The following is a 57,377-nucleotide window of genomic DNA, read 5'->3' as shown; positions in this document are numbered from 1 at the left end:
TGCAATTTTCTTATGCCGGCAAACGCATCAATATCTTGGATACGCCAGGGCATGAAGATTTCTCAGAAGACACTTATCGGACCTTGATGGCCGTCGATGCTGCGGTGATGGTGATCGACTCGGCCAAAGGGATCGAAGCGCAAACCAAGAAACTGTTCAAAGTCGTTAAGCAGCGCGGGATCCCGATTTTCACCTTTATGAACAAATTGGATCGTGACGGCCGCGAGCCGTTGGATCTGATCGCCGAGTTGGAAGAATTGCTGGGGATCGAAGGCTATGCGATGAACTGGCCGATGGGCATGGGTAAAGGCTTGGTCGGTTTATATGATCGCGTGGACCCGCAAATCGAGCTGTACCGCGAGAACGAAGCCGGCGAACGCTTCTTGCCATTGGATGCGCAAGGCCATTTGGACCCTAGCGAGCCCATTGCCAATGAATCCATTTACCGCGACACTTTGTCCGATATCGAATTGTTGAATGATGCCGGTAACCAATATGATCTCAAGAAGATCATGGCTGGCGACCAGACACCGGTGTTTTTCGGCTCAGCGCTGACGAATTTCGGCGTCGAGACGTTCTTGAAGCATTTCGTTGAAATGGCGCCTGAACCAGGCCCGCATACCATGCAAGACGGCAGTGTGGTACTGCCGACGGCGTCAGATTTCTCAGGGTTTGTGTTCAAGATCCAAGCCAACATGAATCCGCAGCACCGCGATCGGATCGCCTTTGTCCGCATCGGTGCCGGCGAGTTCACCCGCGGCATGGATGTGACCTTAGCGCGAACCGGCAAGCCGTTGCGGTTGAACAACGCCACGGAATTCATGTCTGATTCGCGCGAAGCGGTGCAATCAGCGGTGGCTGGTGATATCGTGGGGTTGTACGATACCGGCAACTTCCAGATCGGCGACACGATCTACGCCGGCAAGCAGCCGGTTGAATACGAAGCCTTGCCGCAGTTTACGCCTGAGCTGTTTATGCGGGTGACCGCCAAGAACGTAATGAAGCAGAAGTCTTTTCATAAAGGGATGCAACAATTGGTGCAAGAAGGAGCGGTGCAATTGTACCGGACTTATTCGACCAACGATTACATCTTAGGGGCTGTAGGGCAGCTGCAGTTTGAAGTGTTCAAGTTCCGGATGCAGAATGAATATAATTCTGAAGTCGAAATGACGCCGATCGGCAGCCGGGTGGCGCGCTGGATCGATCCTGAGCAGCTTGATGAGAAGATGTCCAGCTCCCGTAATTTGTTGGTCAAAGACGTGCACGATGCACCGCTGTTCTTGTTTGAGAACCAATACGCTTTGCGCTGGTTCGCTGATAAATATCCAGATGTGACATTGACTGCTAAACTGTAAGCTTCAGGAGGATAAATCGCATGGCTATTTTTAATTTTGGTAACCAACAAGATGACGACGCTGCACATGACAACAATGTTAATCCAGTGCATCAAGTCACCAATGATGATCTGTTAGGCTTGTGGCGCACATTTTCGCTGAAGCAAGATGATGCGAATATGAGTGCGTTCTTAGAAGAGTTGATCGAACATGCCAACTTGATCACTTTTGGCATGAGCAAGACTGAGATCCCGCTGACCAAAGATGGGCACTTGGACTTCAACCAGAATGTTGAATTACAGTTTCCGCTATTGACCGGGGCTGACGACAAAACATTCCAGCCGTTCTTCACGGATTGGCAAGCGGCGCAAACGCTGTTGAATCAGTGGCAAGATAACGGCAATCAAGAAACTGTCGATCAAAGTGTCCCAATCGCCGTGGACTTCACGGATTTGGTACGTTTGGTTGGCGGCAATGAAGATGTTGCCGGCGCGGTGATCAATCCTTTCGAAGATAACATCACCATGGATCGCGAAAGCTTGGTTGATTTGCATCACCAAGCCCAACAACGCCAAGAAGCGGCTGATACGCCAGTGCATATCGGCGACGGCCTCAAAGCGCCAGATGGCCTGCTTGAAGCATGGGTCGATAAATTCGTTGCTGACGGTCAGGTGCAGCGTGCTTGGCTGCGCACCTTGACTATGGGCGATGAACAGTCGCTGTTTCTCGTGTTGGATATGCCGCAACGCGATGATCAAGACGAATTCTTTGATCAATTAGGGCTGCTGGCTAAAGAGTTCGGCACCGATCCAGAGCTGGGCTTGACCATTGCGCCATACAGTGAAGATTTGGCTGAAGCCATTGAAGGCGCCGTTCCATTCTACGCCAAATAAGGGTCACCCTTGCCACCGCCATTGCGGTGGCTTTTTTTGTAAGAAACACAAACGGGAATGGGACATAATCCCCATAGTCGCCAGACATAAAGCAACGCCATGTCACACAAACGCCCAGATACCGCGATTCAAAGTGCAGAATCGTGGTACCTGGGCGCTTGTGCGAGTGGCTAACAGCGCTTTATGTCTCAGCCTCGAGTACTCATATGAGGTGATTAGCGCAGTTGCGGTTGAGCAGGCGTGTGGCCGCTTTGGTCGATGGTGATGAAAGTAGCCAACACATAACCGCCGGATGCCACTTGATACCACACAGCACCATTGGTCAAGGTGACAACAGTGTTGATGGTCACCGCGGTGCCTTCAAGCAGGCGGGCTTCATGCATTTGACCATAAGGTTCTGCCCACACCGTGGCGTCGCCTAAAACAGTGCCGGTTAGGTGCACACTTTGTTCGTCACTGGCAAATAATTGATGCGGCAAAGCCAATGGCGTTGGGTCTGGCAAATAAGGATCTGAGGCCACGCCGGTGGTGGCGTCGGCGGTGATCCATTGGCTGCCGCCGACGTTAAACCACACGGTGTGATTTAACGTATCACGCATCACCGCGTAGACGCGCCAATAGGTGTGCGCCGGCAGCTGACTGGCATAAGGTGCGCCAGCCAGCGGTTGAGGATAGGCGAGTTTGGCCGTTTGCAGTTGAATGAAAGCGTCGTCTGGCAATTGACCGCTTTCAAGCGGCGTCAGATTGTAAGAAAAGCGCAGACTCTGCGCTGCTTGGGTGAACATACCAGATTGAGTGGTTGGCCCCACAACATGTTCGGCAAACTCTGGCAAAGCTTGTGCCGTATAGCTTTGATTCAACACGCCTTGCAAGAGTTCAGGCACCTGCAATAAATGGCCATTGCTGTCGCGATGATAAACGATCACCGGACCAGCCACGCGTGGGGTGTAGCCACACCAAATCACTTGGTTATTGGCCGGGAAAACTTGGGTAAAATTTCTGATTTCAGTCAACACAAAACCTGCGATCACCTGCCAAGTAATCGGCAAGGGATCGCCAGTGTGACCATGCAAGGTGATCGGGTCATGCAAGTTAACATGCGAAGTGACATTTTGATAATAGACGCGCACTTGGACCCGGGTGTCGACCATACCAGTAGCAGGCGGCAGGTCATGAACTTTGTGAGGTGAGGGATCAAGGCGAGAATCGGGCCGCGATGGGGCGGGTTCATGGGGATGTTTCAAAGAACCAGCCCGACGCACCGGTTTGGCGGTGGTCGCAGCAAGCCAGGTTTTGATGCGCGTAAGCAAACTCATGGGCAAAACTCCAATAGGGATCTACATTTCGGAAGCGCGTTGCTGCGAGTTCAAGGAGATCTCAGCTAACTTTGGCCCCCGTACGACGGTCACGTCTTCCAGACTGACGCCGGTCAACTTCTGTAAGGTGAAGCGCAACTCTTGGTCTTGAACGTTGCGCGTTTCATTGGTGAACAACAATTCATCATGTGTCGGTGCCTGGGTGTAAACCACCGTGGTGGCACCGAGAGAATAGACTTTCACATACTGAGTATCCGTGTGTGCTAACTGCTGCGCTACCAGATGCGGGTAGCTGTTGGTGATATCGATCAATCGCATCGCCAAACACATCCTTTCACTGTTGCCGCTTTCTTGTCTTACGATAATTATAACACGTTTTGCCCGAAACATAGGAGCGGCATGCCCCGCCGCTCAGCTCATTGTAGATTGGGAGCGCTTACTATTGGCTCAACCCCAATTCTAGCGCATCCAGGCAACAAGCGCGGCAACAACCTGCATAAAAAATCCCCACATAATGACCAAATCCCGTTACGAAGCCAAAAAAACCACGCATATCAAAGATATGCGTGGTTGAAGGTTATTCAGCAGCAGGTTCGGAAATGGCGATTTCACCATTGGCGATCCGCGCTTCCAAAGCGGTAGCCTTAGGATGATCGAGGTAGTAATCTGCTACTCGATCTTCGATTTGTTCTTGAATGACCCGCCGCAACGGGCGAGCGCCCATGGCAGGATCATAACCGAGCTCAACTAACTTCTCTTTGACCGGATCGGTGACTTTGATGGTCAAGCCTTGGTCATGAATGTTGGCGTTAGTATCAGCGATCATCAAGCCAACGATCTTCATCAAATCAGGCTTGGTCAAAGACTTGAATTCCACGATATCATCGAAACGATTCAGGAATTCCGGCTTGAAGTAGTTGCCTAACTGATTAAGCACAGAGTGTTGCGTGCCGTTAAGCGATGCACCAAAGCCCACGTTGGCTTCCGCGTCGGTGGAGCCGGCGTTGGAAGTCATGATGATGATCGTGTCTTTGAAGGATACCGTGCGGCCTTGGCTATCAGTCAAGCGCCCGTCATCCAAGATCTGCAAGAACATGTTCATGACATCTGGGTGGGCCTTCTCGATTTCATCTAACAAGATCAGGCTATAAGGATTGCGGCGGACTTGTTCAGTCAATTGGCCAGCTTCTTCATAGCCCACATAGCCTGGAGGCGAACCGATGAGCTTGGACACCGAGAATTTCTCCATGTATTCGGACATGTCAAAGCGGATCATCGCTTCTTGGGAGCCAAAGAGTTCCTTAGCCAATTGCTTGGCTAATTCCGTCTTGCCGACCCCAGTCGGGCCGACAAATAAGAAACTGCCGATCGGGCGGCCGGTTTTGTTGAAGCCGATGCGGTTGCGGCGAATGGCGCGCGCCACTTTGTTGACGGCGTTGTCTTGGCCGATGACATTGGCTTTGAGGTGCGGGCCAAGGTCTTTGAGCTGTTGCTGCTCTTGGGCCTTGAGTTCGCCAACTGGGATGTTGGTTTTCTGCTCGACGATCTTTTCCATGTCTTTTTCGGTGACGGTAGGCGTGTCAGCTTTGTCAGCGTCGGCTTGTTCCTTCTGCATTTGCTCAAGTTTGTTGACTTGATCGCGGTAGAAGGCGGCTTTCTCATAGTCTTCTTGCTTCAAAGCGGCTTGCTTCTGCTTTTCGGCATCGTCGATTTTGGCTTTCAAGGCTTTAGGGTCAACGACTTGAATGGTCAAGTTCTTCTTGGAGCCGGATTCGTCAAGCAAGTCAATGGCCTTGTCTGGCAGATAGCGATCTTGGATGTAGCGGTTAGACAAGTTGACCGCCGCTTGAATGGCGTCTTCGGTGTACTTCACGTGATGGAAGTCTTCGTAGCGCTTCTGAATGCCATGCAAGATCTCGATGGTTTCTTCTGGGCTTGGTTCATCAACCGTCACTGGCTGCAAACGGCGAGCCAAGGCGGCGTCTTTTTCGATTTGACGATATTCATTGTTGGTAGTGGCACCGACCAGCTGCAGTTCGCCACGCGCCAAGGCTGGCTTTAAGACGTTGCCGGCATCCATGCCGCCTTCAGCGTTGCCGGCACCGACGATTTCATGGATTTCATCAATGAACAAAATGGTGTCAGGGCTGTTCTTCAATTCGTTGAGCAGTTGTTGCATCCGCTGTTCGAATTGACCGCGGATCCCGGTACCTTGAACCAAAGACACGACATCCAGTTGAATGACTTGCCGGTCTTGAAGCTTGACAGGGACGTCACCATTGGCGATCTTCAAGGCCAAGCCTTCAACGACCGCCGTTTTGCCGACCCCGGCTTCCCCGATCAAAACCGGGTTGTTCTTGGTGCGGCGGTTTAAGATCTCGATGACCCGGGCGATTTCACCATCGCGGCCGATCACAGGGTCGATTTCACCGGCTTTGGCTTTGGCAGTCAAGTTGACACCGAATTGGCCGAGCACAGAGTTGCCATTGTTGCGACGATTGCCGCCGCCACCGTTGTTGCCGGCTTGTGTCGGTGGCGTTTGTTGCTGTTGTGGGTTTTGTTGATCCATTCCTTGGCTCATCGCCTTGAAAATGTCGTCAAGGCTGTTAAAGCCGAACGGATCATTTGCATTGGTTGGTTGCATTCTGCCTCCTGCTTGTTGCTTCAACTGCTGGTAACAGTTTTGGCAAAGGTTGATCTCTTGTTTCGTACCATTGACGCTGGTATATAAGTGGATCGTTGCTGGATTCTGATGACAGTTCTCACAAAGCATATTGTCACGACCTTTCTTTCCACAACCAAGAGCTGTGGCTATTTGTAGTGAAGCTTAGGTTACTGACCTTCACTGACCAAAGCTCAGTATACTCGGCTATTTCCAAAATGCAAGCACTCTAGCCCTAAGAGTGCTAAAAAGTTGCGTTCAGCCTTTGCTGGTGCGGCTTTTTAGTTGCTTGATCACGTCCTTAATGCTATTGTAAAGCAGTAGGACGAAAGGGGGCAACTATTTGGATCCAGACTACACGCAGATGATGGATCAACTGCGGTCAGGGGAGTTGTCTCAAATCGAGATCACCCCAGAGACCTTCAATGCTTTCCGTGCGGCATGGACCAATTATCCCGCGCGCAAAGAGATCGTCGGCACCGCAGGGCGCTTAGGCGCCATTACCTATCATTATCGGCCAATTCAAGACGATTAAGACTTGTCGTGGAAACGGAATAATGGTAAGGTTTACAGGAGATAGAATGTGTTCATTCTATTCGGCTAAAATTTTTTTAAATGACGAAGGAGCAGATTACTCATGGAAAAACGCGAATTTAATGTTATTGCAGAAACAGGTATCCACGCACGTCCGGCAACCCTTCTGGTACAAGCCGCAAGCAAGTTCAACGCCGACATTAACTTGGAATACAAGGGCAAGAGCGTTAACTTGAAGTCCATCATGGGCGTGATGTCTTTGGGTGTTGGCCAAGGTGCTGATGTGACCATCTCCGCTGAAGGCGCTGATGAGAAAGAAGCCATCGACGCTATCGAAGAAACCATGAAGAAGGAAGGCCTCTCTGACTAATGACAAAGCAACTCAAAGGGATCGCCGCTAGTGATGGCATCGCTACTGCGAAGGCCTACATGTTGGTGCAACCTGACTTGTCATTTGATCAGACTTCTATTAAGGATGCAGACGCTGAGGTTCAGCGTCTGCATTCTGCGCTAGAGCAAAGTACCAGCGACTTGAAGCTGATCCGTGATAAAGCGGCAGAATCCTTAGGCGAAGAAGAAGCACAAGTCTTCGACGCACACATGATGATCTTAGCCGACCCAGAATTCACCGGTGCCATTGAAAGCAAAATCAAAGATGATGCGATCAATGCAGAAGCAGCCTTAAAGAATGTCGCTGACACGTTTGTCGCGATGTTTGAAGCCATGACGGATAACCCGTACATGCAAGAACGCGCCGCAGATATCCGCGACGTCACCACGCGTGTTTTGGCACACTTGTTAGGCCGTTCATTGCCATCTCCGGCTTTGATCGATTCTGAAGTCATCGTGGTTGCCCACGACTTGACGCCAAGTGATACTGCGCAGTTGAATGCAAAGTACGTTAAAGCCTTCGTTACTGATATTGGCGGTCGCACGGCGCACAGTGCGATTATGGCACGCTCATTGGAAATCCCAGCGGTAGTTGGGACCCAATCCATCACCCAAGACGTCAAGGAAGGTCAGATGCTGACTGTTGACGGCTTGACTGGGGATGTCACCGTTGAGCCGAGTGCTGAACAAATCGCCGCTTCAAAGCAAGAAGCAGCTGATTATGCCGCACAAAAGGCAGAATGGGCAACCTTGAAGTCTGCCGAAACGTTGACTGCTGATGGCAAGCACTTCACCATCGCCGCCAACATCGGCACGCCTAAAGACCTTGATGGTGTGGTGGACAACGGCGCTGAAGCAATCGGTTTGTATCGTTCTGAGTTCTTATATATGGACTCCAGCGAATTGCCGACTGAAGATGACCAATTCGAGGCCTACAAGAAGGTCTTGGAAACCATGAGTCCTAAGCAAGTGGTTGTTCGTACGATGGATATCGGCGGCGATAAGCACTTGCCATACCTGCCATTACCTGAAGAACAGAACCCATTCTTGGGTTATCGGGCGATTCGGATCTCATTGGACCGCGATGACATTTTCCGCACGCAATTGCGGGCTTTGTTGCGGGCCAGTGCATTCGGCAAGTTGGGGATCATGTTCCCAATGATCGCCACTGTTCCAGAATTCGAAGCCGCCAAAGCCATCTTCTTAGAAGAAAAGGCCAAGCTGGTTGCCGACGGCGTTAAAGTTGCCGACGATATCGAACTCGGGATGATGATGGAGATCCCAGCCGCTGCTGTTTTGGCTGATCAATTTGCCAAGCACGTTGACTTCTTCTCCATTGGCACCAACGACTTGATCCAATACACCATGGCTGCTGACCGCGGGAACGAACATGTGTCGTACCTGTATCAGCCATACAACCCGTCGATTTTGCGCTTAGTTAAGCACGTCATCGATTCCGCCCACGCCGAAGGCAAGTGGGCCGGCATGTGTGGGGAAGCCGCTGGCGACCCGATCATGGTACCGTTGTTGTTAGGGATGGGCTTGGATGAATACTCCATGTCCGCTACCAGTGTCTTAAAGGTCCGCAGCCTCATGAAGAAGCTGTCGACTGCAGACATGAAGGCTTTGGTTGACAAAGCCATCAACGAATCCGAGACCAACGACGATAACAAGAAGTTGGTTGAAGAATTCACCAAGTAAAATCAAGAAAAGCTGTCTGCAAATGCAGGCGGTTTTTTTGTGTCCCCAGAGCGGAGCAGCCCGCACTTAGCGGTGGATATAAGGCGGGATGACAGTTGGGCGGTTTATGCCCAATTGGCGTCACGACTTATATCACGCCGCGTTGGGCTGCGCAGCTCGACGAAGACCACAGCGTAAAAAGCGCGGATTCACGTCTTGGCCTAGGCCCGGACAGGCATTGCTTCGGCGCGCGGGGCAAGCGTCGGCGCAGGCGGTGCGGCCGGTTCTAACCGCGCTGAAAATCGCGCGTTTTCCACCTAAGAATCGAGCCAGGCGCTCGCTGCGCTCACCAGCCCGTCTCGATTCTTGCCGCGATCAGTGCAGAAAGACAAGCAAAGCCCGCTTGTCTTTCTGCACTGATCGTTTCACGGCCTGACCGACGCTTGCCCCGCGCGCCTACGCAATGCCTGTCCTCCACTCAATGGATGTAAGCCGGCCGTTTGTGGCCAATCATCTGATTTGAGGGTAGGGTGACTGTTCTGCTGTTATGCATAGCTATGCTGGACTCCTTGCAAGTATCGAGATGACAAAATTGGTGGTAGAAAGCAGTCCAGCAAAACTTTGGTGTTAAGTATCGTGATCGGGTCGGACAACTCAAGCTGTCAACGACTTGAATAAACCACATGGACCACTGCCCATAATTTGCGAATATGACTAAGGCGAATCCGATGCTTTTGTCATTAACCGAACATTATCGATGTCAGCCGCTGTGGAAAATCTCCCAGCGGCTTTGTCATGCATTGATTTTTGTCAAAACACGAACATTACAATTAATTCAATGGCATTTCGTGCGTAAAACGGGTTGTTTTTGGCGAGAACGCGTGCTAGACTACAAATATCATAAGAAAGCGGGTGACGAGTTTGAAAGTGGCAATCGTGATGGGATCCAGCTCGGATTGGCCGACGATGCAGTTGGCTGCCAAGCAGTTAGAAGCACTGGCGATCCCGTACACAAAGCACGTGATCTCGGCGCATCGGATGCCTGATGCACTGGCAGAGTTTGGCAAGTCGGCACGCAGCAATGGCATTGCGGTGATTATTGCAGGTGCTGGTGGGGCTGCGCATTTACCTGGAATGTTGGCGGCAAATACCACGGTGCCGGTGATCGGGGTTCCAGTCAAAACCCGAACATTAAACGGGCTAGATTCGTTACTGTCGATCGTGCAAATGCCTGGCGGCGTACCAGTGGGCACTATGGCCATTGGTGAAGCCGGTGCCACCAACAGTGCGTTGTTTGCTGCCAGCATCTTGGCAGTCACTGACGGTCAAGTGGCTGCATCATTAGCCGCTTTTCGCGCTGAACAAACCCGCAAAGCGACAGAAAGCGAGGCCTTGCTCGATGATTAAAACCATCGTCCCACCAGCGACGATCGGCATCGTCGGCGGCGGTCAACTCGGCCGGATGCTGGCCCAAAGCGCCAAACAAATGGGCTATACCGTCGGCGTCTTAGACCCGACGCCAAGCGCGCCTGCAGCGCAAGTGGCCGACTTTCAGATTCAAAGCGAATACGCTGATGTTGAGGCATTGATGCAATTGGCCAAGCGCAGCGATGTGTTGACTTATGAATTTGAGAATGTCGACTTAGCGGCCCTTAAGCAGGCGCAAGCTTTTGCCGAATTACCTCAAGGCACGCGCTTGTTGGCGCTGACTCGCCAGCGCATCAGCGAGAAGACGTTTTTGCAAGATCACGGCATTCCTACAGCCGCTTTTGCCGCGGTACCAGATGCCCAAGCGCTGGTTGATGCTGTGGCGCAAGTCGGGATGCCAGCCATCCTTAAGACGACCACTGGCGGCTATGACGGTCATGGCCAACTCGACATCAATTCTGAGGCTGACTTTGCTCAAGGTCAGCAATTGGCGGCTCAAGGCCCATGTATTCTTGAACGGCGCGTGGTGTTCCAACGCGAATTGTCAGTGATGGTCACCCGCGACGGTAACGATGCCGTGCGCATTTTCCCGGTAGTGGAGAATCGGCATCAAGACCATATCTTGCATACCACCATCGCCCCGGCGCAAGGCGTTAGTGCCGCCTTGCAGCAGCAAGTCAGCGAGTTGGCGACGACGATTGCTGAGGCGTTGGATCTGCGCGGGGTGTTAGGCATTGAGATGTTTGAAACGCCAGATCAGATCTTGGTCAATGAGCTGGCGCCGCGTCCCCATAATTCCGGCCATTATTCGATCGAAGCGTGCAACTTTTCGCAATTTGACGCGCATATCTTAAGCATTTGCGGCTTGCCGATTCCTGAGATCAAGCAGCTGCAGCCGGCAGTGATGCGCAATTTGTTAGGCGCTGACCTCACCTTGGCGCGGCAAGCTTGGCCGCATCATCCTGAATGGCACATGCACGATTATGGCAAAGCGCAGATCCGCCCACAACGCAAAATGGGCCATCTCACCGTGCTGGGCGAAGATGTGGACACGTTACTTAAACAGGTGCAATTGGAGGAGAAAGACTAGTGGAGAAGACAGAACTGCTGTATACCGGTAAGGCCAAAACGATGTATGCCACAGATGACCCGCAAGTGTTATGGGTCGAATACATGGATCAAGCCACGGCGTTAAATGGCAAGAAGAAGGTCCAAATCGACGGCAAAGGCAAACTCAACCGTCAGATCTCCAGCTTGTTGTTTGAAGAACTCAACCAAACCACGATCCCGACGCATTATCTCAAGACTTTGGATGAGACCACGATGCTGGTTAAGAAATGCACCATGATTCCGCTTGAAGCGGTGGTACGCAACTATGCCAGCGGCAGCTTTGAGCGCAAATTCCAAGTTGCGCATTTGATGGCGTTAGATCCGGCGGTGCATGAATTCTTCTACAAGTCAGACGCCTTGGACGATCCGTTTATCAACGACGAACAAGCCATTGCGTTAGGCTATGCGGATAAAGCCACGATTGCTGCGATCCATCAGTTGTCAGATCAAGTCAATGCCTACCTCAAAGCGCGTTTTGAAGCCATTGGCATCAAGTTAGTTGATTTCAAGTTGGAATTTGGCCGCTTGGCTGATGGCACCTTGGTGTTAGCCGATGAATTGTCCCCAGATAACATGCGCTTAGTCGATGAAGAAAGCGGCAAGTCATTAGATAAAGACGTTTTCCGCAAAGACCAAGGGCCGCTGACGCCTGTGTATGCTTCTGTCCTCGCTCGCTTGAAAGAAGGAGTCCAACATGTATAAAGCCAAGATCTTCGTTAACTACAAGCCAAGTGTCCTAGACCCTAAAGCCGAAGTGATCAAGAACACCTTGAGCCGGCTTGGCCAAGACAACGTCAAAGACGTCACCGTTGGCAAATACTTCGAAGTGTTGTTGACAGGCGACAAAGCCGCAGTCGAGCAGCAAGTTGATCAGTTATGCGATCAGATGCTGGCCAATGTCAACATGGAAGCATACCGCTTCACCTTAGAGGAGGTTTCTGCATGAAAGCAGCCGTCTTAAGCTTTCCTGGCTCCAATTGCGATGATGATCTGTTATGGGCAGTTGGCGAAATCGCCGGGCAAGATGCGACTAAAGTTTCGGCTAACGCGACCAGCCTGGATGGCTATGATCTGGTGTTAGTACCAGGCGGCTTTTCTTATGGTGATTATCTGCGCAGCGGCGCGATTGCCAAATTTGCGCCGGTCATGACGGCTTTGAAGGCTTTTGCTGAAGCTGGCGGGTATGTGCTGGGCATTTGCAACGGCTTTCAGATCTTGACGGAAGCCGGCTTGTTGCCAGGGGCCTTGCAATGGAACACCAGCCTTGAATTCATTTGCGAACCAGAACCGTTGGTGGTGGTCAATAACACCACGGCCTTCTCCAACCAATATCAAGCAGGGCAAACCATCAGTCTGCCGATCGCGCATGGCGAAGGCAATTATTACGCTGATGATGAAACCTTGGCCCAAATCGAAGCCAACCAGCAAGTGGTGTTTCGCTATGTGCATAACCCTAACGGCAGCCGCAACGACATTGCCGGCTTGACCAATGCTCGCGGCAATGTGTTAGGTATGATGCCGCACCCGGAACGCGCAGTGGAAACCTTGCTTGGCGGCACCGACGGATTAGGTGTTTTTGCCAGCTTGATCGAAGCCACGAAAGGAGCCGCTCATGTTGCAAACTGAACCAACGCCAGAACAGATCAAAACCGACAAGCCATATTTGAACTTAGGGTTGAGTGAAGCTGAATACGATTTGTTTGCCGAACGCTTAGGCCGCTTGCCGAATTATACCGAAGTGGGTTTGCAGTCAGGCATGTGGAGCGAACACTGTTCTTACAAGTATTCCAAGCCGATCTTAAAGACTTTCTGGACCAAGAATGACCGCGTGTTGATGGGGCCTGGTGAAGGTGCTGGGGTGATTAGGATCGGTGAAGGCAAAGCCGTGGTTTTCAAAGCGGAATCGCATAACCATCCCAGCGCCGTGGAACCTTATGAAGGTGCCGCAACTGGCATCGGCGGGATCATCCGCGATATTTTCTCCATTGGTGCCAAGCCGGTGGCAAGCTTAGATTCGCTGGCTTTTGGCACGACGTTTGACGCGCATAACAAGAATTTGATCGATCAAGTGGTGGCCGGTATTGGCGGTTATGGCAACGCCATTGGGATCCCTACCATCGGCGGCGAGATCCAATTCGATGCGTCATATCAACTCAACCCCTTAGTCAACGCGATGTGTGTTGGCGTGATGGATGAAAAAGACATCCAAAAAGGCAAAGCGGCCGGGGTCGGCAATGCCATCATCTATGTCGGTGCCAAAACCGGGCGCGACGGCATCAACGGGGCCAGCTTCGCTTCGGCGCAATTCAAAGACGATGAAGACGCGGATCGCTCGGCGGTGCAAGTTGGCGATCCGTTTATGGAAAAGCTGCTCACTGATGCATGCTTGGAAGTGACGCGCGAGCACAAAGACGCATTAGTCGGTATTCAAGATATGGGTGCGGCAGGTTTGGTTTCCAGTTCTGCAGAAATGGCCAGCAAAGCCGGCTTTGGCATGACGATGGATCTGGACTTGATCCCACAACGCGAACCTGGCATGACGCCGTTTGAGATCATGTTGTCTGAATCACAAGAACGGATGCTGTTATGTATCAAAGCCGGTCATGAGCAAGAAATCTTAGACTTGTTTGCCGGCTATGAACTGGATGCCGTGGTGTGCGGCCGCGTTGAAGCCGGCCATCAATACCGCTTGCTGCATCATGGTGAAGTGGTGTGCGATATTCCGGTCAGCTTGTTGACCGATGATGTGCCAATTTACACCACCACGCCTAAACAACCGGCGCGCTTGGCGCATCCGGCGGCAGATTTTGTCCCGGAAGTTGCTGATGTGACCGCGACGCTTAAGGCGCTGTTGGCTTTGCCTAACATCGCTTCAAAGCGCCATTTATTCAAGCGCTATGATGCCCAGGTGCAAACCAACACCGTGATCGCCCCAGGCGGCGATGCAGGGGTGATCCGGGTGCGCGGCACCCATCGGGCTTTGGCAATGACGGCGGATTCTAACGGCCGCTTGTTGGCGCTTGATCCCAAGCTTGGCGGGGCGATCACCGTGGCTGAAGCGGCGCGCAACCTTGTTGCTACCGGTGCTGAACCGCTGGGGATCACCGATTGTTTGAACTATGGCGATCCAAGCAAGCCGGAAGTGTATTACGAATTGCAAGAATCTGCCGCAGGGATCGTGGAAGCAACCAAGGTTTTCAACACTCCGGTGATTTCAGGTAACGTTTCCTTATACAACGAAACTTCTGGGGTCGGCATTCATCCCACGCCAATGATCGGCATGGTTGGCTTAATCGAAGACTTGCAAGCCATCACCACGGTGGCCTTTAAACAAGCAGGCGATTTGGTTTATCTGATCGGGGCGACCGGCGATGATTACAATGGTTCAAGTTTGCAGTATCTGCAAACCGGCACTTATGCGGGACGCTTAAGCGGCTTTGATCTGGCTAGTGAAAAAGCCACCCAAGACCTGATGCTTAAAGCGATCCGCGCGCACTTGGTCAATGCTTGTCATGATTTGTCTGATGGCGGCTTAGGCGCCGCTTTGATCGAAATGGGTGCCGCTAATCGCCTAGGGGTGATCGGCGAAACCACGCTTTCGCCAGCGCAGTTGTTCAGTGAAACGCAAGGCCGCTTTGTAGCGACGGTGCCAGCTGAATTGCGCCTTGAATTTGAACAAATGATGGGCACCAGCGCGGCGCAAATCGGGATGGTGTCTGATGGTGCGGTGCGCTTGGTATTACAAGACCAAGTGCTTGATGCAAACATTGAGACACTGGCCAAGATCCAAGAGGAGGCTCTGGCATGCCAGCTGAAGTAAAAAGCTTAAACGAAGAATGCGGCGTTTTCGGGGTGTGGGGTGATCCTCACGCGGCGGCTTTGACGCATTTGGGTTTGCATACTTTGCAGCATCGCGGCCAAGAAGGGGCCGGGATCGTGGGCTTAACCGACCACGGCTTGCATCGCCATTACGGCTTTGGCTTGGTGTCGGAAGTCTTTGCTGATCCGCAAAGCATTCGCGCGTTAGCCGGCACGGCTGCGCTGGGCCATGTGCGCTATGCCACAGCCGGTGGGCGGATCTTAGAAAATATTCAGCCATTATTGTTTCGCTTCACCCATGAATCGATTGCGTTGGCCCATAATGGCAACTTGACCAATGCGTTGAGCTTGCGGGATAAATTGGAGCAATCTGGCGCAATTTTTCAGTCCACTTCAGATACTGAAGTGCTGATGCACTTGATCCGCCGCAGCAAGCAGCCCACGTTCAAAGCGCAGCTGTGTGAAGCGCTTAATCAAGTGCATGGCGGCTTTGCCTTTGAGTTGTTGACAGAACACGCTTTATACGCGGCGGTGGATCCTAATGGCTTTCGGCCGCTGGTGGTGGGGCAATTGCCTTCTGGCGGGTTTGTCGTGTGCAGCGAAACGGCGGCGTTGACCGCAGTGGGGGCGACGTTTATCCAAGACATCGAACCCGGGCAGCTGATCATTATTGACGATGCCGGCATGCACGTTGAAGCTTACACGACGCACACCCAACTGGCGGTGTGCTCGATGGAATATATTTATTTTGCCCGGCCTGATTCAGAGATCCACGGCGTGTCAGTGCATCAAGCCCGCGTAAGAATGGGCGAGCGCTTAGCCAAAGAACAACCGGCAGTCGGCGATATCGTCGTTGGGGTGCCTAATTCCTCCTTGTCTGCTGCTTTAGGCTATGCCCGCGCGTCTGGGATCCCTTATGAAATGGGCTTGATCAAATCCCAATACATTGCGCGGACGTTCATTCAACCTACCCAAGCACTGCGCGAGCGCAGTGTCCGCATGAAGTTGTCGCCGGTATTGCCAGTGGTGCGCGGCAAGCGGGTGATCTTGGTCGATGATTCGCTGGTGCGCGGCACCACGGCCATTCAGCTGGTGCAATTGCTTAAAGATGCCGGGGCCAAAGAAGTGCACCTGCGTATCGCCAGCCCGCCGTTGCGCTTCCCGTGTTTCTACGGTATCGACATTCAAACTACTAAGGAATTAATGGCCGCCAATCACAGCATTAGTGAAATGCGCGATTTGCTTGGCGCCGACTCTTTGGGTTTCTTGTCCACACAAGGGCTGGAAGAGAGTGTCGGCTTAAGCACCGATGCGCCAAATGGCGGCTTGTGTGTGGCATATTTCACCGGTGACTATCCAACTGGCTTAGATGATTATGAACAAACCTTAAAACAAGAACTGGCCAAATTACAGATCAACATTGCGGAGGTATCGGCATGAGTTTCGATTATAAAACCGCCGGCGTTGACGTCGACGCCGGCAACGCAGTGGTATCGGCCATTGCGCCAATGGCCAAAGCCACGCAAGATGCCAACGTGTTAGGCGACCTAGGCGGCTTTGCCGCAGCTTACAAAATGCCGCAAGTGGCCAATCCGGTGTTGGTTTCAGCAACAGATGGCGTCGGCACCAAGTTGTTACTGGCCTTGCAATGTGATCAACATGACACAATCGGCATCGACTTAGTAGCCATGGTGGCCAATGACTTAGTGGCAGATGGCGCCAAGCCGTTATTCTTCTTAGATTATTTGGCCACTGACGCTTTGGTGCCAGACCGTGTGGCGACGGTGGTGCGCGGCATCGCTTATGGCTGCAGCTTGGCAGGGATGGCTTTGATCGGCGGGGAAACCGCTGAAATGCCTGGTATGTACCCCCAACACCATTATGACTTAGCTGGCTTTGCGGTTGGCGTCGCCGATCAAACGAAATTATTGCCGCAACACGTTGCCGCAGGGGATGTTTTGATCGGGCTGCCGAGTACTGGCGTGCATTCCAATGGTTTCTCCTTGGTGCGCCAATTGCTGGCTGAAACCAATTTGGGCAATCAGCCGTTAAAAGACGGCACCGAAATCACCACTGCTTTGCTGGCTCCGACGCGCATTTATGTTAAAGCGGTGCTGCCGCTGATCGAAGCGGGGTTGGTGCATGGCGCAGCGCACATCACCGGCGGCGGGTTTGAAGATAACGTGCCGCGGATGCTGCCAGCTGATTTGGCGGCGGCATTTGATGTGGCGGCATGGCAGTGGCCGGAATTATTCACCCGTTTGCAACAAGCCGGGGAATTGAGTCTGGCGACGATGCGGCGCACCTTTAACCTAGGCATAGGCATGGTGTTGGCCGTGGCGCCAGAACACGCCCAAGCGGTGCTTGCCCAAACGCCCCACAGCAAGGTGATTGGAACAGTGGTGCCGCGTGAAGCTGACGCGGTGATCTGGAGGGAAGCATGAAACAATTGATCGTGTTTGCGTCTGGTAATGGCAGCAATTTCCAAGCCTTGGCTGAGTATTTTCAAGGCGGCCAACATGGCGCTGAAATCGAATTGCTGGTGTGTGATCATGCCGACGCTTATGTCTTACAGCGGGCTAAGCAAGTAGGCATCAAGTCACTTGTGATCGACTATACCGCTTATCCCAATAAGGCTGCTGCTGAAACTGCCCTATTGGCACAGCTGCCAGCTTGTGATTTAATCGTCTTAGCGGGGTTCATGCGGATCATCGGCCCGACGTTGTTAGACGCTTATCCCAACCAGATCATTAACTTGCACCCGGCATTGTTGCCGAGTTTTCCGGGACGCAGCGGGATCGCCGACGCTTATGCGTATGGGGTCAAGGTCACTGGCGTTACGGTCCATTATGTCGATGCCGGCATCGATTCCGGACAGATCATTGCCCAAGAACCGGTGAAGGTCGCTTCAGGCATGTCCTTAGCCGAACTTGAAACCGCGATCCATGCGGTGGAGCATCAGTTGTTGCCTCAAACGGTAGAGTCTTTATTATAAAGGAGCGGATAGCTTGAAACGTGCATTATTAAGTGTTTCTGACAAAACTGGCCTGGTCGAATTTGCCCAAGGCTTGATCCAACGCGGCTTTGAATTGGTGTCCACAGGCGGCACCCACAAGGTGTTGGCAGACGCCGGCTTGGCAGTGACGCCAGTCGATGAAGTCACCGGCTTTCCAGAGATGTTAGACGGGCGTGTGAAGACGCTGCACCCGCGCATTCACGCCGGGATCTTGGCGCGGCGGGATTTGCCGGCGCACATGGCGGCTTTACAAGAACACGACATCACACCAGTTGATGTGGTGTGTGTGAACTTGTATCCTTTTGCCGAAACCATTAAGCAAGCTGGCGTGACCCGCGCTGAAGCCATTGAGCAAATCGATATTGGCGGCCCCAGCGCCTTGCGTGCCGCGGCCAAAAACAGCGACAGTGTCTGGGCCGTGGTTGATCCTGCCGATTATCCCGCAGTTTTGGCCGGCATCGATGCCGATGACGCTGATTTGCGCCGCCAATTAGCGGCGAAGATCTTTGCCACGACTGCTGCTTATGACGCGCAAATCGCGGCTTATCTTGATCCGGAGCCGTTTCCTGAAACCTTCACCCCAACTTACACCAAGCGCCAAGCACTGCGCTATGGCGAGAATTCTCATCAACAAGCAGCCTTCTACGCTGCCCCTGATGCGCCAGCGTCGAGTTTGGCCAATGCCAAGCAGCTGCATGGCAAGGAATTGTCGTACAACAACTTTAAGGATGCTGACGCTGCGCTGACCATGGCCAATGAATTCACCAAGCCGACAGTGGTTGCCGTTAAGCACATGAACCCATGTGGGATCGGTTCTGCAGACACCATTGAAGCGGCTTGGGACAAAGCATATGCGGCTGATTCCATGTCGATTTTCGGGGGGATCATCGCCTTAAATCGCAACGTTGATTTGGCCACTGCCACCAAGATGCACGAATTGTTCTTGGAAATCGTGATGGCACCAAGCTTTGATGATGACGCTTATGACATCTTGGCCAAGAAGAAGAACTTGCGGATCTTGCAAGTGCCGCTGGCTTCAGCCACTGAAGTGCCGCATGTTGAATCTGTTTCGCTGGTTGGCGGCTTGTTGCGCCAAACTTCAGATGATAAGGTTGAAACTGCTGATGACTTAACCGTTGTGACGGAAACCAAGCCTACGGAAGCTGAGATCAAGGCGTTGTTGTTTGCCCAACAAGTGGTGAAACACGTTAAGTCCAACGCCATTGTGATCGCCAAAGACGGTCAAACGTTAGGCATTGGGGCAGGGCAAATGAATCGGATCGGTTCAGTCGAAATCGCCTTGAAACAAGCCCAAGAAAATCCTGAGTTTGCCGGGGCAGTGATGGCCTCTGATGCCTTCTTCCCAATGGATGATTGTGTCGATTACGCGGCCAAGCATGGCATCCATGCCATCATTCAGCCAGGCGGCTCGATTCGCGACAAAGATTCCATTGCCATGGCCAACAAATATGGCATCGCCATGGTCACCACCGGCGTGCGCCACTTCAGGCACTAGTCGAATAACAAGGGAAAGAAGGATCGTTCATGGTCAACGTATTGATCGTCGGCAGCGGCGCGCGCGAAAGTGCTTTAGGCAAAGCGTTCTTGCGCTCCCCGCAAGTTGCTAAAGTGTATGTCGCCCCGGGTAATGCCGGCATGCCGCTTGTGGGCTTGACGGTGTTGCCAGTGGCAGAAGATGATTTTGACAGTTTGAAGCAGTTTGCCAAAGATGATGTCGCCTTGACCTTCATCGGGCCAGAAGCACCATTGGCCAAAGGAATCGTCGATGCCTTTGAAGCTGCCGGGCTGCCTGTTTTTGGCCCGACTCAAGCATTGGCCCAACTGGAATCCAGCAAGCAATATGCCAAAGCCTTCATGCAGCGCCATGCACTGCCCACTGCGAAAGCGACGGTGGTGCATACCCAAGTTGAGGCGTTGCAAGTGCTTGACGAATACGGCGCGCCAGTGGTGATCAAAGCCGACGGATTGGCAGCCGGCAAAGGCGTGACGGTGGCTAAAACCACGCAAGCCGCGCAAGCTGCGATCAATGCGTTGTATGCCGATCATCCTAACGCTTCAGTGGTGATCGAAGAATGCCTGACTGGTCAAGAAGCTTCTGCTTTGGCGATGTTTAATGGCAGTGCTTCGGTGATGTTTCCGCTGGCTCAAGACCATAAGCGGCGCTTTGAACAAGACGCCGGGCCTAATACCGGCGGCATGGGGGCGATCAGCCCGGCGCCGCAATTTAGTGACAGCCAGCGCCAACAAGCCCACCAGTTGGTTGAACAAACCTTGGCGGGGATGGTCCAAGACGGCTTGAATGGTTGCGGGGTCTTGTATGTCGGCTTGATGTTTACGCCAGAGGGACCGAAGATCTTGGAGTACAACGTGCGCTTTGGCGATCCGGAAACCCAAGTGCTGTTGCCGCAAGTCACCAATGATTTCTATCAAATCGTGGTCGACTTGTTGGCTGGCCGCTCGCCACAATTGCATTTGGATGGGCAAACTTATTGCGGCGTGGTTGCCGCAAATCCCGGCTATCCAACAGATACCAGTCAAGATTATCCGGTGGTCGTGCCAGATGCCACCCAGCGGACTTATTGGCTGCCTGCCGGGGTACGCCAAGGCACCAACGGCTTGACCGCGCATGGCGGCCGCATTTTCACTGTGATTGGGGCAGGCGCTGACTTAGCCGCCGCCAAAAAGCAGGCCTACGCACGCTTAACGCCGTTGGTGGGTGAGTTGGGCTATCGCCGCGACATTGGTTTGCATGCAGAATAATCAAAAATTGCCGACTACCAGATATTGTGGTGGTCGGCTTTTTGGTTGAATGAGAGGCTATATGTGGTATGATGAAAGGCGAATAGAGGAGTGTGGACATGTCTGAACAATTACATCTGTCTGGCCAACAATTGCAGGCCGCCGTTAAGTTACCCAACAACCCCAAACCCAGTGAGTGGCTGGCTAAAGATCTGTCGCAACAATACATTGCTGATTATAAGGCGTTCAACTTCGTGGATGGCGAAGGGGTGCGCTGCAGTTTATATGTGTCAGGGTGTAAGTTCAATTGCCCGGGCTGCTACAACAAAGCTGCGCAGAATTTCCGCTATGGCAAGCCTTATACCCAAGCGCTGGAAGATCAGATCATCAAAGACCTCAGCCAATCATATGTGCAAGGCTTAACGCTGTTAGGCGGCGAACCGTTCTTAAACACGCAAGTTTGCTTGAAGCTGGTCAAGCGGGTGCGCCAAGAATTCGGCCACAGCAAAGACGTTTGGAGCTGGACAGGTTATACTTGGGATGAGCTGCAGGCGGATTCTGCCGACAAGCTGGAATTGCTAAGCTTGCTGGATATTCTAGTCGATGGGCGGTTCTTAGAAGCGCAAAAGGATCTGACCTTGCAATTTCGCGGCAGTGCCAACCAGCGCATCATCGATGTCCCTGCCAGCTTGCAAGCCGGCAGCGTGAAGATCTGGTCAAAGTTGACCAAGTAAGCAGGCCTGGGCCTGAGTGCTTGTAAATCGCATGAGCATAAAATTAAGTACAAGCAAAATCCGCCTTGTGAAGCTTATCTCACAAGGCGGATTTTTTATCTTGCCACAGGCTGTTCACTAAGGTGGCTGCCAGAATCCCCATAAAAGGCCAAGTTAGGGAAATGGATCGTCACAGCGGTGCCAACGTTAGGCGTGGCGGTGAGGCTGAGCGAGTGGCCTAAGCGCTTGGCTAGTTCTTGGGCTAAATATAAGCCTAAGCCGGTTGCTTTGACATTGGCATTGCGGCCGTTGGTGCCGGTGAAGCCTTTTTCAAAGACGCGGTGTTGTTCGTCGGGTTGAATCCCGATGCCGGTGTCTTTGATGGTTAAGGTGACTGCGGATTTGGCCTGCGCCACAATGGCGGTAATGCTGCCGCCATCTGGTGTGTACTTAATGGCGTTTGAGAACAATTGCATCAAGATGAAGCGCAGCCACTTGGCGTCGGTGGTCACCAGCGCGTCTGGGCCTTCAAAGTTGAAGCGCAAATGCTTGCTGATGAAGCTGTTGCGATTGGCGATCACCACTTCGTTGACCAGCGCTTGAAGGTGATAGTCTTGCAACAAATAATCTTTGCTGAAACTTTCCAAGCGGGAATAATACAAGACTTGTTCGACATAATGATCCACGCGATCCAGTTGCACGTTCAATTCGTCAAGCGCAGCGCTTGGCGCTTGATCTTCCATCGATTCAGTCAATAAGGTCATTGCCGCCAGCGGGACTTTGATTTCATGCACCCAAGAATCAATGAACGCTTGATGGTCGACTGCCGCTTCTTGCAGCTGGGTGACAGCTTGGCGATGGGCCAGCAGGGTTTGGTTGAAAGCTTCGATCATGATTGCTTCTTCGTGATTAGCAGAAGCGGGCAGCGGCCAATCCAACGCTGCGGCTCTGGCGGCGGTGCGCGCTTGCCACTGGCTGATAAAGCGGCGCTGGTGGCGATAGTCGATCAAACAAAAGCCCAACGCCAGCAGCGTCACTAAGCTGCTGATATAAACGACAGTGTCTAAATGGACCAAGTGCATCGGATCCAGCCACAAACCGCCGCCTAGCAGCAATAAGCCCAACCCATAGCCCACCACAAATAACCGCCGGTCGTGCAAATACGCTCGAAAACTCATGCCGCCACGCTCCTAATTGATGATATAGCCTGCGCCAACGCGGGTTTGGATGTAATCTGGTAAGCCGGCTTCGGCAATTTTCTTGCGCAAGCGGTTGATGTTGACCGTCAAAGTGTTGTCATCAACAAACCGCGCATCTTGCCACAACGCTTTAAGCAGGTGTTCGCGCGTCACCACGCTGCCATGCGCGCGCATCAAGATCTGCAAGAGCTTATATTCGTTCTTGGATAAGTTGATGGCAGTGGCGCCGACTTGCGCCGCGCCGGTTTGCAGGTCCAGCATTAAGCCGTTGTGTTCCAGCGTTTGAGTGCCGCCTTCTGTGTAGTTGTAGGTCCGGCGCAACAAAGCGTTGATCTTGGCGATCAAGACCTCCATGGCAAAAGGCTTGTTGACGAAATCATCGGCGCCAAGGTTCATGGCCATGACCATATCCATGTTGGTGTTGCGACTGGAAATAAAGATCACCGGCACATGGCTGGCAGATCTGATTTGTTGGACCCAGTGGTAGCCGTCGTAAACCGGCAAGTTGATGTCAAGCAGCACCAATGCAGGCTGACTGGCTTGAAACTGGGCATAAACATTGTTGAAATCGACCACCAGTTCCGGTTCCAGCTGCCACTTGGTCAAGGCTTGGGCGATCAAGGTGGCGATGGTGTGATCATCTTCTACGATCATGATTTTAAACATGGCGTAACCTCCATGGCTACATTCTAGAGAATAACGAGCAGTTGAGCAAGGGCGGAAGTTTTTTGGTATGATGAAGGTATTACAATGTCGGGCCAAGTTCATGACTAGGCCAAAGGAGTGGTCGTATGCAGCGGGTCAGCGTGGATCATCTTACTAAGGTATATGGGCATCGTTTCAATCGGGTCAAGGCGTTAAGCGACTTGTCTTTTCAAGTTGAAGCCGGCGAGTTCGTTGGGATCATGGGTCCCAGTGGTGCCGGCAAGTCGACTTTGTTAAACATGTTAGCCACGCTTGATGTGCCAACAGCTGGGGCGGTATATATCGATAAAGTCGATGTGACCACGCTGTCGGCTGCTGAATCGGCCAAGTTCCGCCGTGAGCAATTGGGCTTCATCGTGCAAGACTTCGACTTATTAGACGATTTGTCAGTCGCTGCCAATATCCGCTTGCCGCTGACCTTTGTGCCGCCATTGCCGCCGGATCTGGATCAGCGGCTGGCAGAAGCCAGCGACTTGTTGGGCTTGACGCCGTTATTGACGCGCTTTCCGCCACAGCTGAGTTTAGGCCAGCGCCAGCGGGTGGCGGCAGCACGGGCGATCATCGCTAAGCCGCAATTGGTGTTGGCCGATGAGCCAACTGGAAGCTTGGATTCGATGGCAGCCACGGAATTATTGCAATACTTGGCCAAGATCAATCTTGAGGCGGATACGACGATCATGATGGTGACGCATGATGCGTTTACCGCCAGTTTCTGCAACCGGATCATCTTCATTCGCGACGGGGCGTATTTTGCCGAAGTGACGCGGCATGGCAGCCGTCAAGAATTCTTTAACCGGATTATCGACATGGAAGCGACCATCAACGGAGGAGGCAGGCACAGTGTGGCAGTTGACACGCACTAATCTCTTGCGGCATCGCGGGATGCATGTGGTGTTTGCTGTGATCTTGGGGATCTTGGTGACTGTGGTGTATGCCATTGCCGCCTTGGCCACCAATGCGCCGTTGTTGACGATGTTGAGCAAAGGCGTCGGCCACCGCAGTATGTTTACCGGCGGCTTATTGGTCGTGTTGTGGGTGCTGGCTGCCTTTTGTTTGGTGTTTATGGGCTATCTGAACAGTTTGTTGATGCAGCGGCGGCACGGAGAGTTTGGTTTATATCGGCGCTTAGGCATGCCTACCGGGCGCTTAGGCGTCAGCTTGGCGTTAGAGCTGTTTATCAGCGGGTTATGGGGCTTGGCTGGCGGCTTGATCGGCGGGATCGTGTTTTCTAAGTTGTTGGCGATGGTGCTGTTGCGCTTATGCGATATCAATGCGCAAGTGGGCTTGCTGATTTCCGGCTCGGCCTTGCTTGAAGTGAGCATCGGGGTCGCATTGGGCTTGGGGCTGTTAGGTGCCTTGCGGATCATCGGGGTGTGTGGGCGTGATCTCACGCGCTTCAGGCATGTTAACGACATTGCGATCAACAGCCAAGCGCCTGGGGCCTTGATGAAAATCGGCGCGGTAGGCGGGGTGTTGTTGTTAGTTGCGGCCACCAGCGTGATCATCCAGTTGTTTGTGTGGTTCAGCCGCCTCACTGCGACGTTTGGCGGCACGATTGGGTTAGGCGTGTTGTTGCTGGCGCTATTAGGCACTGAGATCTGCGGGGTGTATTTGCTTTATGCCGCAAGCTTGCCAACGCTGGTGCATAGCTTGATGCAAACCACTTGGGCGCAAATCGCGCGGCGGCAGTTGATGCTGTCGCGGTTATATGTGCGGTTGCGGGCCAATCGGCAATCATTGTGGCTGACGACATGGTTGACGACGGTGACGCTGGTGATTTTAGGAGCTGCGGCGATGTTTTATCAATATGGCATGACTGTCGTCGACCAAGATGTGCCAATGGCAGTGGTGGCCAGCACCCAAGGCCGCCAACGCATTGCCAAGCAGCTGGGAGCCAAGCCGCCGCAGGTGCGCTTAACCACCAAACTCGCCAGCGGCCATGTCCAGTTAAAAATGCGCAACGGCCGTGATGCGCAAGAAAAAAGTGTCTACCAAGTGCTCAGCCAAAGTGCGTATCGGCGCATTCAACAAAAGCAGCCCGGTTTGGCGGATATCGACTTAACTGGTCAAGCCGCGGTGCTGTTGACGGTGGGGCAAACCTATTATCAAACCGCCACTTGGAGCAACATCGGGCGGCAGGTGACGTTAAATGCCAGTGACCAGCACTTCACCATCAAAGCCTTAAGCAATGTTTTTCCTTTAGGCGGGGCGTTGTATTTTGACCGGGGGCTGGTGGTCAGCGATGCGGCTTATGCACGCTTAGAAGCACCTAAAGATGTCTTGTTTGGCTTTGCCCCCAGTGCCAAGCGCTTGGCGGCGGTGCAAAAGGCCTTATCAGCCTTCAGCCAGCGCAGTGAATATGTGGCGATCGATGGCCAAACGCTGGCAGGCAAGCGGCCGCTTCGTATCGTCAACGCTGCGCCTAAAGCGCCAAGCTTGGCGCGTGAAGCGTTAAGCTTGCGCAAGCCGGCGATGCATGAAATGCATGTGGTGTTTGGCTTTGTGTTGTTTGTGCTGGGGCTGTTAGGCGCTGTGATGTTGGTGGCGACTGCCAGCATCATGTTGTTGAAGCAGCTGGCCACAGAATTTGGCAGTACGGCGCAACGCCAGATCTTGTTGCGGTTGGGAATGCCGCGTTCAGATGTGGCCGCGCTGCGGCATATGCAGGTGATGGCAGTGTTTGGGCTGCCATGGTTGATCGGCAGTATCAATGCGGCGATCGGCATCCATTTGCTGCAAGTGACCTTAGATGGCACGTCCAACCGTTTCGTCTTGATCGCTTTTGCGGTGTATACTGTAGTGTACTTGGGTTTTGCGGCAGCCACAGCGACTAAAGGCGATCATGCGTGAGCACACAAAAAGCCGACACACAGTCGGCTTGAGGCACGTTATGATGGGGTTGGTTCGGCAAGTTCGTCGACTTCGGCGGCAGGATCAACGATTTGGTAATTGGCGTCGTGATAACCCAAACCACTGGCTGCTCTTTCGGCAAATTCATTGATCGGGGCCATTAGTGGGGTTTTCTTAGATGCAAAAACATCCAAGGTCCGCTCCCATTGTGACAACAAGACGTAATCGCGTTCTTTGGCGTCTTTTTCCAGCACCGCCAAGCTTAAGTTGCCTTGCAGTTGCGCGTGGTTTTCTAACAGCGCCTTGGCTTTAGCGATGAAGACCGGCGCTTCATCTTCAGTCAAGTGGAAGTATTGCAGCTGAATGTACCCCTTGGCTGCCAAAGGTGCGGTTTGCGCTTGGATCAGATACCGCATCGGCGCAACGAACGGCACTTTTGCCTGCACATCGACTAAGGCGTAGTTTTGTCCGTCGTGCAGCGGCTTCAATAATAGCATGGGAGTCGAATATTGGTTAAAGAATTGCTTCAAGAAATGTTGGGAGCCCAGAATCATTTGCATACGATTTGACATTTGTACCACCTCCACTAACATTATAACGCAGACCCGAATCAGAAAGGTGAGATTGTGATGAGATTAACAATTTTAGGTTACTATGGCGGTTATCCAGATCATGGCGTCGGTACCAGCGCATATTTGGTGCAATCAGGATCGTATAATCTTTTGATGGATGTCGGCAGCGGGGCTTTGCTGGCCTTAGAACAAGTGCTGGATCCTTTGCAATTAGATGCCGTGCTGCTGACGCATTACCATTATGATCACATGGCTGACTTTGGGGTGTTGCAATATTATTATCAATTGCATTCCGGCGCCAAGAAACACACGCCGCTGCCGGTGTACGGCCACACCAAAGATCCGCTGCATTATGCGGCGTTGACTTTTGATGGGTTCACCAAGGGCATGGGCTATGCTGGCGAATCCAAGCTGGAATTAGGACCGTTGACTTTGACGTTCTTAGAGACCCAACACCCAGTGCCGGCTTTTGCGGTGCGGATCGTTGAAAACACCACCGGTCAAGTCTTGGTCAATACCAGTGATACGCGGGCGTTTGCGGGGTTGGCCCCGTTTGCCAAAGATTGTGATCTGCTGCTGGCAGATACGAATTTCTTAGCCGACAAGCCGGCACCGCGCTGGCATTTGACTGCACCAGAAGCCGGGGCTTTGGCCAAAGCTGCCGGGGCCAAGCATTTGCTGTTGACCCACTTGCCGCAAGAAGTTTCGCTTGCGATCTTGCAAGCCCAAGCGCAAGCTGCTGCCGGCACGATCCCAGTCGACCTTGCATCGGAAAAGAATGTTATTGACTTAGGAACGTTATAAAAATAATTTTTATTTGATGCTTTGTAAAAAATGTAAATAATGCCGTTGATTCAGCGCTTCGCCGAGTTAACGGCATTTATTATTATTGCTCAATAATGTGCAATTACGAAAAATTTACGTTAGGGCATTATCTTTAAGAAAAAGTTTGTTAACGTGATTGTTTTGCGTATTGTCAATCCGGTATAATTAATCTTGTTAGGAAGACGCTTACATGAACAAGGAGTGGTAAATATGCCGGAACACAAGAATGGCGCACACACACTGTACTTCTTCTGGGCGCGCAACTGCACATCAAGTCGTAAAGCTGAAGAATGGCTGAAAGAAGCCCATATTGCCTATCAGCCTGTCGAATTGGTACCAGGGTCGCTGACCGCCACAATGGTCAAAGAAATGCTGAGACTATCAGAAAAAGGGACTGATGAGATCCTGTCGACGCGTTCGAAATATTATCCAGAACTGCAAGGGCGAATGGACGGCATGACCACAGAAGAGTTGGTGGACTTGATCGTTGAGCGGCCTGATTTATTGCGTCACCCGATCATGATCGATGGGTTGCGGATGCAAGTGGGCTTTCATGAAGACCAGATCCGCCGCTTCTTGCCGCGCGAGGTGCGTGCAATCGCTTTGCAGCAAGCGCAATTACTGGCAGGATTTTGAGAGGAGGCGGGAGTTATCGTTATTCATACGGGTATCACATAGGCCGCCATAGAGCGGTCTTTTTGATACCAAAGCAGAGCAAAGCGGGCCTAGCGGTGGATATAAGGCGGGATGACAGTTGGGCGTTCTTTGCCCAATTGGCGTCACGACTTATATCACGCCGCGTTGCTTTGCGCAGCTCGACGAAAAAAACCAGAGCGAAGCAAAGCGCACTTAGCGGATCAATTAGCCTAGCTCTCGTGCATGCGGCGTACCTTGCCGCGAGTGCGGGGGCGTAGCTAATTGCATCCGCGTTGCTTTGCGCAGCTCGACGAAGACCACAGCGTAAAAAGCGTGGATTCACGTTTGGGTCGGGCCCGAACAGGCGTTGCCCCACGCGCCTACGCAACCCCTGTCCTCCAGTGTTCGAATTAGGTTTGGGATTGACTCGGCTGGTGTACACTGATGGTTCACAGGGAAGGGATCAACCTCCGGCACAGCTGAGAATTATCGTGCGGCATTTGATGACGAGCTGTGTTTGATGATTTGCAAAGCCAGGCTATGGGATGTTTGGCAAATGCTGTATGTTCAGGGGAAATGACCTCGTTCGGATCACGGTTAAACCTTGTTATGGCAAGGGCGACATGCTGACGCTGCGCCACGTTTTTCACATAGAAATTTAATCTTAGATATTTTAATGACTTTCTCATTTGATGTGCTATGCTGGAAGAAAACAAATTGGGGGCTTGAAGATGACTTATGCGATGATCGGCACCTGGCGCATGGCGCTGACCGGATTACAAGCGGCAGCGCCGGCACTTAAAGCAGGCGGCAGCTGCGGGGATGCGGTGGAAACTGCGATCACTTCAATCGAAGACTATCCGTATTACAAGTCGGTTGGCTATGGCGGCTTGCCGAATCGTAATGGAATATTGGAAATGGATGCCGCGTTCATGAACGGGGACGATTATCAAATCGGGGCCATCGCCGGGGTCAAAGATTTGGCCAATCCAATCAAAGTTGCACGCCGTTTGGCGCAAGAGCGGGTCAATAACGTTCTGGTTGGCGTGGGCGCAGAAGATTACGCCAGTGAACACGGCTTTGCCCGAAAGACGATGCTGACGCCGCGCGCTTTGCAGTGGTATGCCAAGCGCTTAGCCGAGGTCCAACAAGGCAGTCGCCTGACCCCATATGATGGTCACGATACTGTGGGGATGGTGGCGTTAGATGCTGGCGGACACATGGCGGCTGGCACCTCCACGTCTGGGCTGTTCATGAAACATGCCGGGCGCGTTGGCGATTCACCGCTGCCAGGCAACGGCTTTTATGTTGATAGTCAAATTGGTGGTGCCGTGGCAACTGGCCTTGGTGAAGACATGATGAAGCGGCCGTTGTGTTTTGAAATCGTTAATTTGATCGGCCAAGGGATGCCGGTGCAAGCCGCAATGGATCAAGCGGTTTATGGTTTCATTGACAAGCTGCAAGCGCGCAACGGGCAAGTCGGTGAATTCTCTTATGTGGCGCTGGATGCACAAGGCAACTATGGCGTGGCCACCAATGTCGCATTTCAATTTGCCGTGATCAAAGCCGGCCAGCCGCAATTGTTCTTGGCCACGCCGCAAGCCGGCCATCAGGTGCAAATCACTTTAGCAGATCAAGCTTGGTTGGACGCTTATCAACAACGTGCTACCAAGCCGTTGTAGGAGGCAATCATGGATCAGATCCAAGCACAGCTAGCCGCGCAGTTAACGACTTATCAGAAACTGTTGAACCAAGTCATTCAAATTCAAAGTGTGCGCGGCACTGCCACTGCGCAAGCACCTTATGGGCCAGGCCCTAAAGCTGCGGTGACTCAGGCGTTGGCGATTGCGGCCAGTTTTGGGTTGCAGACGCACTTGATCGCTGATCGGGTCGGCTATGCCGAACTAAGCGGCGAAGATGCCGACTATATCGGGGTGCTGGGGCATTTGGATGTGGTTGCTGCTGGGGATGACTGGCACAGCGCGCCTTTTGCCTTAACCGTGGCGGGGGACAAAATGTTCGCCCGCGGCGTGTTGGATAACAAAGGCCCGATCATGGGCGCCTTGTTTGCCTTGGCGTTGTTGAAGCAGAATCGGGTGCCGCTCAAACACAGCATTCGCGTGATGTTTGGCACCGATGAAGAATCTGGCAGTTCAGACATTCCTTATTACCTGGCCCAACAGCCAGCGCCGATCGCCGGCTTCACCCCTGACGGCAAATATCCGGTGGTGTATGCAGAACGCGGCTTGGTCGGGCTATCGCTGACGACGACACTGCCTCAAGCAGCTTTGGCCCAACTGACGGCATTAAGCGGAGATTTTGGCGCGGCTTACATTCCAGATCATGCCCAGATGCAATTAAACGGCCGTACTTATCGCTACACCGGCGTGCGGGCACCAAGCAACGCTCCGGATACTGGAGATAATGTGATCGGCCAACTGGCAGCGGACTTGGCGCAAGCTAGCGGTGAGTTAGGCGAATATGGGCGCTGGCTTGCCGGGGTGATGGCAGACACGGATGGGACTCATTTAGGTGTGGCCTATCACGACGCGATTTCTGGGGCGTTGCAACAAAGTGTTTACGCGATCACCAAAGTTGCGCATGGCTTGCAGCTCGACTTATCGATGCGATATCCGGTGACCATGACGCAAGAAATGCTGTTGGCCGATTTGCACCAGCATTTGCCAGCGCACACTCAAGTCGAGGTGAAACGCGAGGTCCCGCGGTTGTATCGCGATCCTGACCAGCCAGAGATCCAAATCATGTCGCAAGTGTATGGGGAAGTGACTGGGTTAGCTAATCATCCCGTATCCACCACCGGGATCACCTATGCTCGGGCGATGCCAAACATCGTGGCGTTTGGCCCATCGTTTCCAGGGCAGCGCGGCATCGCGCATAAAGGTGATGAATGGTTGAAGATCAGTGATTGGTTGACGATGATGACCATCGATTATCATGCGATGGCCCGCTTGGCTAACGAAATATGATGGGTTTAGAGGCTGGGACATAAAGTGGTTTTAGCCGCTTGCGTTATTGGCGTTACTTTATGGAACGCGACGATGTGACTTGTGTCTTGCCCGTTTTTGATGCCTTGATAATGAGAAAATACTCATGATAGAAAAATCGTTCCAAATTTATGAGAGGTTTTCTCACCAAATTCGTTGCAATTCACCAGTCTTTAATATAAGCTGGCTTTGTAACCGCTATGATAGCGGGACAAAGGAGGGCGGCAATCTTATGCAGGGCAAATTATTAAGCGGTGGGCTTGCGTTAACCGCAGTGCTGTTAGTTGGTTGTGGCAATAAACAAAGCGACAAAGCCACCAGCAAGAATGAAATGAACATGTCGGTGGTTTCTGATATTGCCACAATGGATCCATCACATGCCAGTGATACGACCAGCATGCAGATGCTGGAAAACACTGGTGAAGGCTTCTTACAACTTGGTGAGAATTCCAAGATTGAAAAAGAGTTGGCCACCAAGATCAGCGTGTCGAAAGATCAATTGACTTATACCTTCGATTTGCGGCATGACGCCAAGTGGGCAGATGGCAAGAAATTAACGGCGCAGGATTTCGTTTATGGTTGGCAGCGCACCATTGACCCCAAGACGGCCAGTGAATACGCGTATTTGTATTCAGGCATCAAGAATGCCGATGCGATCATGGCCAACAAGAAGCCTGCATCCAGCCTTGGTGTCAAAGCCGTTGGGCAGTATCAAGTGCAAGTCACGCTGGAACATCCGATCAGTTATTTCAAGTTGTTGACGGCAATGCCGATTTTCTATCCGCAAGAGCGTTCAGCTGTGGTTAAGTATGGCAAGAAATATGGGACTACCGCAGCGACCAGCCCAGCTAACGGGCCGTTTAAGTTAAGCGGGTGGAACGGGACCAACAGTTCTTGGAAGTTAGTCAAGAACGATCGCTACTGGGACAAGAAGCATGTCAAACTGGCTGCGGTGAACTTCCAAACTGTGAAGACGCCAGCGACTGGGTTGAATTTGTATAAATCAGGCAAGCTGGATCAAACCGCGTTGGTGGGGACCCAAGTTGCCGCCAATAAGTCCAACAAAGATTACGTCTTAGACAAGCAGGCTTCCATGACTTATGCGCAGTTCAATGTCGCCAAGCCAAGCACGCCTTTGTTGAAGAAAGCGTTCAACAACGTCAACATTCGCAAAGCCTTGTCTTTAGCACTTGATCGCAAGCAATTCGTCAAGTCTGTGTTAGCAGATGGCTCCATTGCTCCGAAAGGCTTTGTTACCTCAGATTTGGCCACTGACCCGAAAACTGGTGAAGATTTTGCCAAACAAGCTTATGTCGCAGCTGGCGTTGGGTATAATAAAGCACAAGCCAAGCGGTTGTGGGCGAAAGGACTCAAAGAAATCGGGGCGACCAAGCTGTCGTTTGAGTTGATGTCTGATGATGATGATGCCACCAAGTCTGTGGTCGAATTCATTCAAGGCCAATGGAAATCGACCTTAGGCGCCGATGTCACGATCCGCACGGTGCCAAAAGCCACCCGGATCCAGAAGTCCAGTGATGGCGACTTTGATGTCACCTTGTCTGGTTGGGGTGCTGATTTCTCTGATCCAATCACGTTCTTGAACTTGTATCGCACGGGTAATGCTGGGGATGCTGGCGGCTATTCAAATCCGGCATATGATAAATTGATCGATGCCATCAACAACAACACCGGTTCTGCTGAAAGCCGCTGGCAACAAATGGTCCAAGCAGAGAAGCTGTTGATGAATCAGCAAGCCACCATCCCGTTGTATCAGAAGTCTGTGGCCAGCCTGCGCAATCCGAAGATCAAAGGTTTGATCGTCAACACTGCAGGCCCGCTGCACAACTACAAAGGCGTGTCGATCAGTAAGTGATCGCATGCAGCCAAACAGAAACGGAAGTGAGCAAATGACCTATCTGGCCATCGATGTCGGCGGCACGGCAGTGAAATATGCGTTGATTACCGCAACCGGTCAGGTCGTCGTCAAAGGCGATCAGCTGACGCATAATCAAGATGCCGCGCAATTCATTGCCAGCCTTGAGGCATTGATCACCCGCCACGCCGCAGATATTGAAGGCGTTGGCTTGGCGCTGCCTGGGGTAGTTGACAGCCGTCAAGGCCTTGTCTTGGCCAGTTCGTCACTGCCATTCTTAGAAGGCGTGCCGCTTTTTGAACGGCTGAGCCATGCGTTAGGCAAATTGCCGATCAGCATCGAAAACGATGGCAATGCCGCAGCATATGCTGAGAAGTGGCAAGGCCACTTGGCTGGCGTGTCCAACGGCGCCATGGTGGTGCTTGGTACCGGCATCGGCGCGGCGGTTTTCTTGAACGATCAGTTGTACCGCGGAGCGCATTATGTCGGCGGAGAACCGAGTTTCATGGTGATCGATGCGACCAACCCTGACCGAGTTGGGCAAACTGCAGCCGGCTTATCGGCAGTGGGGATGATCAATTCTGTAGCAGAAAAACTCGATTTACATGAACCGGCGATCGGCAACCAGGTTTTCTCTGCCATTGCTACCGGCCAAAAGGCGGCCGTGACTGCGTTTCGCGCCTTCAGCCGCGGCGTGGCGATTCTGTTGTACAACATGCAAGCGGTGCTGGATCTGCAGCGCATCGTGATCGGCGGCGGGATCTCGGCGCAGCCGCTGGTGGCCACGCAACTCAGTGACGACTTTCGCCAGCTGCAGCAAGTCACGCCATTGGCGGCACGGACGATCCATGCGCCGCAAATCGTCAGTGCGCGCTTCTATAATGATGCAAATTTGATTGGCGCCGTGTATCCGCTGCTGCGCCACTGATCAAAGCTTGCTGCTTGCCGATTAGGCAAGCAGCAAGCTTTTTTTGGTGAAGCCGCGGCCTGACGATGATTTGGTTTAAGTTGCATTACCGCCTGGTTTGACGTAGAATGCCTTGAAGTAAGTGTTATAATGTTCACAGACAGATGTGTGACTTCTGTCAGAATTGAGGTGCAGCGATCATGGAAATGGAACGCATCAATGATAATACGATCCGAGTATTACTAGGAAACGACGACCTTGCGCAGCGCGGGATCACCATGTTGGATCTGTTAGGTAATCATCAACAGATCGAAAGTTTCTTCTACAGTATCTTGGATGAAGTCGACAAGGATCATAGCTTTGCTTCCAATGATGCTGTGACCTTCCAGGTGATGCCAAGTCAACAAGGCCTTGAGCTGCTGATCAGCAAGAATGTGGGTCAAGATGATGATGACGATGATGATGATTTCAACAAAGACGCGATTTCCAGTGTCCCAGACTTCATCAAGCGCCAATTGATGGCGACTGACAGTGCGCCTGATGCCGCGGTAGATGAAGGCGGCTTTATCGACGCTGGCGGAACTAAGGTGCATGAAGCCGTGTTGCAGCTTGCCAGTTTCGAAGACTTGATCGCCATGGCCAAGGTGTTGCGCCTAGAAGGGGCCTCTAGCGACTTGTATCATTACCAAGATCAGTACTATTTGGTATTGACCTTCTACAGCAATCAAGTCAGCGATCAAGAGATCCAAGATCAACTCGCCGTGGCCTTGGAATATAGCGAACGGGCGACGGTTTCCAGTGCCAAACTTTCGGAATATGGGCAGCACGTGATGGCCACCAGCGCACTTGAAACCGCGCGGTATTACTTCAAATAAACAGCGAACGTCCAGTCAATCAGGCTGGGCGTTTTTGATTGGGATGTGACAAAAATGTTCGTTGACTGCGCTTACGTTAAGGCGCATATTCCATATGTACTTAACTTAGGGTTTTAGAGGAGTGAAATATTATGGAAGAGCATCCCGCAACGTATCAAACTTTGTTCCTGGTCACTGGCATCTTAGCCATCATCAGTTGTATTCCGATCCCACTGAAATTTCTTAACTACGCTGTTGCAATCGTGGTGTTTGGCTTAAGCGTTTATTTGCTGGTCAAATTCTCAGCAGAAAAAACTCGGCGCAAAGGGGCGATCTTGTTGGTGATCGCCAGTGTGTTAGAGGCGTTGTTTTATGTGGCGTTGTTTGTGGCAATGGGCTCGGCCTTTAAGTCAGGTACCGATACGCAAGCGTTGATCAAAGATATGTCGAATTCAGAATTAGGTTCGATGGTGGGTGGCATCTTGATCGGGTTGGTGTGTGCCTTGGCGTCTTGGATCTTACGCATTGTGGGTACGGTGTTCATGTTCCAAAACTACAGCCGAGAAAAGCGCAGCGCAACCGACCAATTCAATTCTCAGTTCTAGTGGGTAAGACATCAGGTATATCGTCGCCAGACATTTGGCAACGCCAAGCAACGCAAATGGCTCTACGCCGCGATTCAGAATTCGAATCGTGGCGTAGAGCCGCTTGCGTTATTGGCGCAACCGCGTTATGGTTCAGCTTTTAGGCGAAGGTTTTGAGCTTGCCGCGAAAATCTGCTAATTTCGTGTAGCCTTTGGCGGCCATGACAGCTTTGAGTTCGGCGCTAATGCGGGTGAAGGCTTTGACGCCTTCTTCTTGTAACACGGTGCCTAATTGCACGATGTCGGCGCCGCACAAGATCAAGTCATAAGCGTCGCGGCCGGTTGTCACGCCGCCAGTGCCGATGATTTGGATCGAAGGCTTCAGGCGCTGGCGGAATGCGCGCACGTTTGCCAAGGCGATCGGCTTAGCGTAAGCGCCGCCGATGCCGCCAAAGCCGCCTTTAGGCCGGATCAAGGCCCGATCTTCGTCAGGGTCGATCATCAAGCCGTTGCCAAGTGAGTTGATCGAGTTAATGAAGGTCAACGGGTATTGGTTCAACAAATCAGCCATCGCATCAAATTGTGCCAAGTCAAAGAATGGCGGCAATTTGATGCCGGCTGGTTTGGTGAAGGTCTTAAACAAGCCATCCAAGATCGCTTTGGTGGTTTCAAGATCATAAGCGATCTGCGGCTTACCAGGTACATTAGGGCAAGACAGATTGAATTCAGTCAACCCAGCAAACGTACTGGCTTGGATCTTCTCAGCTAAGGCTTGATAATCAGCCGGACCTGTGCCGGCCACCGACATGAAAATCGGAGTGTTGGGGTGCTTGGCTTGAAAGGCTAAGGCGTAATCAAGATAATAGTCGATGCCGTTGTTAGGCAGGCCCATTGAGTTAATGCTGCCCAAGGTTAAGGCATGGTAACGGGGTTCGGGATTGCCCAGGCGTGCTTCAAGCGTGCCCGATTTGGTCACCAAAGTCCCGGCATCGCTTTGGGCAAGTTCATCAAGTTCTTCGCGGGTCATGCAATGCACGCCACTGGCATTCATCAAGACATTGTCAAACGTGTAAGCACCCATCGCTGTGGCTAAACTGGTCATTATTGTCCTGCTATATAAAATGTGGAAGAATGTCTAATGGCACTAGTAAAGGATTATATTTTTCCTTTCATAGTTATACATTCATTATTTTATTTGGTCCCGTTAACACCAGTATTCTTACGTCGGTAATAACCTAGCAACATTGACTGGCTCTTGAACCTTTAGGGCATAGCCTGCCCCTGAGCGTATTGAATCAAGTTCTGTACGGCATTCTCGTCGCGTTCGAGTTGAGCGCCACAACCGTAACAATGAAACTCGTGATGTTTGGTGCCGTGAAGCGCGTTGCCTGCCAAGGTTAGTTTATCGTCACCGGTTTTCACTAACCCACACCGACTGCATCGCTGTGTGCTAGGGTAGAACCGATCGACTATAATCAGTTGACGGCCATACCACCGTGCCTTGTCCTTCAGCAACGTCTTGAAGTGGCCAAACAACGAGCGATGTAAGTTCTTTGCCAGTCGTTTGTTCATCTTCATATGCTTGACGTCCAAGTCCTCAATAGCGAGGGTGCCGTTAGTCTTCACCAGCATCGTTGTGAACTTCTGCAAGAGGTCGTTTTGAATCCGCGTCACTTTCTGATAGGTCCGCTGCAACTTGGTTTTCGTTGTGCGGTAGTTGTTGGAACGAAAGTGATTGGGATTCGCCTGACGTTTGCGGGCGAGCCGCCGCTGGTACAAGGACACGCGGTTGTACAAACTAACCAGTTGCTCGGTCAATACACGCATAGCAGACATCGCCTCGCCATCGTTATAAACGAATTTGCCAACGTTGGCATCAATGCCACATACTTGTTGGCTTTCCGATAACGGCTCAGGTTTGGCCACATCGATACTGAGACAAGCGTAATAGCCATCAACTTCTTTAACAATAGCGGCGAGTTTAACCGTTCCTTGCCAACGTGGTTTCTCAGCCAATCGAATATCATACCACCGATTACGGTAGCCCTGCGGTTTATCCAGTCGCAGATTACCATTAACGATGGTTGCCCGATCGGTCTTAAAACCGCAGCAACTGCGCTTCTTCGACTTGAACCGTGGCTTGCGATGGTCTGGCATTTCAGGGTTGAAGAAATTCGCCCAAGCAAGAGCCAGGTCATGTACCGCTAATTGCAAGATCCGCGCAGAACGGCGATATTGCCAGTCTGCTTTGTTGTTAACTAATTCATTGCGGACTTTACGTTCATTAGGCCGCGCCGTCTTATCTGCCAATACGACTGATGCGTCATACATCTCGTTCCACGTGGCTAGCGCTTGGTTGTAACAATAGCGGCGGTAATCGCAAGCTTGGTCCAATACACGACTCATTGTTGCGTTCGGATAACACCGGATCTTGTGCGTTCTTAACATGCCTTCACCTCAGATTTGCTTATGGATATCATAGCAAATGCAGATGAAGTCATTCTGTCAAGACATGATGAAAACCATCATCATCTATCCATGCATCAGTCAGTGATTTTTCACGAGTTTATCATTTTGTAGCCGTTAGTCGTTCTGTCTTCCACTTGATTACTACAGAACGACTAGTTGCCATAGATTAACACATTGTGCCACATTTTCGATTACTGTTACTGTCCTCCTCGTTTATCGACTGCATTTATTAAACCACACCCAGCCGTCGTTGAACAGGTCATTATCCGCATAAAAAAAGCCGAAACTAGTTTTTTGTTCGGCTAAAATCACATTAATTATGAATTGGCGGCTTCGCGCGCCTTGTTTTGATGATTAACCAGCTTTGCCAACTCCGACGCTTTGCGCCGAATCTCCGCAGGCGGGGCCTGAGGCAGGGTGAAATGTGTGACCATCTTGTGCGGGTTGAAATCAGGCGTCACACTGACCAGTGAGTAGAACACATTAGCGGAGCGGCCTTTAGGCAGTTCCGCCAAAGAATAAGCGGTCGTTGCCGCTTCACCTTCAGGCAGGTGACTCAAGTAATCAGAAAGGACACGGTAAGAATAGTACACCGCTTCTTCATAAGTGGCGCCGACAGCCGATGCTTGAGGAATGTTGACGAAGTTGATCATGTAACCATGGTCTGTTTTTTCATTACGCGCTGCAAAGTAGTAGCGACGGGCTTTATCTGCCATGTTGATCACTCCTTTAGTGTGCCGCTTTTGGCATAACGTCACTCTATATTCACAATATCATTATAGCACGGTTAAAATTATGAGCAAGTAAATGAGCAAACTTTAATAATCACAGTTTTCACTCGGAAAGCCGAACATCGCGCCGGCCTTGGGATTAGCGGCGTTTGGGCCTTAATCGCCAGGTTCGATTCTGGGGATTGCGCCTGTGGCAAGTGAAGCAAAGCAACGGATAAATGAGAAGCCGATCAGCGTTGATGATGCCGCGAGAAATTTATCCTTGCCAAAATCCTGGGTGCTTGCTATACTTAAACACGTTGTTGCGGTTGTAGTTTAGTGGTAAAACTCCAGCTTCCCAAGCTGGTGTCGCGAGTTCGATTCTCGTCAACCGCTGCAGGACTGGTGCGAGGCTCGTACCAGTTTTTTGTTACACATGCTGATGAAGAAGATGTCGGAGCAAGGTGTTCAGTGAGGCCGCGGCGGTGCAAGCGGCTCGCCTGACCGACGGCGCGCTTTGGAGTGTGAGTTGAATACTTAAGTGGGCTTAGCCAATTAGAGTGGTACCGCGGGGAAACTCGTCTCTTTCAATTACAGTTGAAGAGGCGGGTTTTTTTCGTGGTCAGGAGGATAATATGGATTTCAAACAACAAGTTGCCGCGACTTTGCATGCGGCGTTACAAGACCAATTAGATTTAGACACCATCAGCGGGTTATTGGAAACCCCGAAGACGTCTGATTTAGGGGACTATGCTTTCCCGACGTTTGCCTTGGCCAAGATCTATCATAAAGCGCCTAAGCAAATCGCCCAAGACTTGGTGGGCGAACTGGACACAACGCCTTATGAGTTGGTCCAAGCAGTCGGCGGTTATGTCAATTTCTTCTTAGATAAGGTCAGCTTTGCCCATGACGTGCTTTCAGCTATTGCTGAAGATCCAGCACATTATGGTGACGGCCAATTAGGCAGCGGCAATGTGCCGATCGATATGTCCAGCCCCAACATCGCCAAGCCGATGAGCATGGGCCATTTGCGCTCAACTGTGATCGGCAACGCTTTGGCCAACATCTTGACTAAAGTCGGTTATTCGCCGATCAAGATCAATCACCTTGGCGACTGGGGCACCCAATTTGGCAAGCTGATCGTGGCTTATCGCAAATGGGGCTCTGAAGCCGACGTCAAAAAAGATCCAATTCACTACTTGGTGCAATATTACGTCCAATTCCATGAAGAAGCCGAGCAGGATCCAAGCTTAGATGATCAAGCCCGCGCCGTGTTCAAGCAGCTGGAAGATGGCGACGAAGAAGTCACCAAGTTGTGGCGTTGGTTTAGAGAAGAATCCTTGAAGGAATTCAACCGCATTTACGACATGCTGGGCGTTAAGTTCGATTCCTTCAATGGTGAAGCTTTCTACAATGACAAAATGGACGGGGTCGTCGACGAATTAGTCCAAAAGCATTTGCTGCACGAATCCCAAGGCGCCGAAATCGTGGATCTGAGTCAATACGACTTAAACCCTGCTTTGATCAAGAAGTCTGACGGGGCTACGCTGTATATGACCCGGGATTTGGCTGCGGCGTTCTACCGCCATAACGAATATGACTTTGTGCAAAGCTTGTATGTGGTCGGCAATGAACAGCGCGAACATTTTGATCAGCTTAAAGCGGTCATTAAAGAAATGGGTTACGCTTGGGCAGATGACATCCACCACATCCCATTTGGTTTGATCACCAGCGGCGGCAAGAAGCTGTCCACGCGTAAAGGCAACATCATCTTGTTGGAGCGCGTGTTAAACGACGCGATCGCTTTGGCCAAGGATCAAATCGCCGCTAAGCACCCAGATTTAGCCAATGCTGATGTCGTGGCCCATCAAGTTGGGGTTGGCGCGGTGATCTTCCATGATTTGAAGAACGAACGCTTAGATTCTTTTGACTTCAACTTGGAAGAAGTCGTGCGCTTTGAAGGCGAAACCGGGCCTTATGTCCAATACACCAACGCGCGAGCCAACAGCATCTTGAAGAAAACCACGGTGCAGCCGGCAGCTGATGTGGCATTAACTGACCCGAATGCTTGGGATGTGTTGAAGGCGTTAGGCGATTATCAGAATGTGGTCGCCCGGGCCGCTTTGGCCTATGAACCGTCTGTGGTGGCCAAATATGCCTTGCGCTTGGCTAAGGCGTTCAACAAGTATTATGCCAATAGCAAAGTCTTAGTCGACGATGCAGAATTGCCGGCGCGCTTAAGCATGGTCAAAGCCGTCAGCGTGGTTTTGACTTCCGCATTGGCGTTGTTAGGCGTTGAAGCGCCAGCAGAAATGTAATCGCAAGCGACACAAACGGCGCTGCCAGCATCTGAGGCAGCGCCGTTTGCGTTGGTGAATAAATTCTTAAATATACAAAAAATATTCATTATTCCGTAAAAATATGCTATGCTGTGAATAGATATTCACAAGAGGTGAGCAGATTGAATAAAACGGAACGGCAGAACGCCTTGGCGCGGATCATTAACCAGAAAGTCATTGCCACACAAGATGAATTGTTGACCGAGCTTAAAGCTAACGGCATTGAAGCCACGCAAGCCACGATTTCGCGCGATATTCGCGAATTGCGCATTGTCAAAGCCCAAGACGCCAGCGGCAGCTTGCGCTATACGATCTTCCGCGGAGATTCTGAGTCGCAGCTGGAACGATTAGGCAATTCCATTCGCGAAGTCGGCTTATCGATCACCCGCGTGCAATTCATGAACGTGATCAAAACACTGCCTAGCAACGGCAACTTGCTGGCGGCGATCATTGACGATATCAAATTCGATCAGGTGGTGGGGACCTTAGCCGGCCATGATACCATTGTGGTGATTTCACCAGATGTTGAGGCGGCCATTTGGTTCAACCAACAATACGACCGGGCCTTTGCCGATTAAGCACGAATAACGCCTTTGCTGCGCAGCAAGCTGCCGCAACAAAGGCGTTTTTGTGTCAGCGAATCAAAATGGTGCAGGACATTGAACGGTGTGCACCTGATCGCTTAAAGGCTGCTGCCAAGTCAGTTCACAAGCGTGCAGCATCAAGCGCGGCGCCGAGGTGGCTGGGGCATACAGCGGATCGCCAAGGATCGGGTAGCCGATATGTGCCAAATGCACGCGCAATTGGTGGGTGCGGCCGGTTTCAAGCGTCAGCCACACTCGAGCGTGCTGGGCGTTTGCATTGAGCACTTGATAGTGAGTGATGGCAGGCAAGCCATCTGCGCGCACCATGCGCTTGCGCTGATCACTCGGGTCTGCTCCAATCGGCGCATCGATCGTGCCTTGTTGCGCGATGCCAGCAGGCACTAAGGCGACGTAGCTGCGAGCCATGGTTTTGTTGGCCAGTTGTTGATTGATCAGCGCTTGGGTGAGCGGATCTTTGGCGATCAGCGTTAAACCGCTGGTGGCCATGTCCAAGCGATGTGTGATATATGCCGGGTTAGGGGCCAGATAAGCGGCCACCCAATTCATCAAGGTGTCGGTTTCATCTGGTTGATTGGGATGGGGTTTGACGCCGGCTGGTTTGTTGACGACCAACACTTGCGCGTCTTCATAAACGATCGCCAGCGGGTGCACTTGCGGCTGATAATGGGTGGGATCAAGCGCGCTTAGGTGTAGGGTGATTTGCTCACCTGCCGCAACTGGCAAGTTGCCATAACGATATTGGCCATTGACCAACACGCCTTGGTGTTTGCGCAGCCAAAAGCGATAGCGCTTGGGCACATGCCAGGCGCTAAGTTGGTCAGTAACGCTAGGGTAAGCTTGGCGCACAACGGCGCTGAGAGTAAAGTCGGGCATAAGACGGATTCCTTTAGGTTTGAGAATAAGTAAAATTAAGGCCAGAAGAACTTGGCTGGCCAAGCCGTGTGCTACAATGGCTAAGACTATCATAGGGGGCTAAGACGTGGCATACCTCAAGCAATTCTGGCATTGGCTGGCGCCGTATTTGGCAATAGTGTGGAAATGGATCCGCTGGTTCTTTAGGCGGTTTCAATTGATCCGCTGGGCGATTCTGATCGTGTTGTTAACGATTTTGTGTGCCAGTGCCTTCTTCACTTATAAGGCTAAAACCGCCGATGTGCAAGACATTAAATCAACCTTGCAAACCAAGACGACTTATTACGATCGCAGCAACAACAAAGCAGGCGTGATGTATGGCCAAAAAGGCACATATGTCGAATTGAACCACATCGCCCAATCGGTGCAAGATGCGGTGATTTCAACTGAAGACCGCAGCTTCTACACCAATTGGGGCTTTTCGATCAAAGGCATCCTGCGCTCAATGGTCAACCTGGTGCGTTATCACGGGGCGATCACCGGCGGCGGCTCTACCATCACCCAACAACTGGCCAAGAACACGCTGCTAACGCAACAGCAGTCATACCTGCGCAAAGCCCAAGAATTGTTCTTGGCGGTGCAATTGACCAAGGTGTATTCCAAGCAGGATATCTTGGCGATGTATTTGAATAACTCGTATTTTGGCAATGGTGTGTGGGGTGTTGAGGACGCTGCGCAGCGATATTTTGGCAAACCCGCCAGTCAGCTGGACGCTTCTGAAGGCGCCACGTTGGCCGGGATGCTGCGCAGTCCCAGTTACTATAATCCGGTGGATCATATGGACCATGCGCTTGCCCGCCGCAACTTGATCTTAGGCTTGATGGTCGATAACCACAAGCTTACCGCAGCTCAAGCCGCCACTGCCAAAAGCAGTACTTTGGTGCTCAAGGACACTTATTCAGCCAGCAACGGTGAACAATATCCTTATTTTGTGGACTCGGTGATCGAAGAAGCACAAAAAGACGGCATTTCCCAAGACGACATCGTGAACAAAGGCTATAAGATCTACACCACCTTGGACACGACTTATCAAAAAGAAATGCAAGCGGCCTTTGACAATGACGCCAACTTCCCGGCTAATGCGGCAGACGGCACCCAACCGCAAGCCTCCAGCATCGCCGTGGATCCAAGTACCGGCGGGGTGTTGGCGGTAGTGGGGGCGCGCGGCAAGCATGTCTATTTGGGCTATAACTACGCCACTCAGCTGCAGCGCAGTCCAGGCTCTACGATCAAGCCGCTGATGGTGTACACACCGGCTTTGGAACACGGTTATGATTATGACTCGACGCTGCAAGACAAGAAACAAAGCTTTGGCAAAGACCATTACACGCCAACCAATGCCACTGGCACCTATTCTGGCAGCTTGCCGATGTATATGGCCTTGGCGAATTCGGTGAACACCAGTGCCGTGTGGCTGCTTAACAAGATCGGCGTGGATACCGGCGTCAAGAGTCTGGCGCGCTTTGGCATCGACTTGAAGAAGAAAGATCAGAACCTTGCCGCAGCCTTGGGTGGGGTGACCACCGGCTTTTCGCCGTTGATCATGGCGCGAGCGTATTCGGCTTTTGCCAATGGCGGCTACTTGCCGCAAACGCACTTCATCAGAAAAATCGTTGATGCCACTGGGCGCACGGTGGTAGATAACACCAACGCGTCAAAGAAGCGCATCATCGACGCCAAAGTGGCCAAAACCATGACCAGCATGATGTTAGGCACCTTCAAATATGGCACTGGTGTCACCGCGGCGCCAAGCGGCTACACCGTGGCTGGCAAAACCGGCTCGACTGAAGTACCTAGCAGCTGGGGGTATGGTACCAGAGACCAATGGGTGATCGGCTATACCCCAGACATTGTCGTGGCGACTTGGACCGGGTTTGCGACTACCGATGCGCAGCATTTTCTGGTGGGCACCAGCGAGTCCGGCGTGGCGCCGATTTTCAAAGCAGAAATGTCGGGGATGCTGCCAAGCAGCCCGCAAACCAGCTTCGGCGAGAAAGATGCCAAGTCGCTGGCGACCTTGCAAACGCCGGCGAATTCCAGCAGCGCCAGCGACTGGTTCTCTGGCGTACAAAGTGGCATCGAATCTGCTAAAGAAAAGGTCAATGAATGGTATAATGGCATTAAGGGACTTTTTGAATGACCCTAAAAAAATCGAAATGAGGCACTGCACATGGCAAACGTATACGACACGGCGAATCAACTGGCGCAAGACTTGCAACAAAGCCAACAATTCTTGGACATGAAGAAGTCTTTCGAGATGTTGAAGTTGGACGCTGTGGCCTACGCATTGTTCCAACAATTCCAAGACAAGCAAATGACTTTGCAAAAGAAGCAAATGAACGGTCAAGAGATCTCCGATGACGAGATCAACGACTTACAAACTTTAGGCGGCAAGATGCAAAGCATGGACCCGATCAACGACTTGATGGCCAAAGAACAAGCTTTGTCACAGGTGATGGATGACATCAACCGCACCATCTCGCAGCCGATCGCTGACTTGTACCAAGCCAAATAAGCGTCGCATAAGCGCCTTTGCCTCATGGTCTTGACTATGAAGCAAAGGCTTTTGTGTGTCTGGACCAGGCAGTCGTTGCGCTGGGCCAGCCAAACGATTATCATAGCAGTAGTCTAGTGACTTAGAAAAGGTGAACAACAATGGCAAAACAGCTATTTGATTTTCAAAACGGCGCCGATTTAACGATTCCGGTGCTGATCAAGTCTGCAGAAGTGCGGGTGGCCAAAAACGGCAAGAAATTCATTGCTTTGAATTTCCAAGATGCTTCTGGGCACATTTCTGCGAAGTTCTGGGATGCGACTGAAGCCGACATCGACCAGTTCAAATCAGGTGTGGTGGTATTGCTGCATGGCAAGCGCGAATTGTACCAAGGCAATCCTCAAATCAAGATCTACAACATGCGCTTGGCGACGCAAGAAGAAGGCAACAAGCCTAGCGATTATCAAGAACATGCCCCGGAATCTGCCGACACGATGAGCGATGAACTCAATGATTTCGTGTTTGCCATCAAGAATGCCAACTGGAACCGCATCGTGCGCAAGCTGCTGGCCGATCACATGCAGGCGTTCTTGACTTATCCGGCTGCCAAATCCAACCACCATGCCTTCACCGGCGGCTTGGCGTTTCATACGCTGAGTATCTTGCGCTTATGCAAGTCGGTAGCGGCACAATATCCCAGCGTGAATTCGTCGCTGTTGTATGCCGGTGCGATTTTGCATGACCTAGGCAAAACGCTGGAATTATCCGGTCCGGTATCTACGGAATATACCATGGAAGGCAACTTGATCGGCCATATCGTCTTAGTTGACGAAGCATTGGTCCAAGCGGCCAAAGATCTCAAAATCGATATCCATCAAGAAGACATGATCATGTTGCGGCATGTGATCTTGGCCCATCATGGATTGTTGGAATATGGTTCACCGGTGCGCCCAGAACTGCTGGAAGCGCAGATCTTGCACAACCTGGATGACATGGATGCGCAAATCAACATGTTGACGACTGCCTATCAACATGTTGAACCAGGGACTTTCACTGAGCGCTTGTTCGGCATGGACAACCGCCGCTTCTATCGCCCAGAACACGGCAAAGGCTATGCAGATCCTAAATAGCCTGGGGGCTTCATTGAGCTGCGTGGCGCAATGGGAGCGCTAGTCTAATTAACCCGCTAAGTGCGGTTTGCTCCGCTTTGGTTTTTGTCGAGCTGCGTGGCGCAACGCGGGTGCAATTAGCTACGCCCCCGTACTCGCGGCAAAGAGCGCCGCAAATGTGAGTGCTAGTCTAATTGACCCGCTAAGTGCGTGCCACTGCGCTTTGGCTACACAAAAAACCGCCTCAGTCGAGGCGGTTTTTTGTGTAGCTAATGTTTAGTTGCCAGCAGGAGTGCTGGTGCCAGTGGTACCGGCGGTGCTTGCAGAGTTGTTTAAGTAAACAGACAACACGTTCTTTAAGTCTTCGTCTTTGATGGAGACATTGGCCTTCTTCAAGACTTTCTTGATGATACCAGTCATCACTGCAGTGTCAGATTCCCAGCTGGTGTACAGCTGATCTTTAAGGACCTTGGTGCGGCTGGCTTTGGTGCCTTTAGGGGTCACTTTAACGGCGCGGATGATGTGGTAGCCATATTGCGTCTTGACTGGCTTGGTGGTGAATTCGTCTTTCTTGGTCAGCTTGAAAGCGGCTTTCTTGAACGTGGCATCCAATTGGGTGTCAGTGTTGTCAAAAGCAGCCAACTTGCCGGCGTCAGAAGCCGTTGCCGTATCTGTGGAGTTCTCTTTGGCTAACTTCTTGAATTCAGCATCGGTGTTGGTCTTTTGCAGATCTTTGATCAGTTCTTCGGCTTTGGCTTGCTTGGCCACCAGAATATGCTGAACGGTGATCTTTGGTTGATATTTCTTCCATTGGGCATCGATTTGCTTTTGGGTTGGCTTCTTCAAGTCTTTCAAAGCGACGTTTGATAACAGGGAAGTCTTGATCTGTTCCTTGAAGGACTTTGCGGTTAAACCGTTTTGTTCAAGGACAGAAGACCAGTTGGCGCTATATTGCTTCTTGACCTTGTTGTATTGTGCAGTGACTTTCTTGTCAGAGACTTTATCACCGTATTGCTGTTCCAAGGCCTTTAAGACGATCATAGAACGCAGCGTTGATTCGCCGGCGCTGGTGGACTTCATTTCGTCGTAGTATTCGTCTTTGGTGATCTTGGCGCCCTTCATGTTGGCAACGGTGCTGCTGCCGCAACCTGCTAACGTGGCAGCCAGCACGATGCCGGCAATGCCGAGGATCCATTTCTTCATTTTGACACATCCTAAACGAGATTTTTTGCAGAATTCGCACGTCTCCTAATATACCACAAACCGCACGGCCTTGCCGAGTTCTCGCAGAACTTCACAAGCCAGTCGTACTCAGGACACGCAAAAACGCCTGCAACACGATTCGCATGGAATCGCGTTGCAGGCGCCGGCGTAAGTTAGTTGCTTGCAGAAGTGGCACTGGAGCTGCTCAAGTAAACAGACAAGACGTTCTTTAAGTCGTCGTCTTTGATGGAGACGTTGGCTTTCTTCAAGACTTTCTTGATCACGCCAGTCATCACAGTGGAATCAGATTCCCAAGTGGTGTAAAGCTGCTTCTTCAAGTCAGCCGTGTGGTCGGCTTTTTTGCCTTTGGCTGGGATCTTGATGGCGCGGATGATCTCGTAGCCATTAGAGGTCTTCACCGCTGTGGTGGTGTAGTCGCCGGCTTTCTTCAACTTGAATGCGGCAGCGGTGAAGGTGGCATCTAAGCTGGTGTCGGTGTTGCCAAAAGCGGCGAGCTTGCCGGCATCTGAAGCCGTAGCAGTGTCGGTGCTGTACTTCTTGGCCAACTTCTTGAAGTTAGCTGCCGAACTGTCTTTCTTCAACTCGTTCAAAACCGTTGTGGCAGTGGCTTTCTTAGCTACCAAGATGTGTTGCACGGTGATCTTTGGTTCATATTTCTTCCATTGCGCATCGATTTGCTTTTGCGTTGGCTTCTTCAAGTCTTTCAAAGCGACTTCAGACAGCAAGGAGGTCTTGATTTGTTCCTTGAAGGTCTTGGTGGTCAAACCGTTTTGCTCCAAGGCGCTGGAGAAGCTTGAGCCGTATTGTTTCTTGACCTTGTTGTATTGCGCAGTGACTTTCTTGTCAGAAACTTTGTCGCCGTATTGTTGTTCCAAGGCCTTCAAGACGATCATGGAACGTAAAGTAGATTCGCCAGAGCTGGTGGATTTCATCTCTTCGTAGAACTGGTCTTTGGTGATCTTGGCACCTTTCATGTTGGCGACCGTGCTGCTGCCGCAACCGGCTAATGTGGCTGCCAAGACGATACCGGCAAGCCCGAGGATCCATTTTTTCATTGGTTTACACATCCTAATTTAGAGTCGTGATCGTTGTCTGGTTCAATATACCACAGGAATTCCGCAGATAGGGGTCATTCACAAAAGCTTCACAAAACCGCCAACAAATCGCTAATTATGCCGCATCGGCGTTTTGTATCGCCGATTAAAGCCGTTTTGCCCCAAAAAACAAGGCTGCGCGCATCGCCAGCCTTGTTGCATGTTGATTATTTAGGATCCTTTGGTTCCAGATCAGCCACTGCTTGATCGATGACATTCAGGTGATCATTGATCGCTTCAACGCGCGGGGCAGTTTGAAACTCAAAATCTTGTACGCTTTGTTCAATGTCAGCCACTGCCGGCTTCAGCGTTGTCTCAGTTGCTTGGCGCAAGTCAGTCACAGCCTTGCCGAAGCGCTTGAGGGCTTGTTGCAAGTCCTTGGTGCCTTGGGTCAAGTCGTTGACATAAGCGCGGGCATCCGCTTGTTTCTGCGCGCCAGTGGACTTAGCGGTGGCCAAAGCGTAAATGGTGCCTGCCGCAGCACCTAATAAGAAGCCGGTTGTAAATTTAGCCATTAATCTTCAACCTTGATGCGATCGGCGACGGCTTGCAGCTTGGCGGCGTCATAATCGGCAGAATGGTCGCCAAAGTGGATACTGAAGTCATCATCGGCGCTGTAGCGCGGGATCAGGTGAATATGTGAATGCATCACGCTTTGATAGGCCACTTCGCCGTTGTTGTTCAAGATGTTCATGCCTTTGATCGCCGGGTTTGACGCTTTGATGGCGCGGGCAATTTTCGGCAAGCGCGAGAAGACGGTAGCGGCTAAGTCTGCATCATAAGCGAACATATCCGGCACGTGCTTCTTAGGGATGACCAAGGTGTGTCCTGGGGTAACTTGAGTGATATCTAAGAATGCCAGGATCTCATCATCTTCGTAGACTTTGGTGCTGGGAATGTCGCCGTTAACGATCTTGCAAAAAATACAATCTGTCATGGTCAATTCTTCTTTCTATCCAGAGTTTTGGTTTGGTTTCATGCTATCATAGAAAGCAGTAAGTTGAAACGAAAATCAACGGAGGCTTTCATGTTAGATATTCAACAATTGACCGGCGGCTATGGCACCGTTCCGGTATTAAAGAATGTGACGTTTGCGGTGCCGGATCAATCCATCGTGGGCTTGATCGGCTTAAATGGTGCCGGCAAGTCCACCACCATCAAACACATCATCGGCTTGCTTCAGCCGTTGTCAGGCAGCATTCAAGTGGCTGGCCACACTTTACAAGATGACCCGCAAGCCTATCGCCAAGCAATCGCTTATGTGCCGGAAACGCCGGTGTTGTATCCGGAGTTGACCTTGCGTGAACACATTGATTTGACGATCATGGCATATGACCTGGACAAGAAGGCGGCTTGGCAAGCGGCTGAGCCGATTCTGGCGCGTTTTCGCTTGGCTAACAAGTTAGATTGGTTCCCGGCCAACTTCTCTAAAGGGATGAAACAGAAGGTGATGATCGTGTGTGCATTCATCACCGATGCGCAGCTTTACATCATCGATGAACCGTTCACCGGCTTGGATCCTTTGGCGGTGCATGACTTGTTGGATCTGGTGGAAGCCAAGAAAGCCCAAGGCGCTTCTGTGTTGATGTCAACGCATATCTTGGCCACGGCGCAACAGTATGCTGACGCGTTCGTGTTGCTTAAAGATGGCCAAGTACGCGCCACTGGCGATCTTAATGCGCTGCGCCAAGAATTCGGGGTGGCCAACGCCAGCTTGGATGATTTGTACATGGCGATGACCGAAGAAGGGGAACGCCCATGAAAGCATTGTGGCGACAACGGCTGCGCCGGCATTTGCAGGCGCAAGCCAAATATTTACAATTGGTATTCAATGATCACTTTGTGTTGATCTTGGTGATCATGTTAGGGGCACTGCTGTACGGCTATGCACAACTGGTCAAAGGGATGCAAACCAGCTGGTGGCTGCCTTTGGCGCTGGCGGTGATTTTTGGTGCAGTGGTGCAATTAGGCAGTGTGGCAACCATCGTGGAGCCGGCGGATGCAACGTTTCTGCTGCCGCAAACCAGTGCGTTCAGCCAGTATTTGTTTAAAGCGCGGCGCTATAGCTTGATCTTGCCGCTGGTGGTGCTGAGTTTGGCCACAGTGGCGGTGCTGCCGATGCTTAAGGTGTTAGGCATGGCGGTTGTGCCAGCTGGGTTGACGCTGGTTGCGGGCTTGTGGGCGTTTAAAGATGCTGACTTGTGGCTGCAGGTGTTAAACCAATACACTTTGGCAATGCCGCGCTGGGTGAAGCGCAATAATTTGCTGCTGGTCGCATTTGCGGCACTGGTGGCGGGGTTTTATTGGCATCCGGCAGTGGTATTGGTTGCCGGGTTGATCGTTGATTTGGGCTTGCGCTTGAAACTTGCCGCGTGGCTGCAGCCGGCACGGTTGAATTGGCAGCGTTTGGTGGCCAATGAGGCCAAGCGCATGACGCGTATTTACCGCTTCTATAACTTGTTTACTGATGTGCCAGGCCTTAGCGGCACGGTCAAGCGCCGCAAGTATTTAGATGTTTTTGCCCGCTTGGTACCGCGCAGTCACAAACGGACTTGGGCATGGCTTTTGACGCGCAGCTTCTTGCGCCGTACTGAGTTTTTGGGGCTGTATGTGCGCTTGGTGGTGATCGGGGCAGTGGTCGAGGCGTTTGTTGACCAGTGGTGGCTGGCGGCAGCATTGGCGGCGCTGTTCGTGTATTTGATTGGCTTTCAGCTGTTGCCGATGTATCAGGTGCATGACGAAATCGTTTTCTCTTATTTGTATCCTTTGCCGGCTGCCCAAAAGCCTGCAGCCTTTCGCGGTTTAGTGTTGCGCTTGTTGTTGATTGCAGCCGTGGTGCAAAGCCTGGGTGCTGTGGCGGCTGGCCACTTCATTGCCGCAGGCGCTGCGTTTGCCGCTGGCGTAGTGGTGGCGGCGTTGATGGCTGGCTGGTATTTGCCGCTGCGGGTGGCCAAGCTGGCCACGCGCTGAGCAAGCGAACAAACGCTTGTGCTTGACGGGCTGGTGTGAGGTTAGTACACTGAATCCTGGAACCAATCGCGCTAATAGCGATATTGGTAAAATTGTGCTGGTTTTGAGGCACTCCAGCGATCTGCAAAGGAGTTGTGCCTATGAACTTTGATCTAGACCCTGGGTGGTCGCTGCAACCTGTTGGCGGCACCACCGGCGGCGCGTTTCTTGGCGTGCACGCCCATGAGAAATTCTTTTTAAAACGCAATGCGTCCCCATTCTTGGCGGCCTTATCAGTTGAGGAGATCACTCCGAAGTTGATTTGGACCAAACGCATGACAACAGGTGATGTTTTAACTGCACAAGAGTGGCTTAACGGCCATACCTTGTCGCGCGAACAAATGAATACGCCGATGGTGGCGATGCTTCTGGCGCGAGTGCACCGCTCCACATTGTTGCGCCGAATGCTGTTGAAAGTTTCCGGCCCTGGCCAAACCCCGGCGCAGCTGCGCGATCATTATGTGGCAGACTTGCCGCAAAGCTTGCGCCAACATCCGTTAGTGGCGCAATGTGCCAAGAACTTGCGCGCTTTGCCGCACACCAGCGAATCCACTGTGTGCCATGGTGATCTCAACCACAAGAACTGGTTGTTATCGGATCGGCAGAAATTGTATTTGGTAGATTGGGATCAAGCCAGTCTAGGTGATCCGGCGTTTGATTTGTCAGTGGTGTTGATCAATTATGTTCCGCGACCAGCGTGGGGCACTTGGCTGAAAGCCTATGGTCGGCCGCTGGATGCTGATTTGCATGCGCGCATTTTGTGGTATGGCCAGTTGCATCTGCTTAATGAGATCTGTCGCAGCTTTAACCAGCAGCGCTACCACGAAATGAATCAAGCCTTGCTGCGCTTGCAAGAATTAGTGAATGTTGATTGAGTACCGACGCATAAACGTGTGCGTCGGCGTTTTTATGAGATAAGGAGAACTTATGCGTCTGCGTAACAAACCCTGGGCCCAACCGTTGATTGCCGCCCACCCTGAATACATCATGACCCGCCCAGTCGGTATGTGCGGCAAGTGGCAAAGCCGCTTTGATACACCGCGGCCATTATATCTTGAAGTCGGTTCTGGCAAAGGCCAATTCATTGTCAACATGGCCCAGCAACATCCAGACCACAACTTCATTGCCTTAGAGATCCAAGATGTGGCGATTGCTTATATCTTGCGCAAACAAGTGGAATTGCAATTGCCGAATTTGCAGCTGATCTTAGGCGACGGGGCGGACTTAACGGATTATTTTGCCCCGGAAGAAATCACCGGCGTCTTCTTGAACTTCTCTGATCCGTGGCCGAAGACCAAACACGAAAAGCGCCGCCTGACTTACAAGACCTTCCTTGATCAATACAAGGCGATCATGCAAGTCGGCGGCACCTTACAGTTCAAAACAGACAACCAAGGCTTCTTTGAATTCTCCTTGGTCAGCATGAATAATTATGGGATGCACTTCGACCTTGTGGCGCTGGATCTGCACAACGATGCGCGCGTCACAGACAACGTCGAAACTGAATATGAGCACAAGTTTGCTTCTAAAGGCGGGCGCATTTATGAGCTAGTGGCGCGCTTTGACGTCTAACTGGCGCCAATGCAAGCTGGTGCCATCTGGCAGCAAGTCACAAGCATACCACTTGCCATCCAGTTGCAGCCCGCATGCATAGGCTTTGGCTTGCACGTCACCGCGCGCGATTGTGCGCAAGCGATGATCAATATAGCCGCCTTGGATCTGGTGATGGTCCTTTAAGCGTTGTTGCAGCTGCTTGAAGCGCCAAGCAGGCAGCCATTGTTTCTGATATTGGTGATAGCCCCATGCGCCGGCGGTGGCTAACCCGCCGAGCAAGGCCCAATCTGCTTTAGCCATGTTCACGCCTCCAATTTGCATCTAGTATAACTGAAAAGCCGCTTTGGTGCATTGCAATTCTGCCCAAATGCGGTATGATGTACTTATGATATGTAAGTGAAAGGAATGACCACTATGCAAAAGTTTGATTCAGATGACCAGATCCGCCAAGCCGCAACCGGCAATGGCAAACAAATGTTATTCTTCAGCGCCGATTGGTGCCCAGACTGCCGCTTCATCAAGCCGGCAATGCCTGACATCGAAGCTGAATATCCCGACTTCAACTTCATTTATGTCGATCGCGATGACAATATTGAAGTTGCGCAAGAATATCAAGTGATGGGCATTCCTAGCTTCATCGCGTTAGAAGACGGCAAAGAAATCGGCCGCTTCGTTAACAAAGACCGCAAGACCAAGGCTGAAGTGGAGAACTTCATCAATGGCTTGCCGGCATAATCGTAAGAAAGGACGCCAAAGCTCTTTTTTTGGCAAACAGTATGTTAATCACAAGTTATAACCCCAAAGCATTAGGCGACACCTTGATCGCGATTTTAGGACCAGATCAAGCCGAACAAACGACCCAGCAAGTTGGTGACATCGTCGGCATTTACGGCGCAGACCAGCAGGCGCTGGGCTTTAATTTCTTCAACTTGCACCAGTGGCTGCCGGATTTCTCTGGCAACGGCGCAGTGCATTTGACCAAAGCGCAGATTGCCACGTTAAACACCGCGATCAAAGCGGCAAGCTTGGCAGGCGAATTGCCAAGCGAAACGCCGGCGCGGATCGTGATTGGCAAGATCGTGGACTTCAAAGCGCATCCGGATTCAGATCACCTGCACATTACGCAAGTTGACCTTGGGGCAGAAGGCGTTAAGCAAATCGTTTGCGGCGCACCGAATGCTGCTTTGGGTCAAACTGTGGTCGCTGCGCTGCCAGGGGCCATGATGCCTGATGGCAAACTGATCTGGCCAGGCAAGCTGCGCGGCGTCGATTCTTATGGGATGTTATGTGCTGCTCGCGAGTTGGCCTTGCCTAACGCCCCGCAAGCGCGCGGCATCTTGATCATGCCAGACGATTTGGCTGCCGGCAGCGCATTTGATTTCGAGCAAGCCGCCGCGGTAGTTGCGCAACAAGCATAATGGATCGGCAAGCGTCACCTCATTGCAAGGTGACGCTATTTTTTTCGATGAATTTCGTATTGGCCGATAATGGTATACTTGATTTACGAAGCACGGATCGTGTATAAGCGCCTGCGTAATCGACAGCAGGCACGTCAATGAAGGAACCGAATATCGCGTTCATAGCAGCGGCGGGGACGATTTTCGAAATATCAAGCAACACCAAAGCATTTCAAAAATAATGCATCAAAACGCTTGCATTATCGTTATTGGTATGGTATATTAGCATTGCTCAACCGCATAGGGGAGAGGAGACGAACGAAGGCCAAGCTTGTCTGTACCCCAAACCCCGAAACAGGCCGGTCTGGCACGAATGAGTTCTGCTCAGGAGTGTGGCCTGTTCCCCCAGAGCGCGCGCTATGAAGCCCGGTCACCTAGTCCACGGGCAATGCCAGGGCGTACAACAGGACCGTTCCACGACCACCTCAGCTGGAGTAGGTTTACGAAGGCTGGGTACTTAATTTAATAATAATTGGCAGGCAGCAAGATCACAGATGAATCGCCTGCCGCAATTGCAAACACGCGATAAGTCGCAAGCATATCGCGTGTTTGCTGTGCTTGTATGGGCCTGGTCAATTGTGACAGGCCTTTTTTTGTGTTGGCGTGATGAAATTCTTTCACATCGCTGCAATGATTATGATTTCCAGTTTTTTTCTGCAAAAGGCCGAAGGAGCGCGGGTCTATGGTAAAATGGACGGTATTGAGTATCGGAAAGGAAGAGAGTAATGGCGCATTATGATGGTCCACCATTCTTGCGGGATGATCAACCGCAACCTCATCAAGATTATCCGCTGCCGCCTAAAGCCCAGCGCACCCCGCAGCCTCAGGCGCCAAGCAGCAGTCAATCACGCTTGACCCACCCAGCGCCTGAGGTTGCTGACGCCGGGCGGCATTCGGTTGACCCGCTGGCAGCCTTGAGTACGCCTAAGAGCGTTGTGCGCCGCGATCCGGTTAAACCAAAGATCAATTATCAAGTGCTGTTAGCCAGCTTGAAGCGCGCCGATGAAGACGTGTATCTGTTCACCGCCGACGCGCCTGATGATGAAGACGAAGATCAAGCCAGCGCAGTTGAGTCAGACCTTGCCCAAGTGAAGCCAATGGCACCTGATACACAAGACCGTGTTGCGCACTCAGACGCTGAGGTTTGTTCGCAAACCTCAGCCCTTGATGCCCAAGTCTCTGCAGCAGACGCACAGCATGTTGAAACAGACGCTGAGGCGGATTTAACAACAGCCGATACGCCGCTTTCAAGACCAACTGTTGGCGATGACACAGCTGCGCCAGATTCACTGCGGTCAGCATCAGCAGTTGACGCCAAGACCTCAGCGGGAGATCCAGCATTGAAGCCCAGCGTTGAAGCTGAAGTGCCACCGGCAAACACGCCAGAATCAACTGCAGAAGTTGCGGCTGAAGGGCCAAAGGCCGACTCGATGTTGACACAGTCATCAAATCCAGCTGCCAAAGCGGAAGCGGCAGCCTCAACTCAACCAGCACCAACGGCCACAAACGCCAGCGCAGAACCTGCACCTGCTGCCTCTGCTGCAGCAGAGCAGCCTGCAGCCGTTGACAAACCGATGGCTGCAAAGCGACCCACGCCGCTGCTACCGAGTCAAACCGATCCGCTGAAACAAGCCCAACAAGCTAAGATCGAAGCGGCTTTGGCCAAACAAAAGAAAACCGTTTACGCCAACTGGCGGCCGGTTCAATTACCTGATCGGCGCGCCTTGCGCCAAGCGGTAGATACTTACAAGCATCACAGCCGCGACAAGGCGCTGCCGCGGCCGGCAGCGACCCGCGATGCGGCTTCATCAACGCCGGTTGCAACTGAGCCGACAAAGCAAGTCTCACAGCCGCTTGCGCCGACTGCTAAACCTGTTGATCAAGCCGTTGCGGTTGCGCAAACCGCAGCGCAACCAAGTGCATTTAAGCCGGCTGATCAAGCCAATGCGCAACCTGAAGCACAGGCGCCATACGTTTTCCCGCCGTTGGATTTATTGCCCAAGCCGGTGAATGATGAAAGCCCGCAGCAAGATCAATGGGTGCAAGATCAAGCCCAGCGCTTGGATGAAACCCTTGATGCTTTTCATGTCGGGGCGCATGTTGTGGCCCACACCATCGGCCCGACGGTCACGCAGTTTCAAGTGGCACTAGACGCTGGGGTGAAGGTCAACAAGATCACCAACTTGAATGATGACTTGAAATTGGCCTTGGCTGCCAAAGACATCCGCATCGAAGCGCCAATCCCAGGCAAAACCACGGTAGGCATTGAGATCCCGAACCTGCATCCACGTCCCGTGATGTTGCGGGAAGTCTTGCAATCGCAAGCCTTCAAAGATGCCAAGTCGCCACTGACCATCGCGTTGGGGGTCGACTTGTTTGGCCAGCCGGTAGTCACCAACATCAACAAAATGCCGCATGGCTTGATCGCCGGGGCGACTGGTTCCGGGAAATCGGTATTCATCAACTCACTGCTGACGTCGCTTTTGTATAAAGCCACGCCTGAAGAAGTGCGCTTGTTATTGATCGATCCTAAAGCCGTGGAACTAGCGGTATACAACAACTTACCGCACTTGGTTTCGCCGGTGATCTCAGAACCTAAAGCCGCTGCTGAAGCGTTGAAGTGGGCGGTTGAAGAAATGGAAGAACGCTATCAAAAGCTCGCTGCCGCCGGCGTGCGCAATCTGGCCCAATTCAACCAGAAGGCCAAAGCGCATGGCGACTTTGGCATGGTGATGC

The 57,377-nt window shown here is 51.9% G+C and carries 54 protein-coding genes and 1 tRNA gene (2 of these 55 cut by a window edge); 40 read left to right on the top strand and 15 right to left on the bottom strand.

Annotation, left to right across the window (positions count from 1 at the left end; all coding sequences use genetic code 11):
• Positions 1–1,355 carry the 3' portion of a peptide chain release factor 3 gene (locus ACGG90_RS05880; RefSeq protein WP_390407028.1) on the top strand. It extends 223 nt beyond the left edge of the window, so only the last 1,355 of its 1,578 coding nucleotides appear in the window; its start codon lies off the left edge, out of view; the stop codon is at positions 1,353–1,355.
• A 20-nt stretch (positions 1,356–1,375) separates the two neighbouring features.
• Entirely contained in the window at positions 1,376–2,227 is an 852-nt protein-coding gene (locus ACGG90_RS05875; protein ID WP_390407025.1) for an SseB family protein, read from the top strand.
• 215 nt (positions 2,228–2,442) lie between these two features.
• Here ACGG90_RS05875 and ACGG90_RS05870 read toward each other — a convergent pair whose 3' ends face one another.
• The 3 genes from ACGG90_RS05870 to ACGG90_RS05860 all read right to left on the bottom strand — a co-directional run bounded on the left by ACGG90_RS05870 (position 2,443) and on the right by ACGG90_RS05860 (position 6,316).
• A complete protein-coding gene (locus ACGG90_RS05870) occupies positions 2,443–3,543 on the bottom strand; it encodes a MucBP domain-containing protein (protein WP_390407022.1) in 1,101 nt (366 codons plus the stop codon).
• Between the two features lie 21 nt (positions 3,544–3,564).
• Positions 3,565–3,861, bottom strand: coding sequence for a DUF1827 family protein (locus ACGG90_RS05865; protein WP_390407020.1), 297 nt, complete (start codon positions 3,859–3,861; stop codon positions 3,565–3,567).
• 259 nt (positions 3,862–4,120) lie between these two features.
• Entirely contained in the window at positions 4,121–6,316 is a 2,196-nt protein-coding gene (locus tag ACGG90_RS05860; protein ID WP_390407017.1) for an ATP-dependent Clp protease ATP-binding subunit, read from the bottom strand.
• 232 nt (positions 6,317–6,548) lie between these two features.
• Between ACGG90_RS05860 and ACGG90_RS05855 the strand changes: the two genes are divergently transcribed.
• From ACGG90_RS05855 to nrdG, 15 genes are all read left to right on the top strand, one after another.
• Positions 6,549–6,740, top strand: a complete 192-nt coding sequence (locus tag ACGG90_RS05855; RefSeq protein ID WP_390407015.1) for a hypothetical protein — start codon at positions 6,549–6,551, stop codon at positions 6,738–6,740.
• Between the two features lie 102 nt (positions 6,741–6,842).
• Positions 6,843–7,109 carry a phosphocarrier protein HPr gene (locus ACGG90_RS05850; protein WP_390407012.1) on the top strand — a complete coding sequence of 89 codons (267 nt, stop codon included), beginning with the start codon at positions 6,843–6,845 and terminating at the stop codon, positions 7,107–7,109.
• Positions 7,109–8,830 carry a phosphoenolpyruvate--protein phosphotransferase gene (gene ptsP / locus ACGG90_RS05845; RefSeq protein WP_390407009.1) on the top strand — a complete coding sequence of 574 codons (1,722 nt, stop codon included), beginning with the start codon at positions 7,109–7,111 and terminating at the stop codon, positions 8,828–8,830. The genes ACGG90_RS05850 and ptsP overlap by 1 nt, the downstream gene beginning before the upstream one ends.
• Positions 8,831–9,730: 900 nt before the next feature.
• Entirely contained in the window at positions 9,731–10,216 is a 486-nt protein-coding gene (gene purE, locus ACGG90_RS05840; RefSeq protein WP_390407007.1) for a 5-(carboxyamino)imidazole ribonucleotide mutase, read from the top strand.
• A complete protein-coding gene (gene purK, locus ACGG90_RS05835) occupies positions 10,209–11,327 on the top strand; it encodes a 5-(carboxyamino)imidazole ribonucleotide synthase (RefSeq protein WP_390407004.1) in 1,119 nt (372 codons plus the stop codon). The genes purE and purK overlap by 8 nt, the downstream gene beginning before the upstream one ends.
• Positions 11,327–12,049, top strand: coding sequence for a phosphoribosylaminoimidazolesuccinocarboxamide synthase (gene purC / locus ACGG90_RS05830; protein WP_390407001.1), 723 nt, complete (start codon positions 11,327–11,329; stop codon positions 12,047–12,049). The genes purK and purC overlap by 1 nt, the downstream gene beginning before the upstream one ends.
• Positions 12,042–12,293, top strand: a complete 252-nt coding sequence (purS, locus tag ACGG90_RS05825) for a phosphoribosylformylglycinamidine synthase subunit PurS (protein ID WP_390406998.1) — start codon at positions 12,042–12,044, stop codon at positions 12,291–12,293. Before purC ends, purS begins: the two co-directional genes overlap by 8 nt.
• Entirely contained in the window at positions 12,290–12,973 is a 684-nt protein-coding gene (purQ, locus tag ACGG90_RS05820) for a phosphoribosylformylglycinamidine synthase subunit PurQ (RefSeq protein WP_390406995.1), read from the top strand. The genes purS and purQ overlap by 4 nt, the downstream gene beginning before the upstream one ends.
• Complete coding sequence (gene purL / locus ACGG90_RS05815; RefSeq protein WP_390406993.1) at positions 12,960–15,167, top strand: phosphoribosylformylglycinamidine synthase subunit PurL; 2,208 nt, start codon at positions 12,960–12,962, stop codon at positions 15,165–15,167. The genes purQ and purL overlap by 14 nt, the downstream gene beginning before the upstream one ends.
• The gene (purF, locus tag ACGG90_RS05810) at positions 15,152–16,606 is read left to right on the top strand and encodes an amidophosphoribosyltransferase (RefSeq protein ID WP_390406991.1); all 1,455 of its coding nucleotides are present in this window, start codon (positions 15,152–15,154) and stop codon (positions 16,604–16,606) included. The genes purL and purF overlap by 16 nt, the downstream gene beginning before the upstream one ends.
• A complete protein-coding gene (purM, locus tag ACGG90_RS05805) occupies positions 16,603–17,610 on the top strand; it encodes a phosphoribosylformylglycinamidine cyclo-ligase (protein WP_390406988.1) in 1,008 nt (335 codons plus the stop codon). The genes purF and purM overlap by 4 nt, the downstream gene beginning before the upstream one ends.
• Positions 17,607–18,161: a phosphoribosylglycinamide formyltransferase gene (gene purN / locus ACGG90_RS05800; protein ID WP_390406985.1), complete on the top strand. Its 555-nt coding sequence runs from the start codon at positions 17,607–17,609 to the stop codon at positions 18,159–18,161. The genes purM and purN overlap by 4 nt, the downstream gene beginning before the upstream one ends.
• 13 nt (positions 18,162–18,174) lie before the next feature.
• A complete protein-coding gene (gene purH, locus ACGG90_RS05795) occupies positions 18,175–19,698 on the top strand; it encodes a bifunctional phosphoribosylaminoimidazolecarboxamide formyltransferase/IMP cyclohydrolase (protein WP_390406983.1) in 1,524 nt (507 codons plus the stop codon).
• A gap of 29 nt (positions 19,699–19,727) precedes the next feature.
• Positions 19,728–20,963, top strand: coding sequence for a phosphoribosylamine--glycine ligase (gene purD / locus ACGG90_RS05790; protein WP_390406980.1), 1,236 nt, complete (start codon positions 19,728–19,730; stop codon positions 20,961–20,963).
• Between the two features lie 98 nt (positions 20,964–21,061).
• Positions 21,062–21,676, top strand: a complete 615-nt coding sequence (gene nrdG, locus ACGG90_RS05785; RefSeq protein ID WP_390406977.1) for an anaerobic ribonucleoside-triphosphate reductase activating protein — start codon at positions 21,062–21,064, stop codon at positions 21,674–21,676.
• A gap of 95 nt (positions 21,677–21,771) precedes the next feature.
• Here the strand turns inward: nrdG and ACGG90_RS05780 are convergent, their stop codons facing one another.
• The gene (locus tag ACGG90_RS05780; RefSeq protein WP_390406974.1) at positions 21,772–22,833 is read right to left on the bottom strand and encodes a sensor histidine kinase; all 1,062 of its coding nucleotides are present in this window, start codon (positions 22,831–22,833) and stop codon (positions 21,772–21,774) included.
• A 12-nt stretch (positions 22,834–22,845) separates the two neighbouring features.
• Entirely contained in the window at positions 22,846–23,520 is a 675-nt protein-coding gene (locus ACGG90_RS05775) for a response regulator transcription factor (RefSeq protein ID WP_390406971.1), read from the bottom strand.
• Between the two features lie 125 nt (positions 23,521–23,645).
• Here ACGG90_RS05775 and ACGG90_RS05770 point away from each other — a divergent pair, with 125 nt between their 5' ends.
• Positions 23,646–24,422 carry an ABC transporter ATP-binding protein gene (locus ACGG90_RS05770; protein WP_390406969.1) on the top strand — a complete coding sequence of 259 codons (777 nt, stop codon included), beginning with the start codon at positions 23,646–23,648 and terminating at the stop codon, positions 24,420–24,422.
• On the top strand, positions 24,400–26,409 hold the full coding sequence (locus ACGG90_RS05765; protein WP_390406966.1) for an FtsX-like permease family protein: 2,010 nt from the start codon (positions 24,400–24,402) through the stop codon (positions 26,407–26,409). Before ACGG90_RS05770 ends, ACGG90_RS05765 begins: the two co-directional genes overlap by 23 nt.
• 38 nt (positions 26,410–26,447) lie before the next feature.
• Here the strand turns inward: ACGG90_RS05765 and ACGG90_RS05760 are convergent, their stop codons facing one another.
• Positions 26,448–26,981 carry an antibiotic biosynthesis monooxygenase family protein gene (locus ACGG90_RS05760; RefSeq protein WP_390406963.1) on the bottom strand — a complete coding sequence of 178 codons (534 nt, stop codon included), beginning with the start codon at positions 26,979–26,981 and terminating at the stop codon, positions 26,448–26,450.
• A gap of 57 nt (positions 26,982–27,038) precedes the next feature.
• On the opposite strand from ACGG90_RS05760, the gene ACGG90_RS05755 reads away from it, so the two are divergent.
• From ACGG90_RS05755 to ACGG90_RS05720, 8 genes are all read left to right on the top strand, one after another.
• The gene (locus ACGG90_RS05755) at positions 27,039–27,785 is read left to right on the top strand and encodes an MBL fold metallo-hydrolase (protein ID WP_390406960.1); all 747 of its coding nucleotides are present in this window, start codon (positions 27,039–27,041) and stop codon (positions 27,783–27,785) included.
• A gap of 231 nt (positions 27,786–28,016) precedes the next feature.
• Positions 28,017–28,442 (top strand): transcriptional regulator Spx, encoded by a 426-nt coding sequence (gene spx, locus ACGG90_RS05750; RefSeq protein WP_390406957.1) that lies wholly within the window; start codon positions 28,017–28,019, stop codon positions 28,440–28,442.
• Positions 28,443–29,173: 731 nt separating this feature from the next.
• Positions 29,174–30,124, top strand: coding sequence for a N(4)-(beta-N-acetylglucosaminyl)-L-asparaginase (locus tag ACGG90_RS05745; protein ID WP_390406954.1), 951 nt, complete (start codon positions 29,174–29,176; stop codon positions 30,122–30,124).
• A 9-nt stretch (positions 30,125–30,133) separates the two neighbouring features.
• The gene (locus tag ACGG90_RS05740) at positions 30,134–31,429 is read left to right on the top strand and encodes a Sapep family Mn(2+)-dependent dipeptidase (protein ID WP_390406951.1); all 1,296 of its coding nucleotides are present in this window, start codon (positions 30,134–30,136) and stop codon (positions 31,427–31,429) included.
• Positions 31,430–31,679: 250 nt separating this feature from the next.
• Positions 31,680–33,320: a peptide ABC transporter substrate-binding protein gene (locus ACGG90_RS05735; RefSeq protein WP_390406948.1), complete on the top strand. Its 1,641-nt coding sequence runs from the start codon at positions 31,680–31,682 to the stop codon at positions 33,318–33,320.
• Positions 33,321–33,354: 34 nt separating this feature from the next.
• Positions 33,355–34,248, top strand: a complete 894-nt coding sequence (locus ACGG90_RS05730; protein ID WP_390406945.1) for an ROK family protein — start codon at positions 33,355–33,357, stop codon at positions 34,246–34,248.
• Positions 34,249–34,427: 179 nt separating this feature from the next.
• Positions 34,428–35,102 carry an adaptor protein MecA gene (locus ACGG90_RS05725; protein ID WP_390406943.1) on the top strand — a complete coding sequence of 225 codons (675 nt, stop codon included), beginning with the start codon at positions 34,428–34,430 and terminating at the stop codon, positions 35,100–35,102.
• 131 nt (positions 35,103–35,233) lie between these two features.
• Positions 35,234–35,686 (top strand): hypothetical protein, encoded by a 453-nt coding sequence (locus ACGG90_RS05720; protein ID WP_390406940.1) that lies wholly within the window; start codon positions 35,234–35,236, stop codon positions 35,684–35,686.
• Between the two features lie 139 nt (positions 35,687–35,825).
• Here the strand turns inward: ACGG90_RS05720 and ACGG90_RS05715 are convergent, their stop codons facing one another.
• The 3 genes from ACGG90_RS05715 to ACGG90_RS05705 all read right to left on the bottom strand — a co-directional run bounded on the left by ACGG90_RS05715 (position 35,826) and on the right by ACGG90_RS05705 (position 38,850).
• A complete protein-coding gene (locus ACGG90_RS05715) occupies positions 35,826–36,767 on the bottom strand; it encodes a dihydroorotate oxidase (RefSeq protein ID WP_390406938.1) in 942 nt (313 codons plus the stop codon).
• Between the two features lie 161 nt (positions 36,768–36,928).
• Positions 36,929–38,113 (bottom strand): RNA-guided endonuclease InsQ/TnpB family protein, encoded by a 1,185-nt coding sequence (locus ACGG90_RS05710; protein ID WP_390406935.1) that lies wholly within the window; start codon positions 38,111–38,113, stop codon positions 36,929–36,931.
• A 338-nt stretch (positions 38,114–38,451) separates the two neighbouring features.
• Positions 38,452–38,850, bottom strand: coding sequence for a hypothetical protein (locus tag ACGG90_RS05705; RefSeq protein ID WP_390406932.1), 399 nt, complete (start codon positions 38,848–38,850; stop codon positions 38,452–38,454).
• A 319-nt stretch (positions 38,851–39,169) separates the two neighbouring features.
• On the opposite strand from ACGG90_RS05705, the gene ACGG90_RS05700 reads away from it, so the two are divergent.
• From ACGG90_RS05700 to ACGG90_RS05690, 3 genes are all read left to right on the top strand, one after another.
• Positions 39,170–39,240: transfer RNA gene (locus ACGG90_RS05700), tRNA-Gly, on the top strand.
• A 239-nt stretch (positions 39,241–39,479) separates the two neighbouring features.
• Positions 39,480–41,162, top strand: coding sequence for an arginine--tRNA ligase (gene argS, locus ACGG90_RS05695; RefSeq protein ID WP_390406929.1), 1,683 nt, complete (start codon positions 39,480–39,482; stop codon positions 41,160–41,162).
• A 143-nt stretch (positions 41,163–41,305) separates the two neighbouring features.
• The gene (locus ACGG90_RS05690; RefSeq protein WP_390406926.1) at positions 41,306–41,761 is read left to right on the top strand and encodes an arginine repressor; all 456 of its coding nucleotides are present in this window, start codon (positions 41,306–41,308) and stop codon (positions 41,759–41,761) included.
• A gap of 63 nt (positions 41,762–41,824) precedes the next feature.
• Here ACGG90_RS05690 and ACGG90_RS05685 read toward each other — a convergent pair whose 3' ends face one another.
• On the bottom strand, positions 41,825–42,661 hold the full coding sequence (locus ACGG90_RS05685) for an RluA family pseudouridine synthase (protein ID WP_390406924.1): 837 nt from the start codon (positions 42,659–42,661) through the stop codon (positions 41,825–41,827).
• Positions 42,662–42,767: 106 nt separating this feature from the next.
• On the opposite strand from ACGG90_RS05685, the gene ACGG90_RS05680 reads away from it, so the two are divergent.
• The 3 genes from ACGG90_RS05680 (at position 42,768) to ACGG90_RS05670 (ending at position 46,324) form a co-directional block, all read left to right on the top strand.
• A complete protein-coding gene (locus ACGG90_RS05680) occupies positions 42,768–44,840 on the top strand; it encodes a PBP1A family penicillin-binding protein (RefSeq protein WP_390406921.1) in 2,073 nt (690 codons plus the stop codon).
• A gap of 30 nt (positions 44,841–44,870) precedes the next feature.
• Positions 44,871–45,215, top strand: a complete 345-nt coding sequence (locus ACGG90_RS05675) for a YlbF family regulator (protein ID WP_390406919.1) — start codon at positions 44,871–44,873, stop codon at positions 45,213–45,215.
• A 140-nt stretch (positions 45,216–45,355) separates the two neighbouring features.
• Positions 45,356–46,324 (top strand): 3'-5' exoribonuclease YhaM family protein, encoded by a 969-nt coding sequence (locus ACGG90_RS05670; RefSeq protein ID WP_390406917.1) that lies wholly within the window; start codon positions 45,356–45,358, stop codon positions 46,322–46,324.
• Between the two features lie 255 nt (positions 46,325–46,579).
• Here the strand turns inward: ACGG90_RS05670 and ACGG90_RS05665 are convergent, their stop codons facing one another.
• The 4 genes from ACGG90_RS05665 to ACGG90_RS05650 form a co-directional block, all read right to left on the bottom strand.
• On the bottom strand, positions 46,580–47,506 hold the full coding sequence (locus tag ACGG90_RS05665) for a peptidylprolyl isomerase (protein WP_390406915.1): 927 nt from the start codon (positions 47,504–47,506) through the stop codon (positions 46,580–46,582).
• A gap of 173 nt (positions 47,507–47,679) precedes the next feature.
• Positions 47,680–48,582, bottom strand: a complete 903-nt coding sequence (locus ACGG90_RS05660) for a peptidylprolyl isomerase (RefSeq protein ID WP_390406912.1) — start codon at positions 48,580–48,582, stop codon at positions 47,680–47,682.
• A gap of 206 nt (positions 48,583–48,788) precedes the next feature.
• Complete coding sequence (locus tag ACGG90_RS05655; protein WP_390406910.1) at positions 48,789–49,136, bottom strand: YtxH domain-containing protein; 348 nt, start codon at positions 49,134–49,136, stop codon at positions 48,789–48,791.
• Positions 49,136–49,558 (bottom strand): HIT family protein, encoded by a 423-nt coding sequence (locus ACGG90_RS05650; protein WP_390406907.1) that lies wholly within the window; start codon positions 49,556–49,558, stop codon positions 49,136–49,138. The genes ACGG90_RS05655 and ACGG90_RS05650 overlap by 1 nt, the downstream gene beginning before the upstream one ends.
• Positions 49,559–49,648: 90 nt before the next feature.
• Here ACGG90_RS05650 and ACGG90_RS05645 point away from each other — a divergent pair, with 90 nt between their 5' ends.
• The 4 genes from ACGG90_RS05645 (at position 49,649) to trmB (ending at position 53,202) form a co-directional block, all read left to right on the top strand.
• Complete coding sequence (locus ACGG90_RS05645; RefSeq protein ID WP_390406905.1) at positions 49,649–50,383, top strand: ABC transporter ATP-binding protein; 735 nt, start codon at positions 49,649–49,651, stop codon at positions 50,381–50,383.
• Positions 50,380–51,591, top strand: coding sequence for an ABC transporter permease (locus tag ACGG90_RS05640; RefSeq protein WP_390406903.1), 1,212 nt, complete (start codon positions 50,380–50,382; stop codon positions 51,589–51,591). Before ACGG90_RS05645 ends, ACGG90_RS05640 begins: the two co-directional genes overlap by 4 nt.
• Positions 51,592–51,731: 140 nt before the next feature.
• Positions 51,732–52,505, top strand: coding sequence for a phosphotransferase family protein (locus ACGG90_RS05635; protein ID WP_390406900.1), 774 nt, complete (start codon positions 51,732–51,734; stop codon positions 52,503–52,505).
• 52 nt (positions 52,506–52,557) lie between these two features.
• Complete coding sequence (trmB, locus tag ACGG90_RS05630) at positions 52,558–53,202, top strand: tRNA (guanosine(46)-N7)-methyltransferase TrmB (protein ID WP_390406898.1); 645 nt, start codon at positions 52,558–52,560, stop codon at positions 53,200–53,202.
• Here the strand turns inward: trmB and ACGG90_RS05625 are convergent.
• Positions 53,179–53,484: a hypothetical protein gene (locus tag ACGG90_RS05625; RefSeq protein WP_390406895.1), complete on the bottom strand. Its 306-nt coding sequence runs from the start codon at positions 53,482–53,484 to the stop codon at positions 53,179–53,181. The two genes, trmB and ACGG90_RS05625, sit on opposite strands and share 24 nt — an antisense overlap.
• Before the next feature lie 114 nt (positions 53,485–53,598).
• Here ACGG90_RS05625 and ACGG90_RS05620 point away from each other — a divergent pair, with 114 nt between their 5' ends.
• From ACGG90_RS05620 to ACGG90_RS05610, 3 genes are all read left to right on the top strand, one after another.
• Positions 53,599–53,919 carry a thioredoxin family protein gene (locus ACGG90_RS05620; RefSeq protein WP_390406893.1) on the top strand — a complete coding sequence of 107 codons (321 nt, stop codon included), beginning with the start codon at positions 53,599–53,601 and terminating at the stop codon, positions 53,917–53,919.
• Positions 53,920–53,960: 41 nt separating this feature from the next.
• Positions 53,961–54,602, top strand: a complete 642-nt coding sequence (gene ytpR / locus ACGG90_RS05615; protein ID WP_390406890.1) for a YtpR family tRNA-binding protein — start codon at positions 53,961–53,963, stop codon at positions 54,600–54,602.
• Positions 54,603–55,366: 764 nt separating this feature from the next.
• Positions 55,367–57,377 carry the 5' portion of a DNA translocase FtsK gene (locus ACGG90_RS05610; protein ID WP_390406887.1) on the top strand. It continues 644 nt past the right edge of the window, so only the first 2,011 of its 2,655 coding nucleotides appear in the window; the start codon lies at positions 55,367–55,369; its stop codon lies off the right edge, out of view.

This window comes from Lacticaseibacillus jixiensis (genome assembly GCF_042847315.1).
Taxonomy (GTDB): domain Bacteria; phylum Bacillota; class Bacilli; order Lactobacillales; family Lactobacillaceae; genus Lacticaseibacillus; species Lacticaseibacillus jixiensis.
The sequence above is the reverse complement of the archived record's forward strand: the minus strand, read 5'-3'. Positions and strand labels throughout refer to the sequence as shown.

Excerpts from the sequence above, each read along its gene's own strand:
- ACGG90_RS05875 (WP_390407025.1), top strand. The coding sequence starts at position 1,376 with ATGGCTATTTTTAATTTTGGTAACCAACAAGATGACGACGCTGCACAT.
- ACGG90_RS05870 (WP_390407022.1), bottom strand. The coding sequence starts at position 3,543 with ATGAGTTTGCTTACGCGCATCAAAACCTGGCTTGCTGCGACCACCGCC.
- ACGG90_RS05865 (WP_390407020.1), bottom strand. The coding sequence starts at position 3,861 with ATGCGATTGATCGATATCACCAACAGCTACCCGCATCTGGTAGCGCAG.
- ACGG90_RS05860 (WP_390407017.1), bottom strand. The coding sequence starts at position 6,316 with ATGCTTTGTGAGAACTGTCATCAGAATCCAGCAACGATCCACTTATAT.
- ACGG90_RS05850 (WP_390407012.1), top strand. The coding sequence starts at position 6,843 with ATGGAAAAACGCGAATTTAATGTTATTGCAGAAACAGGTATCCACGCA.
- ptsP (WP_390407009.1), top strand. The coding sequence starts at position 7,109 with ATGACAAAGCAACTCAAAGGGATCGCCGCTAGTGATGGCATCGCTACT.
- purK (WP_390407004.1), top strand. The coding sequence starts at position 10,209 with ATGATTAAAACCATCGTCCCACCAGCGACGATCGGCATCGTCGGCGGC.
- purS (WP_390406998.1), top strand. The coding sequence starts at position 12,042 with ATGTATAAAGCCAAGATCTTCGTTAACTACAAGCCAAGTGTCCTAGAC.
- purQ (WP_390406995.1), top strand. The coding sequence starts at position 12,290 with ATGAAAGCAGCCGTCTTAAGCTTTCCTGGCTCCAATTGCGATGATGAT.
- purL (WP_390406993.1), top strand. The coding sequence starts at position 12,960 with ATGTTGCAAACTGAACCAACGCCAGAACAGATCAAAACCGACAAGCCA.
- purF (WP_390406991.1), top strand. The coding sequence starts at position 15,152 with ATGCCAGCTGAAGTAAAAAGCTTAAACGAAGAATGCGGCGTTTTCGGG.
- purM (WP_390406988.1), top strand. The coding sequence starts at position 16,603 with ATGAGTTTCGATTATAAAACCGCCGGCGTTGACGTCGACGCCGGCAAC.
- purN (WP_390406985.1), top strand. The coding sequence starts at position 17,607 with ATGAAACAATTGATCGTGTTTGCGTCTGGTAATGGCAGCAATTTCCAA.
- purD (WP_390406980.1), top strand. The coding sequence starts at position 19,728 with ATGGTCAACGTATTGATCGTCGGCAGCGGCGCGCGCGAAAGTGCTTTA.
- nrdG (WP_390406977.1), top strand. The coding sequence starts at position 21,062 with ATGTCTGAACAATTACATCTGTCTGGCCAACAATTGCAGGCCGCCGTT.
- ACGG90_RS05780 (WP_390406974.1), bottom strand. The coding sequence starts at position 22,833 with ATGAGTTTTCGAGCGTATTTGCACGACCGGCGGTTATTTGTGGTGGGC.
- ACGG90_RS05775 (WP_390406971.1), bottom strand. The coding sequence starts at position 23,520 with ATGTTTAAAATCATGATCGTAGAAGATGATCACACCATCGCCACCTTG.
- ACGG90_RS05770 (WP_390406969.1), top strand. The coding sequence starts at position 23,646 with ATGCAGCGGGTCAGCGTGGATCATCTTACTAAGGTATATGGGCATCGT.
- ACGG90_RS05760 (WP_390406963.1), bottom strand. The coding sequence starts at position 26,981 with ATGTCAAATCGTATGCAAATGATTCTGGGCTCCCAACATTTCTTGAAG.
- ACGG90_RS05755 (WP_390406960.1), top strand. The coding sequence starts at position 27,039 with ATGAGATTAACAATTTTAGGTTACTATGGCGGTTATCCAGATCATGGC.
- spx (WP_390406957.1), top strand. The coding sequence starts at position 28,017 with ATGCCGGAACACAAGAATGGCGCACACACACTGTACTTCTTCTGGGCG.
- ACGG90_RS05745 (WP_390406954.1), top strand. The coding sequence starts at position 29,174 with ATGACTTATGCGATGATCGGCACCTGGCGCATGGCGCTGACCGGATTA.
- ACGG90_RS05740 (WP_390406951.1), top strand. The coding sequence starts at position 30,134 with ATGGATCAGATCCAAGCACAGCTAGCCGCGCAGTTAACGACTTATCAG.
- ACGG90_RS05735 (WP_390406948.1), top strand. The coding sequence starts at position 31,680 with ATGCAGGGCAAATTATTAAGCGGTGGGCTTGCGTTAACCGCAGTGCTG.
- ACGG90_RS05730 (WP_390406945.1), top strand. The coding sequence starts at position 33,355 with ATGACCTATCTGGCCATCGATGTCGGCGGCACGGCAGTGAAATATGCG.
- ACGG90_RS05725 (WP_390406943.1), top strand. The coding sequence starts at position 34,428 with ATGGAAATGGAACGCATCAATGATAATACGATCCGAGTATTACTAGGA.
- ACGG90_RS05720 (WP_390406940.1), top strand. The coding sequence starts at position 35,234 with ATGGAAGAGCATCCCGCAACGTATCAAACTTTGTTCCTGGTCACTGGC.
- ACGG90_RS05715 (WP_390406938.1), bottom strand. The coding sequence starts at position 36,767 with ATGACCAGTTTAGCCACAGCGATGGGTGCTTACACGTTTGACAATGTC.
- ACGG90_RS05710 (WP_390406935.1), bottom strand. The coding sequence starts at position 38,113 with ATGTTAAGAACGCACAAGATCCGGTGTTATCCGAACGCAACAATGAGT.
- ACGG90_RS05705 (WP_390406932.1), bottom strand. The coding sequence starts at position 38,850 with ATGGCAGATAAAGCCCGTCGCTACTACTTTGCAGCGCGTAATGAAAAA.
- argS (WP_390406929.1), top strand. The coding sequence starts at position 39,480 with ATGGATTTCAAACAACAAGTTGCCGCGACTTTGCATGCGGCGTTACAA.
- ACGG90_RS05685 (WP_390406924.1), bottom strand. The coding sequence starts at position 42,661 with ATGCCCGACTTTACTCTCAGCGCCGTTGTGCGCCAAGCTTACCCTAGC.
- ACGG90_RS05675 (WP_390406919.1), top strand. The coding sequence starts at position 44,871 with ATGGCAAACGTATACGACACGGCGAATCAACTGGCGCAAGACTTGCAA.
- ACGG90_RS05670 (WP_390406917.1), top strand. The coding sequence starts at position 45,356 with ATGGCAAAACAGCTATTTGATTTTCAAAACGGCGCCGATTTAACGATT.
- ACGG90_RS05665 (WP_390406915.1), bottom strand. The coding sequence starts at position 47,506 with ATGAAGAAATGGATCCTCGGCATTGCCGGCATCGTGCTGGCTGCCACG.
- ACGG90_RS05660 (WP_390406912.1), bottom strand. The coding sequence starts at position 48,582 with ATGAAAAAATGGATCCTCGGGCTTGCCGGTATCGTCTTGGCAGCCACA.
- ACGG90_RS05655 (WP_390406910.1), bottom strand. The coding sequence starts at position 49,136 with ATGGCTAAATTTACAACCGGCTTCTTATTAGGTGCTGCGGCAGGCACC.
- ACGG90_RS05650 (WP_390406907.1), bottom strand. The coding sequence starts at position 49,558 with ATGACAGATTGTATTTTTTGCAAGATCGTTAACGGCGACATTCCCAGC.
- ACGG90_RS05645 (WP_390406905.1), top strand. The coding sequence starts at position 49,649 with ATGTTAGATATTCAACAATTGACCGGCGGCTATGGCACCGTTCCGGTA.
- ACGG90_RS05640 (WP_390406903.1), top strand. The coding sequence starts at position 50,380 with ATGAAAGCATTGTGGCGACAACGGCTGCGCCGGCATTTGCAGGCGCAA.
- ACGG90_RS05635 (WP_390406900.1), top strand. The coding sequence starts at position 51,732 with ATGAACTTTGATCTAGACCCTGGGTGGTCGCTGCAACCTGTTGGCGGC.
- trmB (WP_390406898.1), top strand. The coding sequence starts at position 52,558 with ATGCGTCTGCGTAACAAACCCTGGGCCCAACCGTTGATTGCCGCCCAC.
- ACGG90_RS05625 (WP_390406895.1), bottom strand. The coding sequence starts at position 53,484 with ATGGCTAAAGCAGATTGGGCCTTGCTCGGCGGGTTAGCCACCGCCGGC.
- ACGG90_RS05620 (WP_390406893.1), top strand. The coding sequence starts at position 53,599 with ATGCAAAAGTTTGATTCAGATGACCAGATCCGCCAAGCCGCAACCGGC.
- ytpR (WP_390406890.1), top strand. The coding sequence starts at position 53,961 with ATGTTAATCACAAGTTATAACCCCAAAGCATTAGGCGACACCTTGATC.